The sequence below is a fragment of the Acidovorax sp. KNOB132 genome, from assembly GCF_057541515.1.
In genome coordinates this window covers 1-44,474 of the sequence record NZ_BAAJYT010000018.1, presented here as the reverse complement: position 1 = coordinate 44,474, position 44,474 = coordinate 1, and the positions used below count along the sequence as shown (strand labels likewise).

Here is a 44,474-nt window from a genome sequence, read left to right as displayed (position 1 = left end):
CTGAAGCGCGTGGCGGCCATCAAGCAGGGCCACCCGCTGGACAAGGCCACCATGATCGGCGCGCAGGCCTCGCAGGAGCAGCTCGAAAAGATCCTCTCGTACCTGGACCTGGGCAAGCAGGAGGGCGCGCAGTGCCTGATCGGCGGCGAGCGCAACCACCTGGACGGCGACCTGGCCGGCGGCTACTACGTGAAGCCCACGGTGTTCAAGGGCCACAACAAGATGCGCATCTTCCAGGAGGAGATCTTCGGCCCCGTGCTGTCGGTGACCACCTTCAAGACCGAGGAAGAGGCGCTGGAGATCGCCAACGACACGCTCTACGGCCTGGGCGCCGGCGTGTGGAGCCGCGACGGCGCACGCGCCTTCCGCATGGGCAAGGGCATCCAGGCCGGGCGCGTGTGGACCAACTGCTACCACCAGTACCCTGCGCACGCGGCCTTCGGCGGCTACAAGCAGTCGGGCATCGGCCGCGAGAACCACAAGATGATGCTGGACCACTACCAGCAGACCAAGAACCTGCTGGTGAGCTACTCGCAGGCGCCGCTGGGCTTCTTCTGATCGCTTGATCTGCATCAGCCCAGCCACCGGGTGTCGGGCCTACCGTGAAGGCCCGACACCCCGTTGAACCCGCTGCACATCCGCTGCAGACGAAAGGATTTCCCCACCCATGACCGCCAAGACCATGAAGGCCGCTGTCGTTCGCACATTCGGCCAGCCGCTCACCATCGAGGAAGTGCCCGTGCCCACGCCTTCGGACGACCAGATCCTCGTGAAAATCGAGGCCTCCGGCGTGTGCCACACCGACCTGCACGCCGCCGAAGGCGACTGGCCCGTCAAGCCGAACCCGCCGTTCATCCCGGGCCATGAAGGCGTGGGCTTCGTGGCCGGCGTCGGCAAGAACGTCAAGCACGTGAAGGAAGGCGACCGCGTGGGCGTGCCCTGGCTGCACTCGGCGTGCGGCTACTGCACGCATTGCATGGGCGGCTGGGAGACGCTGTGCGAATCGCAGAGCAACACCGGCTATTCGGTCAACGGCGGCTTTGCCGACTACGCCCTGGCCGACCCGAACTTCGTGGGCCACCTGCCCAAGGACATCGGCTTCGTGGACATCGCGCCGGTGCTGTGCGCCGGCGTCACGGTGTACAAGGGCCTCAAGGTGACCGACACCAAGCCCGGCGACTGGGTCGTCATCTCGGGCATCGGCGGCCTGGGCCACATGGCCGTGCAGTACGCCAAGGCCATGGGCCTGAACGTGGCCGCCGTGGACGTGGAAGACGACAAGCTCGACCTCGCCAGGCAGCTGGGGGCGAGCGTGACGGTGAACGCCAAGACCACCGACCCCGCCGCCTACCTGCAAAAGGAGATCGGCGGCGCCCACGGTGCGCTGGTGACCGCCGTGTCGCCCAAGGCCTTCGAGCAGGCCCTGGGCATGGTGCGGCGCGGCGGCACGGTGGCGCTCAACGGCCTGCCGCCCGGCAACTTCCCCCTGCCGATCTTCGACATGGTGCTGCGCGGCGTGACGGTGCGCGGCTCCATCGTGGGCACGCGGCTCGACCTGCAGGAGTCGCTCGATTTCGCCGCGCGCGGCCAGGTGAAGGCCACCGTGGCCACGGAGAAGCTCGAGAACATCAACGACGTGTTCGACCGCATGCGCCAGGGGCAGATCCAGGGGCGCATCGTGCTGGACATGGCAACGGCCTGATCCCCATGAACACGCCGGCCGCCCCCTCCACCCCGGTACCCGCCCCGGAGACCGGGCCCGTGGGCCGCGTCTCGGCCACGCCGGCGGCCGTCGCGCTCATCGAGCGCCTGGTCGCGCAGCACGGCCCGCTCATGTTCCACCAGTCGGGGGGGTGCTGCGACGGCAGCGCGCCGATGTGCTTCGCGCTGGGGGAGTTTCTGCTGGGCGATTCGGACGTGCTGCTGGGCGAGATCGCGGGCACGCCCTTCTACATGAGCCGCTCGCAGTTCGCCTACTGGGAGCACACGCACCTCATCATCGATGCGGTGCCCGGCAACGGCGGCATGTTCTCGCTGGAACGGCCCACAGGCCTGCGTTTTCTCACACGGTCGCGGCTGTACAGCGACGCGGAATGGGAGGCCGTCAGCGCGCTCGGGCCGCCGGCTTGAAAGGCTCGGGCCCGCCTGCGGCCTGCGCCGCCTTGAGGTGACGGTACACGGTGTTGCGCGACACGCCCAGCGCACGCGCCGCGGCCGATACATTGCCGCCGTGGGCCGTCAGCGCCTGCGCCAGGGCAGCAGCGGTGGTATCGCCCAGGCGCGGTACGGCAACGGGGCTGTGTGCCAACGCATGCTCGCCCGGCAAGGCCCGGGCCAGGGCCGGGGCAGGCCCTCCTGCATTGACTGCTGTGCCGTTGGCATGCGCCAGCAGCAGGTCGCAATCCTCCAGGAAGTCCTCGGGCAGATGCGCCCGCTGGATCACCCCGGCGTCGCCCCGCGCCATCAGCGCCGCGGTGCGCAGCACGCTGCTCAACTGGCGCAGGTTGCCCGGCCAGGCATGCGCGGCGAACAGCGCCATGGCCTCGGGCGCGACGCGCGGCACCGCGCTGGCGGGGGCGTCGGCCTGCGCACGCAGGATGCGCTCGACAATCACGGCCAGATCGGTGCGCTCACGCAGCGCGGGCAGCCGCACGACGAGCCCGTTCAGCCGGTAATACAGGTCGTCGCGGAAGGTGCCCTGCGCCATCATCTCGCGCAGGTTGCGGTGCGTGGCGCAGACCACGGCCACGTCCACCGGCACCTGCCGCACCCCACCCAGCGGCGAAACGCTGCGCTCCTGCAGCACGCGCAGCAGCCGGGCCTGCATCGACAGCGGCATGTCGCCGATCTCGTCGAGGAACAGCGTGCCGCCATGGGCCTGCACGATCTTGCCGGGATGGCCCTTGCGCCGTGCGCCGGTGAAGGCGCCTTCGTCGTAGCCGAACAACTCGGACTCGATCAGCGTCTCGGGAATCGACGCGCAGTTGACCGCCACGAAAGGGCCGCCCTGCCGCGGCCCGTCCTGGTGGATGGCGCGGGCCAGCAGTTCCTTGCCCGTTCCGGTCTCGCCCAGGATCAGCGTGGACACGTCGCTGCCCAGCAGCCGCGTGACCCGGTCGATCACCTGGGCGAGCTGGGCATCGCCCGTGTCCAGGTAGCGCAGGCTGGACAGCCGGGCCGGCTTCGCCGGTCGCGGCCGGGCGGGCAGCGCGCCTGGCGCATCGCCCTCCCCTGGCTGGATCGCCGGTGGCGCCCCGGCCCCGTCGGACCGATCAGACCGATCGGGCCCGTTGCCCGGGTCGACCCAGGGCAGCAGCGTGCCCGGGCGTGGCCGAAACTCCACCATCGCCTGCACCGCCACGCCGCCGGGCAGCTGCAGGCGCAGCGGCTCCGGAACGGCCTGGCGGGCATGCGCGAGCAGCGCCGCCATGGGTATGCCGAACAGCGAAGAGAACGTGTGCGCCTGCAACGCATTGGCAGACATGCCCAGCTGGAACTGCCCGCTGCGGTTGGCGGCGAGGAACCGCCCGTCCGGCGTGAACGCGGCCAACCCCTCCACCAGCGTGCCGAGGAATTCCGTCCGCGCATGGAAGCGCAGCCGAACGGCGTCTTCGAACACCTTGCCGAACAGGTGGTTCTCCACCATCTTGGCCGACATGCGCACCAGCGCCATGGTGTGGGCGCTCTGGCTGCGGTGGTCGCCGCTCACGTCGAGCGCGCCGATCACATGCCCGTGCGGGTCAAGGATGGGCGCGCAGGAACAGGTCAGGAAATGGTTGGCCTGCAGAAAGTGCTCATTGCCGTTGACCTGCAGCGCCTCGCCCAGCGCCAGGGCCGTGCCGATGGCATTCGTGCCCTTGCTGCGCTCGGACCACGCCGCGCCGGGGCGCAGGGCAACCCGGCTCGCCCGGTCCAGGAACTCGTCGTCGCCCAGGGCGTGCAGCACCACGCCCTGCGCATCGGTCAGCAGCACCATGCTCTGGGTGCCGGCGATCTGGGCCGACAGCGTTTCCATCACGGGGCGGGCGTGGGCGAACAGCGCTTCGTTGCGGGCCACCATCCAGGCCAGGGCTTCGGCATCCAGGGGCCGCAGGTCCGCCGACTCGTGCCGCCGCAGGCCGAAGGCGGTGGAGCGCTCGTGCGCCTGCGTGATCCGCTGCGCCGCCGAAGCGGCCACTTCGCCCGGCGTCGGGCCGGGCGCACCGAGGGATGCGTTCGTCTCCATGCTGTCTCCTTGGGGCTCTGTCATCGCCCGGCGCTGCATGGCGCCAGGGTGTTGCTTGGGCGACTGGCACCTTACACCAATGGCACCGCCGGGGTGTATCCAAAGCCCTGGCGGTGTCCTCGGTTCACTTGGCACCACATCCCGCGCGCTGCCACCTCGCTCACAGCGGTCCGGCAGCCCCTCCAGCCAGCGCACGGGCCACCGCGCCCAGCGCCGTTCCGACATCCTGCTCGACCTTGAGCGACAGCAGCGGATCGGCCCGCGTGCGGCCCCAGTTGACGGCCGCCACGGGCTTGCCCGCGTCCACCGCCATCTGCACGAAGCGAAAGCCCGAATACACCATGAGCGACGAACCGGCCACCAGCATGGCATCGGCGCGCAGCAGCGCATCGCGGGCGGCCTGCACGCGATCGCGCGGCACGCTTTCGCCGAAGAACACCACATCGGGCTTGAGCGGGCCGGCGCCGCAGCGCGGGCACGGCGGCACATCGAACGCGCTGAAATCCTGGCCTTCCAGGTCGGCATCGCCATCGGGTGCCGCATGCGCATGCAGCGCGGCCCAATCGGGATTGCGGCGCAGCAACTCATCCTGCAGCTCGGCGCGTGGCAAACGGGCTTCGCAGGCCATGCAGCGCACGGTGTCGATGCAGCCATGCAGATCGATGGTGCGAAGGCTCCCCGCAGCCGTGTGCAGGCCGTCCACGTTCTGCGTGAGCAGCAGCTCCACCCGGCCGGCCGCTTCCAGCGCGGCGAGCGCATGGTGCGCCGGTGCAGGGCGCGCCCGCCCCATCACGCGCCAGCCGATGAAGCTGCGCGCCCAATAGCGGCGGCGCGTGGCGTCGTCGCCCATGAAGGCCTGGAACGTGAGGGGCGGCGGCCGCTTCCAGTCGCCATTGCCGTCGCGGTAATCGGGAATGCCCGCCGCCGTGCTGCAGCCCGCCCCGGTGAGCACGAACACCCGAGGGTGCGTTGCCATGAACTCGGCCAGCGCGTGCACACCGGCCTCGGCCGGGGGTAGCACGGGCATGGTGGTACTTTCCAAAGGGGACGGAGTCATGGACATCGAAGCCTCCCGCTACATCGCGGGCGCGATGCTTTCCGCGTAGTCGTACAGTGCGCCCAGGATTTCCTCGCCCCGCTCATCCGCCTCGGCGCCCAGCTCGTCCAGCTTGGCGAACAGCTCGTCGAAGGTGAGCGCGCCGCCCGCGCCTTCCATCAGGCAAGCCACGCGGTGGCCCTCCCAGCGCTCCTGGTCGGCACCGTCCAGCGTGTGCGGGAAATTGCGCGCACGGTAGCGCCACACCAGCTCTTCGAGCCGCTCGTCGTCAAAGCCCGTCTTGGCCAAGGCGAGTTCCTGGGCTGGCAGGGTACGCAGGCGGTTCAGCCGGCGACGGTCCTCGTTGCCGACGAAGCCGCCGTACAGGTCCTGGTCCACGTCCGGTGCGGCTTCCTGCGGCCGCGTGAACACGCTGGCCCAGATGGCGCTCATGTCGGGCAAGGCGCGCGCCACCTCGGCATGGCCGGCGGCCCGCTCGAGATCGACGGACCAGCGCTGGGCCATCTGGGGCGTCAGCGTGTTGACGTTGCCCACCACCATCGGCGACTTGTTCAGGTGCACGGTCTTGATGGGCAGGCGCGTCACGCCTTCGGGCAGCGCATCCGCCCGGCTGAACAGCCGCTCGCGGATCGCCTCGGCGCCCAGCAGGGCCAGTTCGGACGGATCGTGGGCCAGGTCCCAGGCGATCAGTTCGTTCTTGTTGGTGGGGTGGCTGGCGAGCGGCCACATCACCGCGACGCAGCCGCGCTCGGCAGGGAACATGCCCGAGATGTGCAAAAAAGGCCGTGCGGTGTCGGCCGTGGCGGGCAGGCGCAATTCAGTGGCCACGCGGTCTTTTTTGTGCAGCCCCAGCGCGAACTCGAACAGCTTGGGCTGCCGGTCGCGGATCAGCCGGGCCAGGGCGATGGTGGCGCGCACGTCGGAGAGCGCATCGTGCGCGGCCTCGTGCGCCAGGCCATTGGCCTTTGACAGGTGTTCCAGCTTGAAGCTGGGCGAGCCGTCTTCCTTCTTCGGCCAGACGATGCCATCCGGGCGCAGCGCGTAGGCCATGCGCACCACGTCGAGCAGGTCCCACCGACCGCACTGGTTCTGCCATTCCCGGGCATAGGGGTCCATCAGGTTGCGCCAGAACATGAACCGCGTGATCTCGTCGTCGAACCGGATGGTGTTGTAGCCGACGCCGATGGTGCCGGGCAGCGCCAGCTCGGCCTCGATGCGCGCGGCGAACGCATGCTCCGGAAGGCCACGCTCCAATGCGACCTGCGGCGTGATGCCGGTGATCAGGCACGACACCGGGTCGGGCAGGTAATCGGGCGCGGGCTGGCAATAGACCATCAGCGGTTCGCCGATTTCGTTCAGGTCCGCATCGGTGCGGATCCCCGCGAACTGCGCGGGGCGATCACGGCGCGTGTTGGCGCCAAAGGTTTCGTAGTCGTGCCAGAAAAAGGTATGCATGAAATCGTGCAGCCGGTAACACCGAAGCCCGCAAGTATGCCGGGGCGCGGGACAATAAGGCATGCAACGACGCCTTGCCCCCTCCTCGCCCCTCCGTCTCTCCTCCAGAACCCGCGCAGCCCACTGGCTGGTTCCGCTGGCCGCCGCGGCGGCCCTCGCAGGCTGTGCATCGGCGCCGCGCGCCCAGCCTCCGGAAACCGCCCCGGCCCACGCCGCCCCTGCCGTTCCGCCTGCGCAGCCCGCAGTGTCACCACCGGTCGCGATACCTTCCGCCCCTCCCCCGGTCCAGGACGCCGCGGCGCCTGCGGTCAGCCCCGAAGAAGCCGCTGCGGCCGAACAGGCCGGCTTCGCCGCATGGATCACGGCCTTCACCCAGGACGCACTGGCGGCCGGGATCCGGCCCGATACCGCGCAGACGGCCCTGGCCGGCGCGCAGTTGCAACAGCGGGTGATCGAGCTGGACCGCGCGCAGCCCGAGTTCACGCGCACCCCGTGGGCGTACCTGGACAGTGCTGTTTCTGCCCAGCGCATCGCCCAGGGCCAGGCCAAGCGGGCCGAATACGCGGCGCCGCTCGAAACCGCGGCTGCGCGGTACGGCGTGCCGGCCTCGATCGTCACCGCCATCTGGGGCATGGAAAGCAACTACGGCGGCAATTTTGGCACCTTCCGTGCCGTCGATGCGCTGGCCACGCTGGGTTTCGAGGGCCGCCGCGCCCAATGGGCCCGCAACGAACTGCTGGCGGCGCTGCGCATCCTGGACCAGGGCGACATCGCGGCCGACCGCATGATCGGATCGTGGGCGGGCGCCATGGGCCACACGCAGTTCCTGCCGTCCGTGTTCCTCGCCTACGCGGTCGACGCCGACGGAGACGGCCGCCGCGACATCTGGGGCAGCATCCCCGATGTGGCGTCGTCCACCGCCAACTACCTGGCCAGCTCCGGCTGGCGCAGCGGACAGCCCTGGGGTATCGAGGTGCAGTTGCCGCCGGGTTTCGATCACGCCCGCGCCGAGAACACCGTGCGCCAGTCGTCCGCGCAGTGGACCGCGGAAGGGGTGGTGGCCATCGACCGGCAACCCCTGCCCGACCTGGGTGCGGCGTATGTCATCGCCCCCGCGGGTGCGCGCGGGCCGGCCTTCCTGGTGGGCGACAACTTCCGCAGCATCCTGCGCTACAACAACTCGGTGAACTACGCCCTGGCAGTGGGCCTGCTGGCGCGGCAGATCGAGGGCGGCACGGGCGTGGTGGCCCCCTGGCCGCGGGATTTGCAACCCCTGTCGCGCAGCCAGGTGAAAGACCTGCAGACAGCATTGAACCAGCGCGGGTTTTCCGCCGGCACGGCGGACGGCGTGATGGGCCCCGCCACGCGCGCCGGCCTGCGCCAGTTCCAGCAGAGCATCGGCGTGGTGGCCGACGGCTATCCCACCTTGGAGTTGCTGCAGCGGCTGATGGCGCCGTGATGCGGGCCGGCGCCGCATGACCTTGCCCTGAGCGGCCTGCAAGCCAGGGCAAGGGTGGAAAAGAAAAAGCCCGCGGTGAACGCGGGCTTTTTCATCAGGCGGCCACCATGGGCGGCCAGGTAATCCATCGGTCGATCAGTCTGCCGTGGCCTCTTCCGGCTCGGCCGGCTCGGATTTCGCCGAGCGCTCCCGCTTGGGCAGCGGCTGGATGTCCAGCAGCACCTCGGGCGTTTCCACGCCTTTTTCGTCCGTCTTCACCTCGATGTCCACCGTGAGGCGGCCACCTTCGGTCAGGCGGCCGAAGAGCAGTTCGTCGGCCAGGGCACGGCGGATGGTGTCCTGGATCAGGCGCTGCATCGGGCGGGCGCCCATCAGCGGATCGAAGCCCTTCTTGGCCAAGTGCTTGCGCAGCGTGTCGGTGAAGGTCACCTCCACCTTCTTCTCGCTCAACTGGGTTTCGAGTTGCAGCAGGAACTTGTCCACCACGCGCAGAATGATCTGCTCGTCCAGCGCCTTAAAGTTCACGATGGCATCCAGCCGGTTGCGGAACTCGGGCGTGAACAGGCGCTTGATGTCGCCCATTTCATCGCCCGCCTGCCGCGGGTTCGTGAACCCGATGGTGGCCTTGTTCATGGTCTCGGCACCCGCGTTCGTCGTCATGATGATGATGACGTTGCGGAAGTCGGCCTTGCGCCCGTTGTTGTCGGTCAGCGTGCCGTGGTCCATCACCTGCAGCAGCACGTTGAAGATGTCCGGATGCGCCTTTTCGATCTCGTCGAGCAGCAGCACGGAGTGCGGCTTCTTCGTGACTGCCTCGGTCAGCAACCCACCCTGGTCGAACCCGACATAGCCCGGAGGCGCACCGATCAGGCGGCTCACCGCATGGCGCTCCATGTACTCCGACATGTCGAAGCGGATCAGCTCGATGCCCATGATGTAGGCGAGCTGCTTGGCCGCTTCGGTCTTGCCGACGCCAGTGGGGCCGCTGAACAGGAACGAGCCGATCGGCTTGTCGCCCTTGCCCAGGCCCGAACGCGCCATCTTCACGGCGGAAGCGAGCACCTCCAGCGCCTTGTCCTGGCCGAACACCACGCTCTTGAGGTCGCGCTCGATGGTCTGCAGCTTGCTGCGGTCGTCGTTGGACACGTTCGCGGGCGGGATGCGCGCGATCTTCGCCACGATCTCCTCGATCTCGGCCTTGCCGATGGTCTTCTTGCGCTTGCTGGCCACCTGGATGCGTTGAGCCGCGCCGGCTTCGTCGATCACGTCGATCGCCTTGTCGGGCAGGTGACGGTCGTTGATGTACTTGGCCGACAATTCGGCCGCTGCCTGCAATGCCGCCGCGGCGTACTTCACGCTGTGGTGCTCTTCGAAGCGCGACTTGAGGCCCTTGAGGATGTCCACCGTTTCCTGCACGGTCGGCTCCACCACATCGACCTTCTGGAACCGGCGCGACAGGGCCGCGTCTTTTTTCGAAGATGCCGCGGTACTCGGTGAACGTGGTCGCGCCGATGCATTTGAGCTGGCCGCTGGAGAGCGCCGGCTTGAGCAGGTTGGACGCGTCCAGCGTGCCGCCCGAGGCCGCACCGGCGCCGATCAGCGTGTGGATTTCGTCGATGAACAGCACCGCATTGGGCTTGTCCTTGAGCGACTTGAGCACACCCTTCAAGCGCTGCTCGAAATCACCACGGTACTTGGTGCCCGCCAGCAAGGCGCCCATGTCGAGCGAATACACGACCGCCTCGGCCAGGATTTCCGGCACGTCGTTCTGTGTGATGCGCCATGCCAGGCCCTCGGCGATGGCCGTCTTGCCCACGCCGGCTTCGCCCACGAGCAGCGGGTTGTTCTTGCGGCGCCGGCACAGGATCTGGATCGTGCGCTCGACCTCGTAGTGGCGGCCGATCAGCGGGTCGATCTTGCCGTCCTTGGCCGCCTGATTGAGGTTCTGGGTGTACTGCTCGAGCGGCGAGGCTTTCTCGTTGCGCTCGCCACCGCCACCGCCCTCTTCGCCTTCTCCCTGGTTCTCAGGCTTGGCGGGTTCCGGCGGCTCGCCTTTCTTGATGCCGTGGGCAATGAAATTGACCACGTCTAGGCGCGTGACGCCCTGCTGGTGCAGGTAGTACACGGCGTGCGAATCCTTCTCGCCAAAGATGGCCACGAGCACGTTGGCGCCCGTGACTTCCTTCTTGCCGTTGCCCGTGGACTGCACGTGCATGATGGCGCGCTGTATCACGCGCTGGAAACCCAGCGTGGGCTGCGTGTCCACCTCGTCGGTGCCGGCGACCTGAGGGGTATTGTCTTTGATGAAATTGGCCAGCGATGACCGCAGATCATCGATGTTGGCCGAACATGCGCGCAGCACCTCGGCTGCGCTGGGGTTATCTAGCAGTGCAAGCAGCAGATGCTCCACGGTAATGAACTCGTGGCGCTGCTGGCGGGCCTCGACAAAGGCCATGTGCAAGCTGACTTCCAGTTCCTGGGCAATCATGTGAACTCCTTTGTGCTTGCGTGGAAGGGATTACTGTAGATCGGGACCAAAGGCCGTTTATTCAACAGGCTCGCTGAGGCATTGCAGCGGATGCCCCGCCTTGTGGGCCGCCTCGCGGACCTGCTCCACTTTGGTGGCGGCGACATCGCGGGAATACACCCCACATACGCCTTTGCCGTCCAAATGGATTTTCAGCATGATCTGCGTGGCTGCTTCCCGGTCTTTGCTGAAGAATTCCTGCAGCACGACGATGACGAATTCCATCGGCGTGAAGTCATCATTGAGCATGACCACCTGAAACATTTGCGGCGGCTGGGTCTTTTGCGTGCGACGTTCGAGCACGACCGAACCGCCATCATCCCGCGCTGGCGTCCTGGTGGGCGGAGCGGGGGTGGGGGAAGGTGGTTTAGTTGCCATGGATTTCATTCTAGCGAGCCACGGCGGTCGACGCAGCCTCTCCCATGTAGTGATCATCCAACGGTGTTTCAAGCCCCATCCTCGCCGGGTCAGCCTGCGTCGTACACCACATTGACCGAACCGGTGCCGGCCTGGGCGCTCCAGGCCGCCAAAGCGGCGTCGGAGGGGAAGAAACGGCTGCCCTCACCCAGTTGCAACTCCGCCACAGCCTGGCCTTGGCCGGCCTTGCAGCGGATGCCCATGCGCACCCGAAGGCCGTGCACCAGCACCTCACCCTGCTCGGTTTCCTGTCGGCGAGGCGGGAATTCGCGCACCAGGCGCTGCACGTCCGGCGCGGTATCGCCGATGGCGACCTGCAGGTAGCGTCCGAACTTGGCCCGAGCCCCCGCCAGGTCCCACACCTGCTGCACCTTCACCCGCAGCCCGCCACTGAAATGGTCGAGCTGCAGGCGGCCGCTCATGACCACGAACTCGTCGTCCTTCAGCATGTCCCGGTGGGCGTTGACCACGTTCTCGTCGGCCGAGGCTTCGATGGTGGCCGACTTGTCGTCCAACTTGAACAGGGCCAGTCGGCCCCGCTGCCCGTTGATCACCCGAAAGTCGCTGATGATGCCCGCCAGGATCTGGGGCTCGCGGCTGTCGAGCAGTTCGTCGATCTGCGTGCGTACGAAACGGCGCACCTCACTGGCCACCTCGTCGAACAGGTGGCCCGACAGGTAGAAGCCCACGGCCGTCTTTTCCTGCGTGAGGCGCTCCTTCACACCCCAGGGCACCATCTCGACGAGTTCGGGCTCCTGCGTGCTCGAGCCGTGGGCGTCCTCGCCCATCATGTCGAACAGGCCGCCCTGGTTGGCATTGGCCAGCGTGGCGTTCGCAAAGTCGAACGCCCGGTCGATCGAGGCGACGAGCGAGGCCCGATTCATGTTCATGGTGTCGAACGCACCCGCCTTGATGAGCGCCTCCAGCGTGCGCTTGTTCAAGCGCGTGCGGTCCACGCGGACGCAGAAGTCGAACAGGCTGGTAAAAGGGCCCTTGGTATCGCCGCGCGGTCCCGCGCCGCGCCCATCCCGGGCCGCAATGATGGCTTCGATCGCCTGCTGGCCCGTTCCCTTGATGGCGCCCAGCCCGTAGCGGATGACCTTGTCCGTGACCGGCTCGAACCGGTACATGCCCCGGTTCACGTCCGGCGGCTCGAACGTCAGGCCAAAGTTCTTCATGGCATCTTCGAACAGCACCTTGAGCTTGTCGGTGTCGTCCATTTCCACCGTCATGTTGGCGCAGAAGAATTCGGCCGTGTAGTGCACCTTGAGCCAGCCGGTCTGGTAGGCCAGCAGCGAGTAGGCCGCCGCGTGCGACTTGTTGAAGCCGTACCCGGCGAACTTCTCCATCAGGTCGAAGACTTCGTCGGCCTTTTCCTGGCTGATGTTCTGCTTGGCCGCTCCCGCACGGAAGATCTCGCGGTGCTCGGCCATCTCCTCGGCCTTCTTCTTGCCCATCGCCCGGCGCAGCATGTCGGCGCCGCCGAGCGAGTAGCCGCCCAGCACCTGGGCGGTCTGCATCACCTGCTCCTGGTACACCATGATCCCGTAGGTTTCCGACAGCACCTTCTCGACCAGCGGATGGGGGTATTCCACCACCTCCTTGCCATGCTTGCGGTTCACGAAGCTGGGGATCAGATCCATCGGACCCGGCCGGTACAGCGCGTTCAGGGCGATGAGGTCTTCCAGCCGGCTGGGGCGGGCTTCCTTGAGCATGCCCTGCATGCCGCGGCTTTCAAACTGGAACACGGCTTCGGTCTTGCCGTCGGAAAAGAGACGGTAGGTGGGTGCATCGTCCAGCGGAATGTTCTCGAACGTGAAGTTCTCCTGCCCCTTGTGGCGCTTGACGACGAACTCCTTGGCGATCTCCAGGATGGTCAGCGTGGCCAGGCCCAAGAAGTCGAACTTCACCAGGCCGATGGCTTCCACATCGTCCTTGTCGTACTGGCTCACGGCGGAATCGCTGCCCGGCTGCTGGTAGAGGGGGCAAAAATCGGTGAGCTTGCCCGGGGCGATGAGCACGCCCCCGGCGTGCATGCCGATGTTGCGGGTCATGCCCTCGAGCTTTTGCGCCATCTCGATGATGGTCTTGACGTCTTCTTCCTTCTGCACGCGCTCGGCCAGCAGCGGCTCCAGTTCGAGTGCGTAATTGTTCTTGTCGCCCTCCTTCTTGGGGTTGGGCGGGTACTGCAGCGTGTACGACATGCCGGGCTTGCCCGGCACGAGCTTGGAAATGCCGTCGCAGAACGTGTAGCTCATGTCCATGACCCGGCCCACGTCGCGGATCGCGGCCTTTGCGGCCATGGTGCCGAACGTGGCGATCTGGCTCACGGCATCCTTGCCGTACTTGTCCTTCACGTAGTCGATCACGCGATCGCGGTTGGACTGGCAGAAATCAATGTCGAAGTCGGGCATCGACACCCGCTCGGGGTTCAGGAACCGCTCGAACAGCAGGTTGTACTGCAGCGGGTCCAAATCGGTGATCTTGAGTGCATAGGCCACCAGCGAGCCAGCACCGGAGCCCCGGCCCGGCCCCACCGGGCAGCCGTTGTTCTTGGCCCACTGGATGAAGTCCCCCACGATCAGGAAGTAGCCCGGGAACCCCATTTTCAGGATGGTGTTGATCTCGAACTCCAGCCGCTCCAGGTAGCGCGGGCGCTCCTTGTCGCGATCCGCCTCCTTGGGGTACAGGTGCGCCAGACGCTCTTCCAGCCCCGCCAGCGAAGCCACCCGGAAGTACTCGTCAATGGGCATGCCGCCCGGGGTGGGAAAGTCCGGCAGCTGCGGCTTGCCCAGCACCAGGGTCAGGTTGCAGCGCTTGGCGATCTCCAGCGTATTGGCGATCGCGGACGGCACGTCGGCGAACAGCGCCTCCATCTGCGCGCTCGATTTGAAGTATTGCTCGCGCGTGAACTTGCGCACCCGCCGCTGGTTGCCCAGGATTTCGCCTTCGGAGATGCACACACGCGCTTCATGGGCCTCGTAATCGTCGGCCGTGGCGAACTGCACGGGGTGGGTCGCGACGACGGGCAGGTTCAGCCGGGCGGCCAGTTGCACGGCAGACACCACATGGGCTTCGTCGTCGGGCCGGCCGGCGCGCTGGATCTCCAGGTAGAAGCGATGGGGGAACAGCCCTGCCAGCCGCAGTGCCAGACGCGCGGCCCCCGCGTCGTCGCCCTTCACGATGGCCTGCCCCACGGGACCGGCCTGAGCGCCCGCCAAAGCGATGAGGCCTTCGCCCAGTTCCTCCAGCCAGGCCCAGGTGCAAAGGGGCTGGTTCTTCACCACGTTGCGCGTCCAGGCGCGCGCGAGCAGTTCCGACAGGTTCAGGTATCCCTGCTTGCCCTGCACCAGCAGGATCATGCGGGAAGGTGGATTGCCCGGCTCCTCGGGTTCGACGAACACTTCGGCGCCCAGCACGGGCTTGACGCCCTTGCCCCGCGCTTCCTTGTAAAACTTGATGGCGCCGAAAAGATTGCCGAGGTCGGTGATCGCCAGGGCGGGCTGGCCGTCCTTGGCAGCCGCCTTGGCCACTTCATCAATGCGGTTGGTGCCGTCGACGACGGAAAATTCGGTGTGCAGGCGCAAATGGACAAACATGGCGGGTATTGTAGGAACGCCCGCTTCCTGCCCCGCGCCAGAGCCCCGGCGTTTCGTTCAGGCCGCCGGCTGGCACGCCGGTACAATCCGGCTCCTGCCCGATCGCCGCGGCCAGCCCCCTGTGGTCGTCCCGGCCCCTGATCGGAAGCGGGAACCGATGCCCTTCTTTTGCCTGAAAGCTGCCTCCATGCCGCGTTTTCCCCTGCCCCTGTTGTCCGCCCTGCTGGCCGCCGGCCTGATGGCGGGCTGCTCCAGCACCCCCGAAGACAAGACCGCCGGCTGGAGCCCCAATCGCATCTACTCCGAAGCCCGCGACGAACTCAACAGTGGCGGCTACGACAAGGCCGTGCCCCTGCTGGAAAAGCTCGAAGGTCGCGCGGCCGGCACGCCGCTGGCACAGCAGGCCCAGTTGGAAAAGGCCTATGCCCAGTACAAGGCCGGCGAAAAGGCCCAGGCCATCGCCACGCTGGACCGCTTCATGAAGCTGCACCCCGCCAGCCCCGCCTACGACTACGCGCTGTACCTGAAGGGGCTCGTCAACTTCAACGACAACCTGGGGCTGTTCTCCTGGCTGTCACGCCAGGACCTGTCCGAGCGCGACCAGAAGGCCGCCAAGGATTCGTTTGAGTCCTTCCGCGAGCTGACCACGCGGTTCCCGGAATCGCGCTATGCCCAGGACTCGCGCCAGCGCATGACCTACATCGTCAATTCCCTGGCGCAGTACGAAGTGCACGTGGCCCGCTACTACTACGAGCGCGGCGCCTATGTGGCGGCCATCAGCCGGGCCCAGATCGCCCTGGCCGACTACAAGGAAGTGCCTGCGCTGGAAGAGGCCCTGTACATCCTGGTGAAGTCCTACGATGCGCTGGGCATGACCCAGTTGCGCGACGATGCGCAGCGCGTCATGGCAAGTTCCTACCCGCAGAGCGAGTTGAACCGCGATGGCCTCAAGGCCAAGTCGGAGCCGTGGTGGAAGGTGTGGTGAGCGCGCGCAGCGCTGCATCGAATTCCTGCGCCGTGTGAAGGCGCCGCATGGGTGGCAAGGCTGACAGCAGGCGCTTGCCGTAGCCCATCTCGACCAGGCGGGTGTCGGCCACCACCAGCACGCCCCGATCGGTTTCGCTGCGAATCAACCGCCCCGCGCCCTGCTTGAGGGCGATCGCTGCCTCCGGCAGCGAAAAGTACCGGAAGGCGCTGCGTTTGGCCTGTTCCAGCCGCTGGGAGCGCGCCTCCACCAGCGGATCGCCCGGTGGCGGGAACGGCAGTTTGTCGATCACCACCAGTTGCAGGGCCTCGCCCGGCACGTCGAACCCTTCCCAGAACGTGGCGGACGCGACCAGCACGCACCCTGCCCGCCCCTCGGACGCGCCTTCGCGGAACCGCTCCATCAAACGCCGCTTGGGCCACTGGCCCTGCACCAGCACCTCGATGCCGGAATCCGCAGCGAACCGGGCCTGCAGCGCATCGCCGATGGTCCGCAGGGCCTTGAGCGTGGTGGTGAGCACCAGGGTGCGCCCTCCGAGCACCGACACCGCGCTGCCCACCCAGGCCGCCAATGCCGCGCTGTGGGAGGGGTCGGAAGGCTTGGGCAATTCCAAAGGCACATGGAAGGCCGCCTGCGACGCATAGTCGAACGGGCTCTCCACCCGCAAGATGCGCGCGTCCTGCAAACCGCAGGGCTCGGTGAACCAGCGCAGGCTCGCATCGTCCCCCAAGGTGGCCGAGGTGAAGATCCATGCACGGGGCTTGCCCTGCGACAGCACCGCGGCCGCGTCCGGCTCATCCCAGGCCGAGGCCTCGGCCTCAGGCTCGGGCTCGCCAGCGGGCAGTTGCCACAGGGACCGCATCGGGCCCGCGATGTCGAGCGGCGCTTCCACGAGCCGCAACGCGCCCGCCACATCCACCCATCGGACCGCATCCGCGGCACAAGGCTGGGAAAAGCCGTCCATGCGCTCCATGAGCTGCACCGCACGGCCATGCAGGCGCACGAAGTCCGGGGCGATCTCGCTCACGGTGTCCAGGGCCGCCAGGGCTGCGCGGCATGCGCCGACCACCTGCTGCATGGCCGCATGCCATTCGCCGGGGTCCACGCCGTCGGGCACCTCGCTTGTCCAACGCAACCGCGAACCGGCCGGGGCACGGCCTGCGGCCAGACGAAGATCGCGGCCGGCGCGGTCCAGCGCGCCGGCCACCCCCAGCCAATCGGCCAGCCCGCGGGCGAACTGCAGGCCTGCCGCCATCACGTCGCGCGAAAAAATCCAGCAACTGCGCGGTAGAGGCTTGTTTGCCCATGAACTGCACGCCGGTTTCGTTCAGCTGGTGCGCCTCGTCGAAGACGACGACGCGCACGGAAGGCAACAGTTCGGCCATGCCGGAATCGCGAACGGCCTGGTCCGCAAAAAAGAGGTGGTGGTTGATCACCACCACATCGGCAGCCAGCGCCTCGCGCCGGGCACGGTGGACATGGCAGTCCCGAAAGCGCGGGCACGGCGAGCCCAGGCAGTTCTCGCGGGTGGAGGTGACCAGCGGAATCACCGGAGAGCGCTCATCCAGCCCCGGCAACTCAGCCAAATCCCCGCTCACCGTCCCTTGCGACCAGGTTTCCACGCGGGCCAGCACCCGCGCCACAGCTGCATCGTGAGCGGCCGCATCCTGGCGTGCCAACTCCATGCGGTGCAGGCATAGGTAGCTGGCCCGGCCCTTGAGCAGCGCGGTGCGCACGGGCAACGCCAGTGCCTGAACGAGGCGGGGCAGGTCGCGCGCGAACAACTGGTCCTGCAGCGCCTTGGTGGCGGTGGACACCAGCACCCGCTCGCCACTGAGCAGCGCCGGCACCAGATAGGAAAACGTCTTGCCGACGCCCGTGCCCGCCTCCACCACCAGACCCCCTCCCTGCTCGATGGTCTCGGCCACCGCCAGCGCCATCTCGGTCTGGCCAGCGCGGGGCGAGAAATGCGTCTGGGCCAGCGACAGCACGCCGCCCGCTTCGAACGCGGCCTGCACGCCATGGACGAGCGATTCGATGCGGGGCAATTCCATGCCGGTCATTCCTGGTTGCGCTCACGGGCGACCGCACCGGACCGCATGGTGGGACCGGGAGGAAATGGACAGGGTAAAAGGCGGTGCAAGGAAAGAAGGCAGCAGAGGCGTCGCATGGCAAAACCGCCAAAGGGCGCCCGATAATACGTGCTTCGCCCGGCCCTTCGGCCGGCCCGCGCCTTCCACCATTTCTGCCATGACCAAACCGTTTCGCCTCACTGCGTCAACCGGCATCCACAAAGGCGATCGCGAATACCAGCAGGACCAGGTCGCGTTGATCGCCCACCCCCGCTACAACGGCTGCGTGCTCGGTGTCGTGGCGGACGGCATGGGAGGGCGCAGCGGGGGCCGCAAGGCGTCCGACCAGGTGATGCTCACGGCCCGGCAATGGTTCGAGCGGTACTCGCCGGACACCGACGACACCGCGACGATGCTCAAGCACATGGTGGAAGAGGCGCACATCGTGATCCGCCTCACCGCCATCTCAGCAGAGCAGGAGCCGCACAGCACGGTGGCGGCCTTCATCATCAACCCCCGGGGCGACTGCCACTGGGCGCATGCCGGCGATTCACGCATCTATCACTTCCAGGGCGCGCGGCTGGCCCACCGCACCAGCGACCATTCATATGTGCAGGCCCTGGTCGACCGCGGCGAAATCACCGAGGCCGAGGCCAACACCCATCCGCACTCCAACATCCTGGTGGGCTGCCTGGGCACCGAGAGCGATCCGCCGGTGGCCCAGCACATGATTCCGCAACTGCTGCCGGGCGATGTGCTCCTGGCGTGCAGCGACGGCGTGTGGCACTATTTTTCGCCCACGGAGCTGGCGTCGGTGGTGGACTCGCTGTCGCCGCGCGAGGCCACGGAATTCCTCATCGAGAAAGCGCGGTCACGGGCCCGTGGCGGCGGGGACAACCTCTCGCTCGCCATCGTGAAGATCGAGGCGCTGGTGGAAGAAAAGAAACCGGCCCGGCTGGTGCGCTGAGGAAGGCGTCAACAGCGCGCACCTGCCCCGCGCCACAGGGTTGGGGTGCCCCATGGCAGTTGCCCGCGCCTGGTGGAAGGCGTGCGCCTTGGCGCCGCCTTCAGGGGGCAGCGCTGGCCGGTGGAACCGGCGGTGGCGGTGGCAGCGCCGCTGCCGGCTTGCGGCCCTGGGCTTCGGCATCGGCCCGCGCCTTCTCGTGCTTTTCGCGCCGCTCCTGGGCGGCCTTCTGCTTGGCCTCGTACCGGGCACGCGCTTCGGAAATCTGGCCGGGTTGCGCTGCCGCACGCTCGGCCTTGGCGGCTTCGTGCGACTGCTCCCGCGAATGCTGCTGTGCGGCGCGCTGCTGCGCGTCGTGCTCGCGCTCCGCACGGCCCTGCGCTTGCGCCTGAGCCCGGGAGGCGGCCTGCATGGGTGCGGGGCGTTCGCCGGCTTCAAGCTTCTCGCGCTGCTCCTGCTGCTTTTGCTCGATCGACTGCACGCGCAAGGCCGCCTTTTCACGGCGCTCGGCGTCGTTCAGGGCCACTTCGCGCTGCCGCAGTGCGCTTTCCTGGTCCCGCACCTGCGCCCGCACGCCGATCAGGCAGTCCTCGACGGAAAAGCGCTGGTAGCAGACGGCCTCTTCCTTGATGCGCCGGGCCTCCAGCGCGCGGCGGTCGCGCTGGATCTGGTCGCGCTCGGTGCGGCGCTCGGCCTGCGCGGCATCGGCGGCGGCGCGCGATGCGGCCAGCGGTGACTGGGCCGCAGCCAGCGTCGAGGCGAGCGCCAGTGCGGTGGCAAGGAAAAGGCGTTGGAAGGATGGCATGGCGAGAAAAGAGGTTACGTCAATCCGGTGTCCACCACGCGCCGCTCCAGATCCAGGAATTCCTTGGACTGCATTTCATTCAGCCGGGAGACGGTGCGCGGAAATTCATGGGCCAGCGGGCCCTCGGTGTACAGCGCTTCGGGCGGCACGGCGGCGGACAGGATGAGCTTGACGCGCCGGTCGTACAGCACGTCCACCAGCCACGTGAAGCGCCGGGCCGGCGACGCCATCGATACGGGCATGTGGGGCACATCCGACAGCAGCACGGTGTGGAACTGCGTGGCGATTTCCAGGTAGTCGTTCTGCGAGCGCGGGCCACCGCACAGCACGCTGAAATCGAACCAGACGACGCCGCCGGCCTTGCGGCGCGCACGGATCTCGCGTGCCTCGATGTGCAGGACCGGGTCTTCGTCGCGCACTTCGGCCAGTTGGTCGAACGCCTCGGACATCTCCGCATCGGCCTGGGGTCCCAGCGGCGTGTGGTACAGCCGCACCATCTCCAGCGTGCGGCGGCGGTAGTCGGTGCCGTTGTCCACGTTGACCACCTCCATCCGCTGGTTCAGCAGTTCGATGGCGGGCAGGATGCGGTCGCGGTGCAGCCCACCGGGGTACAACCCGTCGGGCTCGAAATTGGAGGTGGTGACAAAACCCACGCCGTTGTCGAAAAAGCGCCGCCAGCAGGCGGTGCAGGATCATCGCGTCGGTGATGTCCGCCACATGGAACTCATCGAAGCAGATGAGCTTGTAGCGCTTGGAGATGCGCTCGCCCAGCACGTCCAGCGGATTGACGGTGCCCTGCAGGCCCGCCAGTTCGCGGTGCACTTCGCGCATGAACTCGTGGAAATGCAGCCGCACCTTGCGGCGGATGGGCACGGCGTTGAAAAAGCAGTCCATGAGAAAGCTCTTGCCCCGCCCCACGCCGCCGTACATGTACACGCCGCGCGGCACCTCGGGCCGGTTGATGAGCTTCTTCAAGGCGTTGGAGCGGCGCTCCTTGTACAGCGCCCAATCGTCGGCACACCGCTGCAACGCCTCGACGGCGCGCAACTGGGCCGGATCGCTCTGGTAGCCCTTGCTGGCCAGTTCCGCCTCATACGCCTGCTTCACATTCACACGCACACTCCAAACGCTATAAAAAAGATAGCTGCCTGCGCTAGTATTTCAAGCGCAGGCAGCCATTTTTACCCAAAGTCCCGGGGTCAGAAGTTCAGCGTGCGCTTGTCCACGGCCAGGGCCGCTTCCTTGGTGGCTTCGCTCAAGCTCGGATGGGCGTGGCAGATGCGCGCGATGTCTTCGGCGCTGGCCTTGAACTCCATGGCGACCACGGCTTCGGCGATCAGTTCGCTGGCCATCGGGCCGACGATGTGCACGCCCAGGATCTCATCCGTGGCCGCGTCCGCCAGGAACTTGACCATACCGGTCGTGTCGCCCAGCGCGCGGGCGCGACCGTTGGCCAGGAACGGGAACGTGCCGGCCTTGTACTTCACGCCGTCCGCCTTGAGCTGCTGCTCGGTGCGGCCCACCCAGGCGATCTCGGGGTTGGTGTAGATCACCCAGGGGATGGTGTTGAAGTTCACATGGCCGTGCTGGCCCGCGATGCGCTCGGCCACGGCCACGCCCTCTTCTTCGGCCTTGTGCGCCAGCATCGGGCCGCGCACCACGTCGCCCACCGCCCACACGCCCGACAGGTTGGTCTTGCAATCGGCATCGACCACGATCGCGCCGCGCTCGTCCAGCTGCAGGCCAACGGCTTCGCCGTTGAGTCCGATGGTGTTGGGCACGCGGCCGATGGACACGATGAGCTTGTCCACTTCCAGCGTCTGGGCTTCGCCCTTGGCATTGGTGTAGGCCACGCTCACGGCATTGTTGCCGGTCTTGATCTCGCCGATCTTCACGCCCAGTTCGATCTTGAGGTTCTGCTTGTCGAACGCCTTCTTGGCTTCCTTGGCGATCTGCTCGTCCACCGCGCCCAGGAACGTGGGCAGTCCTTCCAGCACCGTCACTTCGGCACCCAGGCGGCGCCAGACCGAGCCCATTTCCAGGCCGATCACGCCGGCGCCGATCAGGCCCAGCTTCTTGGGTGTCTCTCCAATGCGCAGGGCACCGTCGTTGGAAAGGATGTGCTCTTCGTCGAACGGCACGCCAGGCAGCGCGCGGGCGTTGGAGCCCGTGGCCAAGATGATCTGCTTGCCGGTGATGGACTCTTCGGCAGCGCCGGCCACGCGGATTTCATAGCCACCGTCGGCGGCTTTCACGAACGAGCCACGGCCGTGGAAGAACGTGATCTTGTTCTTCTTGAACAGGTACAGGATGCCGTCGTTGTTCTGCTTCACCACGCTGTCCTTGCGGGCGATCATCTTGGCCACGTCCATGCGCACGTCCTTGACCTCGATGCCATGGTCGGCGAAGTGGTGGTTGGCCTGGTCGAAATGCTCGGACGACTGCAGCAGCGCCTTGGAGGGAATGCAGCCCACGTTGGTGCAGGTGCCGCCCGGTGCGGGGCCGCCCTTGCCGTTCTTCCACTCGTCGATGCAGGCCACGTTGAAGCCCAGTTGCGCGGCACGGATGGCAGCGATATAGCCGCCGGGGCCGCCGCCGATCACGATCACGTCGAATTGTTTGCTCATGTCAATCTCACTCAATCAGTTGAAGAAAGACCCACCGGCGGGCGCGGCCAACGGCCGGGCCACGCGGGCGGGTCCATCCAGGGGGATCAGATGTCGAACAGCAGGCGCGAGGGGTCTTCCAGCGCTTCCTTCATGGCCACCAAGCCCAGCACGGCTTCACGGCCGTCGATGATGCGGTGGTCGTACGACATGGCCAGGTAGTTCATCGGGCGGATGACGATCTGGCCGTTTTCCACCACGGCACGGTCCTTGGTGGCGTGCACGCCCAGGATGGCCGACTGCGGCGGGTTGATGATGGGGGTGGACAGCATGGAGCCGAACGTGCCGCCATTGGAGATCGAGAACGTGCCACCGGTCATCTCTTCAATGCCCAGCTTGCCGTCCTTGGCCTTCTGGCCGAACTCGGCGATCTTCTTTTCGATGTCGGCGAACGTCATCTGGTCGGCATTGCGCAGGATGGGCACCACCAGGCCGCGGGGCGAGCCCACGGCGATGCCGATGTCGAAGTAGCCGTGGTAGACGATGTCGTTGCCGTCGACCGAGGCGTTGAGCACCGGGTACTTCTTCAGGGCATGCACGGCCGCCTTCACGAAGAAGCTCATGAAGCCGATCTTCACGCCGTGTTCCTTGGTGAAAGCGTCCTGGAACTTCTTGCGCATGTCCATCACCGGGGCCATGTTCACTTCGTTGAACGTGGTCAGGATGGCGTTGGTCGATTGCGACTGCAGCAGGCGCTCGGCCACGCGGGCGCGCAGGCGGCTCATGGGCACGCGCTGCTCGGGGCGGCCGCTCAGGTCTTCCTTGGCGGTGGGCGCAGCCACCTGCGGCAGCGCCTTGGTGGGCACGCCGGTGGGGATCGCGCTCGGTGCGGCCGCAGCGGCCTTGCCCGTGCCCGATGCCACGGCACCCAGCACGTCACCCTTGGTCACGCGGCCATCCTTGCCCGTGCCGGCCACGGCCGAAACGGACAGGTTGTTGTCGGCCAGCAGCTTGGCCAAGATGAGGCTGGAGTTCAGCGGCGTGCGCAACTCATGGCTCATGTTGGCCAGGAACTCGCTCTTGTACTGACTGGCCTGCTCCAGGTCGTTGGCCTTTTGCGACAGGGCATCCTGCGCGCGCAGCAACTGCTGCTTCTGGTACTCCAGCTGCTGCGTCTGCTCTTCCAGCTGGGCGTTGCTCTGCTCCAACTCGGTCTGCTGCGCTTCCATCTGGGCTTGCGACTCCTGCAGCACCCGGCTCTGCTGCTCGAGCTCTTCGTTGCTCACGCGCAATTCCTCCTGCTGTGCCTGCAGTTCTTCGGCCTGGCGCTGGGTTTCTTCCAGCAGGGCTTCGAGCCGGGTCCGGTCGATGGCCGAGCGGATGGAGGTGGCGAGCAATTCCGACGCGCGGGTGAGCAGTTGCAGATCGGCATCGCGCAGCGTGCGGAAGAACCCGAATTCGATCACCGCATGCACGACACCGTTGTGCACGGCCGGCACCAGCACGATCTCGGCCGGCGTGGCGTGCCCCACCCCAGAGGAGATAGGCAGGTAGTTCGTCGGCACGTCCGTCACATGCATCAGCTGGCGGGAATCGGCGGCCTGCCCCAATAGGCCCTGGCCGCTCAAGACACGGGCACCGGCCTGGGGATCGGCCAGTGCATAGCTGCCGAACCGCTGAAACACGCCGCCGCCTTCGGCCACATACGCCGCGCCCACCCGCGCGCCCAGCCAGTCTGCCAGGTAGTCCATCACGATCGGGCCCAGATCGCTCAGGCGGTGATCGCCCTGCAGCCGGTTGCCCAGCCCCACTAGGCCGCCCTTGATCCAGTCCTCCTGGGCTTTGGCGCGGTGATCGCTTCGGGCAAGGACAGCGGACATCAGGATCAGCAGCAGCAGCACGAACGAACTGACCCAGGTGAAATACGCGCCGAAGGTGGCCGCGGCATCCCATTCGCCGCGCCGGGTATCCAGTTCCTGGCGCTCAGCGTTCAGCATTTCCCGAAGGATGTTGCGGATCGCGTCCATGGTTGCACGGCCCTTGTCCGTGCGCACCACGTCTGCCGCACCCTCCGCATTGCCTGCGCGCCGCATGTTCACGGTTTCGTCGAGTTCCGTCATCTTCTGCGCCACCAGGGCCTGCAGATGCTCGAAGCGCTGCACCTGCTCGGGCGATGCCTGCACCAGGGTGCGCAGCCGTCCCATCTCGGGCTTGAGCGCGGCCTGCGCTGCCGTGTAGGGCTGCAGGTAGCGGGTTTCGCCCGTGAGCAGATAGCCGCGCTGACCGGTTTCCGCATCTTTCGTGATGGACAGGACGGTCTGCATCTGCGTGAGCGATTCCACGGCCGCATTGATGCGAGTCACCGCTTCGGCCCGCTCCTGCTGCGACTGGTAGGTGAACAGGGCGATGATGGTCGTGGCCAACGCGGCCAACATGAAGCCAGCGAACAGCCGGATCGGCATGCCTCGCTGGATCTGGGAGGAAGGGGCGTTAGATGTCATGGCGCGGATCGGAGTGGGCCCAAATCATAGAGCCCAATGGCATGGCAGTAACACCCGCACACAAGGTGCGGATACCTTCGAAAAAATGGGGCGCGGCGTCTAAAACCGCCCGTGCGCCCCCCGCCCTGACGCTAGGCGCCCGGCTGTGCCTGCCAGGCCGCCAGCTGGCGGCGCAGTTCCTCGTTCTCGGCCGTGAGTTCGGCCACGCGTTCACGCAACGACTGCAGGGTCTCGGGCGATGGGACATCGGCCTCGTCCCGGGGCTTGCGCCTGGCCTCGCGCACCCGCTTGGCCGCCTGCTTGAGTTCGTCACCTCCCGCCATGGCTGCCGCACGCTGTTCGTCCTGCGGCAACGTGGCCACGGCCGCCGCTGCGTTCAGTGAGAGGGCGCCCGCCTTGACCGCTGCCACCACCTCGGGCGCGGCCTGCTTGCGTATTTTTTCGATCATCACCACCTGGCTGCTGCTCAGCCGTGCGGCCTTGGCAATGGCCTCCCGACTGGACAGCGGCTGGGGCTCTGGCGATGCCTCCTGCGCCAGCGCATCGGCTGCAGTCGGGGCCGGGGCGGCGGCACCGGGGGGGTGTGCATCCTCCCCGGGTTCGCCGGGGGAAGCCCCCCGAAGGGCCTCGCCATTGGCGGCACGCACGTTGCGATCGGCCAGAATCTCCCGCTTGCGCAGAGCCAGCACGCCGCGCTGGAAGTCCGATACGCTACGCCGACCCAGGTGCTGGTCGATCATCCACAGGTGCACGTCTTCCATGGAGCGGAAATTCTGATTTTGAACCGTCTGGAACGGCAACCCATGCTTTTGGCAGATACCGTACCGGTTATGGCCATCCACCAGCACATCGCCCCACAGCACCAGCGCATCGCGGCACCCTTCCGCCAGCAGGCTGCGCTCCAGGGCCGCGTGCTCCTCGGGGCTCAGGGGGTCGATATAGGCCTTGAGTTCTTCGTTGACGACGATATGCATGGGCGGGGTTTCCAGGACCAAAGGGCCGGCATTGTAGAGAGCCCCTTCTGATCCGGAGAAAATCGAAAGGCTATGCAAACCACCGACAAGGCCAAGGGCTCGCGCCAGAGCTTCAGGGGGCAGCTCACCCTGCTGTTCGGCGGGCTGTCGCTTGCCAGCCTGCTGGGCGTGGGGGTCTACGTGGGCCACATCGCCACGGGGGAGCTGGCCCGGTTCGGCGGTGAACTGCTGCACACCAGTGCCCGATCGGCCGCCGACCTGCTGGCGACCAACCTGCGCGAGCGGGCCCAGGAAATCGACCTCCTGCGCCAGTTGGCGCTCTTCACCCGCGGCGACCTTTCCGCTCAGGAGATGCGGCAGGCGCTGGACCTGCGCAAGACCACCCACAACGAATACGCCTGGATCGGCGTCACCGACGCGAGCGGACGGGTCACGCAAGCCACTGATGGCGTGCTGGTCGGTGCCCAGGTCGAGCACCGGCCTTGGTTCCAGTCCGCCCGCTCCGGGCTGTTCGTGGGCGACGTGCACGAGGCCGTGCTGCTCGCCAAGCAGTTGCCCAACCGCAACCCGGACCAGCCGCTGCGCTTCATCGACTTCGCGGCCCCCATCCTGGACGAGCAGGGCCAGTTGCGGGGGGTGCTGGGTGCCCACGCCCACTGGTCCTGGGTGACCGAGACGGTAGAGTCCATCGTGGTGAACCGGGTCGGCCAGCACGGTGCGGAGGTGCTGATCGCGGACAGGGCCGGGCACATTCTTTACCCGTTCCAGCATGTCGGACTGTTGAATCTGCCTGCCGGCGCTTCTCCGCAGGCGCAGTCGGAACGCCTGCAATGGAGCGATGGCGCAGAGTACCTCACCAGCATGGTGGAGCTACCGACCGTGGCGCACACCGATCTGGGCTGGCGCATCGTTCTGCGCCAGCCGCTGGACAAGGCACTGGCCCCGGTGAAAGCGCTGCGCCAGCAACTGATTCTGCTCGGCCTGCTCACGGCCCTGGCCTGCGCCCTGGTCGCCTACCGGCTGGCAGCGCGCATCAGCCGGCCCATCGAACAGCTGGCCCGCGCCGCCCGCATGATCGAAAACCGCGCTGGAACGCCGATCTATCCGGGCGACGAACACGCATCGGAGATCACGCAACTCAACCACTCCTTCCAGTCGATGACGGCGTCCCTGCTCGAGCGGGAGCGCGAACTGTCCCAGTTAAACACGTCCCTGGAAGCCCAGGTGGCGGAACGCACGCTGGCGTTGCACCGCGCCAACCAGGAACTGGAGAACCTGGCCATTCACGACGCGCTCACCGGGCTCTACAACCGCCGCAGGTTCGATGAAAAGCTGCGCGAGTACGTGCAGCTCTTTCAGCGCACGGGCCGGACCTTCGCGCTGCTGGTCATCGACGCCGACCATTTCAAGCATGTCAACGACCACCATGGCCACCAGGCCGGCGACGCGGTGCTTCAGCAATTGGCCCAGGTGATCTCGGGCAGTGTGCGAATCACCGATTTCGTGGCGCGCTACGGCGGCGAGGAATTCGTGGTGCTGCTGCCGGAGCCGCAGGACCGGCAGGAGGGCCGCGTGGTGGCTGAAAAGATCCGCTTCGCGGTGAGCCAGAGCCAGTTCCCGGCCGTCGGCCAGTTGACCGTGAGCCTGGGCATGAGTTTTTGCAGCCTGAAGGACACCAACGAAACCGACATCGTCCAGCGTGCCGACCAGGCGCTCTACCAGGCCAAGCAGCAAGGGCGCAACCAGGTGGTGGTGGCGACCGAAAGCGCCTGACCCCTTTTGCCTCGGCGGGAAAGCGGCAAAGACGCCGCTATGATTCGGCGCCCTCGCCATGAACCATCGCCGCGCCCTCCTTCGCCTGCTCCTGCTTGCCGTGTTCCTGCACACGTGCATCGGGCTGCCCTTGCACGAGGCGGAGCATCTGCAAGCCGCCATGGGCACGCGCCCGGAGACCGCCAGCGCGGAGCAAAACGATGCGCCCCAGCCGGCGAAGCCGGCACACGCGTTGGAGCACGGCCCCTGTGCCGGTTGCCTGGCATTCGCGCAGCCCGCCGCATTGTCAGGCGGCATCGGACTGCCGGTGCCGCAGGCAGGCGCCGGCCCCAAATGCCCACAGCCCACAGCGGCATTTGCCTTCGTGCCGGCACCTGGCCGCTGGCCTTTTGCATCGCGCGATCCCCCTCTTCCCATCGCCTGATGCATGCCGCACCGCAAGGCGGCCGCATCCCAGTTGGATCTTCTCTCTCTCGCCGTGGCGGCTTTGCCGCCGCGGGCGGGTCCGTGCATGCCATCCGGCCACCCTGAATCGTGGCCGGCGATTTTTCTTCAGTACGTTCATGTTCCTTATTGCCTGCCGGGGCGCTCGCGCCCCCTTTCCCCTCACGCTCGCCATGGCGGCCCTGTCGTGCGGCTCTGCCATGGCGCAAACCGCCGACAGTGCGCCCCAGCTGTCCACTGTCGAGATCGTCGGACGAACCGAGTCCGGGGCCTACCATGCCGAAGAAGCCGCGGGCGCCAAGACCGACCTGCCATTGCGGGAGCTGCCGCAATCGGTGCGGATCGTCACCCGCCAGGCCATCGATGACCTGGGCGCCACGCGGCTCGATGACGTGCTCGATTACGTGGGGGGTGTGTCCCGCCAGAACAATTTCGGCGGGCTGTGGGACAACGTGGCCATCCGTGGCCTGCCTGGCAATGAAAACACCGGCATGGCCACGTTGATGAACGGCTTTTCTTCCAACCGGGGCTTCAACGCGCCGCGCGATCTGGCCGGCGTGGAGCGCATCGAATTTCTCAAAGGCCCCGCAGCAGCGCTTTATGGCAGCAGCGAACCCGGCGGCACCCTGAACATCGTCAGCAAGCGGCCCTTGTGGAAAGCAGCCAATGCCGTCGAGGGCTCCGTGGGCAGCCAAGGCCTCAAGCGGGGCGCATTCGACAGCACCGGGCCCATCGGCGAGAACTTCGCCTATCGCCTCAACGTGGCAGCGGAGGACCGCGACAGCTTCCGCGACCATGTGAGTTCCGAACGGCGCGTGGTCGCCCCGGCATTCACCTGGAAGCTGAGCCGCGACACGTCGCTGGAATACGCCGGGGAGTTTCTGCGCCATGCCACGCCTTTGGACCGAGGCGTCGTGGCCGTGGGCAATCGGTTGGGCACCATCCCGCGCAGCCGATTCCTGGGCGAGCCGGGCGATGGCGATGTGACGGTGGAGAACCAGACCCATCAGTTCATCCTGTCGCACGAATGGAGCCCGCAATGGCGCAGCCGCTTGGGCTTGTCGTACCGCGAGACCTCCATCCAGGGCTTCTCCACCGAAGCCAGCGCACTGCAGTCCAGCGGCTTGCTCACCCGCCAGCGCCGCTTTCGGGACTTCGCCTCGGACGACATCGCATTGCAGGCCGAACTGCAGGGGAACGTCAAGGCCGGCGGCATGGAACACGAGCTGCTGTTCGGCGTGGAAAGCTTCAAGTTCCACCTGGACACGCTGATGCTGCGCGCCAACCCCACGGCGGCCTCGCCCTATGCGATCGACATCCAGGCCCCTGTCTATGGACAGTCCCAGCCCACGCCATTGCCCAACACGGACACCCTGGAGCGCCAGCGCAACACCGCGCTTTATTTTCAGGATGCCATCAAGCTGTCGCCGACGTGGCGCCTGGTGGGCGGGGTACGCGTGGACCAGTACCGGCAGTCGCTGGAAAACCGGCGCAATGGCACCACGGTCCGCCAGGAGCCTTCATCCACCTCGCCGCGCGTTGGCCTGAGCTGGCTGCCATCCTCGCAATGGACGGTGTACGCAAACGCGGGGCGCTCGTTCCGCCCGAACGTGGGGTCCGACAGTGCTTCGCAGCCCTTCGATCCGGAAACCGGGCGTTCCCTGGAAGTCGGCGCAAAGTGGGAGAGCGCCGACCAGCGCATGGGTGCCACGGCCGCCCTGTTCGACATCCGCAAACGCAATGTACTGACCTCCGACCCGCTCAATTCGAGCTATTCCGTGGCCGCAGGCGAAGTGCGCAGCCGGGGCCTGGAGCTGGATTTCGCAGGCCAGGTGACGGCCCGCTGGCGGGTCAATGCCAGCCTGGTTCTGAACGACGTGGAAATCACCCGTGACAACACCCTGGAGGTCGGGGGGCGGCTGCTCAACGTGCCCAAGGTCAATGGCAGCGTGCTGGCGGTGTACGAGAACGCCTTCGACAATGGGCAACGCTATGGCATCGGGGGCGGCGTCACGCACGTCGGCCGCCGCCTGGGCCAGGCCCGTACCCAGGCCGAGGCCAATGCGGGATCGGCGGCCTTCGATCTGCCCAGCTACCGCACAGCCAAACTGGTCGCCTACTGGCGCATCACCCCGGCCGTGCGGCTGACCCTGGACGTGGACAATGTTTTCGACACCACGTACTACACCAGTTCGTACAGCCGCCTCTGGGTTGCACCGGGCACGGCGCGCGCGGTGACGCTGGGCGTGCAGGCACGCTTCTGACGCACCGGGCAGAGGGGTGGAGGGCAGAGACAGCGGATGACATTCGGCGTGAGCAACGTCTGACGCGGGGGAGATGCGGCCCCCGCCAGCATGGCAGCCTATGCCTGTCATCCCGCCACAGCCCACACCCGCCTCTCCCAAACGTGCCCGCCAGCCGCGAGCACCCCGCACGCCGTCAGCGGCCCGAATCCAGTCGGTGCTGAAGAAGACGTTCGGTTTGCGCGCATTGCGGGCGGGCCAGCGCGAGGTGATCGACCGAGTGCTGCAGTCCGAAAACACGTTGGCTGTGATGCCGACCGGGGCGGGCAAGTCGCTTTGCTACCAATTGCCTGCCCTGATGATTGAAGGCAGGACGGTGGTGGTGTCACCGCTCATCGCGCTCATGCGCGACCAGTGCGACTCGCTGCGCGAGCGGGGTGTTCCTGCCGTGCAGTTGCACAGCGGACTCACACCGCAGGAAACGCGCGAGGCAGAGCAAGCCATTGCCGACGGTAGCGCACGCATCGTGCTGACCACCCCGGAGCGGCTCGCCGATGCAGAATTTCTGGCCCTGGTCGCCTCCAGCGGACCGATCGGCCTGCTCGCGGTGGACGAAGCCCACTGCATCTCCCAATGGGGCCATGATTTTCGGCCGGCCTTTCTCGAAATCGCCGGTGCGGTGGCACGGCTGGGCCGCCCGACCGTGCTGGCGCTGACCGCTACGGCGGCCGGGCCGGTGGCGGCGGACATTCGCAAGCAACTGGGCATTCCTGCGGCGGGCGTCGTCGACACGGGGACCTACCGGCCGAACCTCCGCTACCGCGCCGAGGCGCTGGCCAACGAAGCCGACAAACGGGCCCGCCTCATCGATATCGTGAAAGCGGCCGAGGGTTCCGGGCTGGTCTATGCCGCCACGGTGAAAGCAGCGCAGGAGGTTCATGCAGCACTGCGCGCTGCGGATGTGGCGGCCGGCCTCTACCACGGGCGCATGCCAGCCGCAGAGCGCAGTGAAGCCCAGGATGCGTTCATGCACGGAAAGGCCCGCGTGATGGTCGCCACCAATGCGTTCGGACTGGGCATCGACAAGCAGGATGTGCGCTTTGTCGTGCACTACCAGATGCCGGGCGGCCTCGATGCGTACTACCAGGAATCAGGGCGTGCGGGGCGCGATGGCGATCCAGCAGACTGCACGCTGCTGTTTCTCCGCAAGGACAAAGCGGTTCAGCAGTTCTTTCTGGCAGGCCGCTACCCCAGCGCGGACGACATCGACGCGCTGTACCAGGCGTTGCGCGATCCCGCGCCGCAAGACCCGGGCTTCTGGACGCTCGACAGCCTGCAGGCGCGCCTGGACCGGCCCCGCAGCAAGCTCCAGGTGGGGCTGGGCCTGCTGCAGCAGCACAAGATGGTCTCGAAAGCACGCAGCGGCGCACTCACCCTGCGCAAGACGGAACTGGAGCCCGCGTCGGTGCGTGCGCTTCTGCAGGCCTATGCCGACAAGCGGGAGCAAGACCAGCAGGCGCTGGAGCGCATGGTGTTCTATGCGCAGACGGGTCGCTGTCGTTGGCAGGTGCTGCTCGAGTATTTCGATCCATCGAACGAACCGCAGCGTTGTGGCACCTGCGACAACTGCATTCGCATGGCCGAGCTGGCCCGACAGACGTTGGTCGAGCGGGCTGCCGACACGGTGCGGAAACTGGTGGCGAGCGACCTGGGCGAAATGGGAGAACCGGTCATCGCATCGGCAGCCCAAGCCCGTCATGATGCCCAGGTGCTCGAACTGGGGGCAACCGTTCGCGTCAAACGGTATGGCCAGGGCACCGTGGCGGCCATCGACGCGATTTCCGTCACGGTGGATTTTGCCGACGGGACCCAACGCTGTTTTCAGCCGGACTTCGTGCAGCGGTTTGTTCCCCGGGGCACCCGGGCCAAACCGCTGTCTTGAGCCGGGCTCACAGACCGGAGTGGGTTGGCTGAACGGGGCCTGCCGGTCACGCTGTCGCTGGGCGCCCAAACCCTGCAAGGTCTGCGCACCGTGCAAAGCCCTTTCAGCCGTTGCGCGTTTCCCGGCAGGAAGGGTAATCAGAGCAACCCCAGAAAGATTGACCGGCCAGCACGCCTCGCTTGGCTGTGCGCCGCACCATTCGGCTGCCGCATTGAGGGCAGGACACTTCGGACCGCACTGCCGCGGTTTCCTGAGGTGAGGAAGGCACCGACACCTTGGACGCGGTTTGCGGGGCCTGGCTGCGATCCGCAGTGGTTTCGCGAATGAGTTGCAGCAGTGCTGCACCATCGATCAGGCGGATGTTGCGCCCGCTGGCGAACGCCGTGGCGTCTTGCGTGAAGCGCCCTGAGGTCACCACGAAGCCGGCGGACGCCCCGTGGGCGGCCATCACGCCGTACAACTCGCGGACTACCTGGACGCCGACCTGGAAGGCTTTCCAATGCTTGCACTGGACGAGGGACATCTCCCCTGCCTTGGTGAGGACCAGATCCACCCCGCCATCCGCGCCCTCTTGCGCCCGCTCCTGCACCGCGTAGCCGCGTCGCCGGAACCCCTCACCCACGAGCTTTTCGAAAGCCTGCCAGGACATGCCTTGCAAGGCCTGTGCGCTGGAGCTGGCGGACCCGCAGTCGTCCAGCAACTGGCGCCGCTCCCGACGCCTCACGGCGGAAAGCACCGCGCCCGTAAGGCACAGAAGCGGCAGCACGAATTGCCCGGCATAAGCCAGACTGCGCCAGAGCGCGCCGGTGATCACCTGTCCCATCTCGTGCGGCGTTCTCATCGCTGGCATGGGCTGGGATGCCAACATGTGCAGCCCCCAATAAATCATGGCCGCCAGGCCAAGTCCGATCCACCATGGAAGCCGTGCCACCCAATCCATGAAATCGTCTGCGGCACTTTGTTTTTGACGTCTTCTTGCCATTTCTCCCCTCCTGCATTCCGCCAAGCGGATCAATCGAACATTTTGCAACAAATCTCCGGTCAGAGGCCAGGGGGCCAGGAAATTTGCGGAACAGAGGAGGGAAGGAATCTGCCCGGGCGGAGATAACATGCTGTCGCCTTCATCCCTGCCCTTCACCCAGGCCACGCCGCAAAACGGTCATGCTTGCGCCTGCCCATTGCGCCACACCCGCCCGTCTCAGTGGACACAACGCCTTTCGAAACCCGTGCGCACCGTTCCCTTGAAAACCCAACTGCTGCTGGTGGCTGTGGCGGCGATCCTGCCGCTGGCGATCGTGTGCGGCATCTCCCTGTCCGCCCTTTTCGAAAGCCAGCGTGCGCAAAACGAGGCGTCGAGCCTGGGTGTCGCACGCGCGCTGTCCACGGCAGTGGAGGGAGAGCTGCGACTGACGATGTCCGCCTTGCAAACGCTGGCTCTGGCAGATCCGTTGGGCACGGCGGACGGCGAGGGCAGAGCGCAGGCCCTCGCACTCAGCCGGGCGGTGCGCGCCTCCCATCCGGAGTGGCGCGGCTTGCTGCTGGCGGACCCTTCCGGGCGCGTGGTGTTTTCCACTGAAACCGACCGCCCCAATAGCGCGAACGTGGTGGAGCGATCCAGCTTTGACGCAACCGTCCAGACCCGACGACCCGTCGCCGGGTCCATGGCGCGTGGTGCCGGGGGCAATCTGGCCTTTCCGGTCCGCGTTCCGGTGATACGGGATGGCGTGGTGAAATATGTGTTGACAGCCATCATTCGACCGGAGGCCATTGCCGCCGTGCTGCGTGCGCAGCGCGTTCCCGAAGGGTGGTACGTGTCCGTCTTCGATGCCAATCTGGCTCGCATCGCCCGCACGGTGGACGACGAAAAATGGCGGGGTTCCGGCCCCAGTGAATCGCTCAAGCCCCTTTTCCAGGCACTGGGCTCCGACAAGCAAGAACTCCTGGGCACCAGCACCAATGTCGATGGTGTGCTTGCGAAGACTGTGCTCGCGCGGCTCGGCGAAGGGGGCTGGACGCTCGTCCTGGGCACATCGCTGTCGAAGGCAGAAAGCTCCTGGTGGCGCACCGCCGGGGCCTACGTGCTGGGTCTTCTGGCATCACTGGTTCTCGGGGGGACGGGTGCCTGGTGGATGTCGAAGTCCATCACAATGCCCATGCGCAGCCTGCGAGACGACGCCGATGCCCTGGGCCGGGGCGAATTGCGGCCATCCGGCATGTCGCGCATCACGGAAATCGACGCCGTGGCACGGGCGCTCGAATCGGCCGCCGTGCAGCGCGCCGGCAGTGAGGCAGAGCGGGAAGAGTTGCTGCAGCTTGAAAGCCATGCACGGTCCGCAGCCCAGGCGGCCGAACAGCGGCTGGGGTTGCTGGTCAATGCCAGTGCCGTACTTTCCGGATCACTGGAGGAGTCGGATACGCTTGAAGCGATTGCCCGCCTGGTGGTGCCTGCCATCGGCGATGCCTGCCGGATCGATCTGCTGGATGAGCAAGGGGTCTTGCTTCCAAGGCTGAGCCACTCCAAATGGGCGGAGCACAGCGGCAGGCTTGCCGAACAGGACCACGTGCTGGTCCATCCCACGGAAACGCCGCAGGTGCTGATCACCGCCCTCAAGACCGGCAAGCCCCGCCTGTATCCGTCCGGCCAGACCGGCGAAGTCGAGGGCCAGATCAAAGACATTTCAGCGCTTGTGCCGGAACTCGAAGCCGGCGCGGCCTGCGTCGTTCCACTCATTGCGCGGGGACGCACCATCGGCACCATGGCGGTGCTCCAGGCCGGTCCTAACCGCATCTTTGAAGCGGAAGACAGCGCACTGATCGGCGAACTTGCGCAACGCGCAGCCTTGGCGCTGGACAATGCGCTGCTCTTGTCGGAGGCACGGAAGGCGCAGCGCGAAGCCGAGTCGGCCAACCGCGCGAAAGATGAATTCCTGGCCATGCTGGGCCATGAACTCCGCAACCCTCTGGCGCCTATCGTGCTGGCCCTGCAGTTGATCGCCCGCCGCGATCCCACAGCATTTTCCCGGGAACGTGAAATCATCGACCGGCAGGTCAAGCACCTGTCGCGCCTGGTGGACGACCTGCTCGACATCTCGAGAATCGTGTCGGGAAAGATCACCCTGTCGCTGGGACCCGTGGATCTCCGAGAGGTGACGGAGCGTGCGCTGGAGCTGACGATGCCCGCCTTGCAGGCGCGCAGCTCCACGCCCCAGTTGAGCATGCCGACGACGCCTGTCCTCGTGCAGGGCGAATTGCTTCGGCTCGTTCAGATCGTCTGCAACCTGCTCAACAACGCCGCGAAATTCAGCCCACCGGACACACCCATCCGGATGGAACTCGCCAGCGAGGCGGGCTGGGCAGTGCTCCGCGTCAGCGATGAGGGCGTGGGCATCCCTGCCCACCTGCTCCACCACGTATTCGAGCGGTTCGTGCAGGGTGAGCAGGCCTTGGAGCGCGCGTCCGGGGGGCTCGGCCTGGGACTGGCCATCGCCCGCAGCTTGACGGGCCTGCACTCCGGCACCATCAAGGCGCACAGCGACGGACCGGGCAAAGGAAGCACTTTCACGCTGCGGTTGCCCTTGCTCGGCCAACCACAGGCCACCGATGACCCGCGAGGAGATACGGGATCGGAGGCCTTGCCTGCATTGCGACTGCTTTTGGTCGATGACAATACCGATGCCGCCGACCTTTTGGCGGAGTGGCTGGTAATGGAAGGCCATCGGGTACGGGCCACCTACAGTGCCGCCGGCGGCCTCGCCCAGTTGGCCGAAGCACGGTTTGACGCGGCCATCTTCGACATCGGCCTGCCCGAGATCAGCGGGTACGAACTGGCGCGCCGCGTTCGCTCTCAGCCAGACACCCGGCACCTTCCTTTGATTGCATTGACAGGCTACGGAAGCGATGCCGACCGGCTGCTCGCGCTGGAGGCAGGTTTCGACGACCATTTCTCCAAGCCGGTGGACATGGGCAGATTGCTGGAGCGCCTGAGGGCGCTGCTGGCCGACCGCCACCAAAAGGACGCAGCATGGCATCCACGCCCATGAATCAGGACTGACGACCCGCCACGACCCGGTCGCATGCGGCGGCGGCCCTGGCCGTCTACAGGGACACAGCGTCCTCCGCGGAAGACGGCACGGCCGGTGGTGCAGGGAGCATCACCTTGTCAGGCGTCATGGGGGTGGAGCGAACGCGCCGGCCAGTGGCATGGAAGATGGCATTGCACACGGCCGCCGCCACACCCACGATGCCGATCTCGCCCACCCCCTTGGCGCCCAGGCGGCTGACGATCCGGTCATCCTCCTGCACAAAAATCACGTCGATCGGCGGAATGTCGGCGTTGGTGGCAATGTGGTATTCCGCATAGTTGTGGTTCATGAACCGGCCCAGGGCATGGTCGGTCTGCGTCTCTTCATGCAATGCTTGGCTGATACCCCAGACCACGCCCCCGGTGATCTGGCTGTGGGCCGTTTTGGCATTGAGAATGCGCCCCGCAGCGATGGCACTGACCACCCGCGTGACACGAACCGTTCCCAGAGCCTCGTCTACCCGCACTTCGCAGAACACGGCGGAGTGGGTGGCCCTGACGAACTTCTTTTGCCGGAGCACGTTGGGAAGCATGAGGTGCCGCACCTCGATCATCGAGCGCCCTTGCGACGCCAGGATGTCGGCGAACGTGACACCCAAGTCGTGCGGTGGGGCGTCCCGGCGACGCATGCGACCCTCCTTGAATTCCACCTCCTGGAGCAGCACCTTGCCGAAGCCCATGCTCCGACTGCGCCTTGCCAGCGCCCAGAGCAACCGTTGCAGCTTCTCACATGCACCCTCCACCGCGGCACCGACCGTCGCTACATGCGACGAGCCGCCTTCCACAGGGGCCAACGGCAGGTTCGAGTCGCCCAGAGCGAAGGTTACCTGTTCCAGTGGCAATCCCATCGCTTCGGCGGCGATCATGGCCATGACCGTGTAGGTGCCGGTACCGATGTCGGAGGCCGCACTGCTCACGACCAATCGCCCATCGGCATGCATCACCGCGCGAACGCGCGCGAACATCTGCATGGCATCCCAGGTGCCCGTGGCCATGCCCCAACCGATCAGCTCCCGCCCCTGCTGCATGGAACGTGGCTCCAGCGGGCGCTGCGCCCAACCGAACCGCTCCGCACCTTGCTGGTAGCACGCATGCAGCTCCTTGGTAGAAAAGGGCAACCCCTTGGAGGCATCGCGATCGGCGTAGTTCTTGAGCCGCAAGATCAGCGGATCCATGCGCAGCTGATAGGCCAATTCGTCCATGGCCACTTCCAGCGCGTGCACGCCATGGGCGGCACCCGGTGCGCGCATATCGAGGGGGCTGTACTGGTCGAGAGGGACCAATCGGTAGCCGAGGCTGACGTTGTCGCACTGGTAGAGCTGGCCGGACCAGTTCACCACCACTTCCACGTAGTCTTCCAGGCGCGAAGTCTCGGCCACAGCTTCGTGCATGACAGCCTTCAGAGATCCATCGTGGTCCGCGGCCAGCCTGACGCGCTGCCATGTCTCGGGCCGGTGCCCGAACGTGAACATCTGCTGGCGCGTGAGCACCACCCGCACCGAACGCTGCAGGTGCAATGCAGCCATCACCGCCAGGATGAGCTGGTACTGCGGCCGCAGGCCCGACCCGAATGCGCCGCCAACGAAGGGATTGCGAACGGTCACCTCTTCCTGCGAAAGACCGAACACGCGCGACACCACCCACCGGCTGTTTTGCGGGCTCTGGGTCTTGTCATAGATGGTGAGATGGCCATCGGCACTGCGCAGTACGGTGGAGGCATGCATCTCCATCGGATTGTGGTGCTCCACGCCGCTGTAGTACTGGGCATCGATCCTGACCGGCGCCGCGCCGAACGCTCGGGGGGCATTCCCCCGGGGCTTGGGTGGCGGTGAGTAGCCAGCCTTGAGCCGGCTCGGTTCCCGCGCATGGCGCAAGTTGTGCACCAGATGGGTCTCGTGTTTTTCAACCTCGTAATCCAGCTCCACCAAGGCAGCTGCACAGCGCGCCGCCTCGAACGACGTGGCAACCACCAGCGCGACCGGCTGGCCGCTGTAGTGGATGCGCGCGTCGTGCAGGGGCTTGAACGGCGAGCCCCCAGGGGAAGTCATGTCCTTGTAGAAAAGATCGAGCGACCGAACCGCGGGGCGGTTCATGTGTGTGATGACATCGAGCACGCCCGGCACTGCACGCGCTCGATCCGTCCGCAGATTCAGAATCAGCCCTTTTGCCACGGTGCTGTTGACAACCACTCCATAAATCAGGTCATCGCTGGCATGCTCCGCAGCGTAGCGCGCCTGGCCCATGACCTTGAGGCGGCCATCGATGCGGGAGACGGGCGCACCCGTCTTCACCAGCCCGGTGCCAGGCTCCGCCATGGGCTGCTGGGAGAGGGCCTGCCCGGCGCCGGGGTCTGTCTGGAAATCATCGTGGGTGCTCATGGTTGAAATTCCTGTACAGGTCCGGTACCCAGCTCTCCGGTGTTGGTCAGTTCGCCATCGCGCGCCATCTCGAGCGCACGCACGATGGCACGCCGGGCCAGAACGATCTTGAAACGGTTGTCACCGGGTCCACCCGGGGCACCGTGGCCGCAGGCATCCCGCAAGAGCAACTGCGCCGCCGCATGGAAGGCCGCAGCTTCCGGCGGCTGCCCCTCCAGAATCTGTTCCGCTTCGGCGTCGCGCCAGGGCTTGTGGGCCACGCCGCCCAACGCAATGCGAGGGCTTCGCATCAGCCCGGCAGCGTCCAGCTCGAACGCCGCAGCCACCGACACCAGGGCGAAGGCATAGGAGGCCCTGTCACGCAGCTTCAGATAGGTGCTGTGCTGCTGCAGCCCGTTGGCCGGCAGTTCGATGTGCACGATGAGTTCATCGCCCGACAGCGTGTTGTCGCGCTGCGGCGCGTTGCCTGGCAATCGATGGAAATCGGCGAACGCGATGGTTCGCTGCCCGTTCGGCGATTGCACATGCACCACCGCATTGAGCGCGGCAAGCGCCACGCACATGTCCGACGGATGCGTGGCCACGCAATGGTCGCTGGTCCCCAGGATGGCCAGTTGCCGGGCCAGCCCTTCACGCGCGGGACAACCCGTGCCCGGCTCACGTTTGTTGCAGGGTGTTCCCGTGTCGTAGAAGTAGTGGCACCGCGTGCGCTGCAACAGGTTGCCCCCATTGGTCGCCATGTTGCGAATCTGCGGCGATGCGCCTGTCAGGATGGCCGCCGACAGCAACGGATAGCGTTCGCGCACCAAGGGATGGCGCGCAGTGGCCGCATTCCGTGCCATGGCTCCAAGGCGCACGCCTCCATCGGGCAGGGCCTCGATGGAGGCCAGCGGCAGGCGGCTGACATCGATCAGCCACTGTGGGCGCACGACGTCTTCCTTCATCAGGTCGATCAGGTTGGTTCCCCCCGCGAGAAACTTGGCCTGCGGTGCGGTCTCGCCAGTGTCTGGCGCTTGGCCGCGCAGTGCAGACAGGGCGGCATCGGCAGTGGTGACGGCTTCGTACCCGAATGCCCTCATGCCTGGCTCCCCTGCACCTTGAAGGGGCCGGGCGATGAATAACACATGGCATCGACCCGGATGCCAGCCACCTGAGCGACCGCCTGCACGATCTGCGGATAGGCCCCGCAACGGCAGAGGTTACCGCTCATGCGCTCCCGAACCTCCTCAGCCGTGTGCACTCCCCCTTCGTTCAGCAGACCCACCGCGGAGCACAACTGCCCTGGTGTGCAATAGCCGCACTGGAATGCGTCATGGTCGATGAAGGCCTGCTGCAAGGGATGCAGTCCGGTGTCTGTGAGCCCTTCTCCGGACAGGGCGGGCAGCCCCTCCACCGTGGTGATGTCCACCCCATCCTGCATGACCGCGAGCGTGAGGCACGCGTTGATGCGCTTCCCATCAGCCAGCACGGTACAAGCGCCGCACTGGCCATGATCGCAGCCTTTCTTGGTTCCCGTTAGCCCCAGCCGATCGCGCAGCAGGTCAAGCAGCGTGACCCAACTGGGAACTTCGACATGGTGGTCATGGCCATTCACGCGCAGTCGCACGGAGTGGGCAGAAGCAAGGCGGTCGCCGCAGCTCTCATTGCGAGCTGCTGACAAAGGTTGGCTGGATTGCATGGCGCTTCTTTCACGGCCTGGTGGGCGAGCCAGTTTGCTCGGCAGGCCGCAGCCGGGTTGTAGGAATTGCGCCTGCATCCGCCGTCGCATGGAAATTTCTGTCAAGCTGTGGAACAAAGCTCTGCCCACACGCCGTTCCCGCCCCTTGCCGCCTCCCCAGATGCCAGCCGCTGCCCCTGCGAGTGCCCTCACTTTGCAGTTTCCCCTATCCATGCCCTGGCGGGCCGTGGGCACACTGCAAGGTCTGTGCTTGCACAGTCAGGCCGCTCCAGGCCCCCAGTTGGTATCGGAGGCCATGGCCATGGCCGATCAGGGATTGCTTGGCGACCGGTATGCCAATCGGCTTTCGCCACGCCAGGTTTTGCTGGCGGGGATAGATGCGTATCGCGACCTCCAACTGCCACCTTCCACGCTGCGCGAAAACCTGCTCATCGATGGCCCCACGGCAAGCCTGCCCTCCGGGTCGCTGTTGAGAATCGGCCCGGAGGTGGTGCTCTGGATCACCTTCCAATGCGAGCCCTGCGCCCGCCTGGAGCAATGCCGGCCGGGCGTCGTCAAAGCGTTGAAGGGACGTCGCGGCACACTGGCGCGGGTGCTGCAAGGCGGCATGCTGCGGGTGGGCCATGCCATTTGCCAAGGACCTGCGCCGATTCCCCCTCTGAGCGACGATTGGAAGGATCGCATCGTCGACATCGTGCGGCGGATACCGGCTGGCAAGCGCGTCGGGTATGGGCAGTTGGCCGAACTCGCTGGCGTCGCCAAGGGGTACTGCCGGGCATTCCCACGAGTGTTGAGCCAGTGGTGTCCTGACATGGCAGAGCGTGCGCAAGCAGGCATGGTGACGCATGCACAAGAGCGCTGGGAGGGCACCGAACTCTTTGATGTGCATGCCCTCCTGGCTGCGCAGGCCGCGCGCCACGGAATGGGCGTCCAGACCGTCGCATGGGCCGCACAAGGGTTCCCGGAAAAAACGCGTTGAATCCCGAAGGAAATTTCGCGGCGGCCGATGGCACGGCGATCAACCGCCCATTGCGACGACCAGTGAACGGGGCCGCATGTCCCTCCAGTGCGTTTCGATGTACGAACGGCACGCTGCTCTGTCGGATGCAGGCAAGGCCACCTCCCAGCCAGCGGGCACATCGAGAAACGCGGGCCACAGTGAGTGCTGGCCTTCGGGATTGGTCAGCACCAGGAAACGGCCGTTCTCGTCGTCGAATGGATTGCTCATGTCAGGTCTCCTTGGAAAATCATGCAAATTCCGCGATGGCGGGGGCTCTTTCATGCAACGTCACCAGGGCCGATGCGATCTCGGTCAGCGCGTGGTGGCGTGCGAAATCCAGTCGCAGCGCTTGGGCGCGCTGCCGGTAGGAAGGGTCGTCCAGCAGTTTGCGCACCGCATCGCCGATTTGACGCGCGCTGGGCTGCCCGGTGGCCAGGTTGATGCCGGCGCCCGACCAGGCGACTCGCGCGGCGATTTCCGGCTTCTCCTCGGTCGCGCCCGCCACGGCCAGCGGCACGCCCAGACTGAGCGCATGGTTGACCGAGCCATATCCACCATTGGTGACCATGGCGTGCACCTTGGGCAACAGCCGGTCATATGGCAAAAATGGCACCACACGGGCGTTGGCGGGCAGCATCGCGGCGCTGAGGCCTGGGGGCACTGGTCCGCCCGTGGTCGCAATCACCTGGATGTCATCGAACCTGGCCAGCGCCTGCACGGTGGGCCCGATCAACTGCGCAGGGTTCTGATTGGCCAGCGTGCCCTGCGTGACCAACACGACGGACCGGCCGTCATCCAGTTCGGGCCACCAGCCAGGTGGGTTGAAGTCGGCACGTGACGGTGCCAGCAGCGGCCCCACGAACCGGACGGAGCCAGGCAGGTCGCTGCGTGGATACTCGAAAGATGCCGACGTCAGTTGGAGGTACCGATCCGGCAGCGTCACCATCGCATCGATGAAAAAATGGGGCAGTGCCGGCGCTCCCAAGCGCGCCAGTTCACCATTGAAATGGCGTTGCACATCGCCGAACATCACCTGCTGAAGATTGCGGTTCATGGCTTGGTTGCGAGTGCGACCTTCGGCCGTGGACGAAGGCGGCAGCGCCGTGCCAAAAAAGGCAGTGTCCCGGCTGGACAGCGCCAGCGCCGAAATGCCGATGGCGACGATGACGGGCCGCTCCTCCCGCGGTCCCAGCAGCATCGGGAACGTGCCGCAAAACATCGTGTCCACCAAAATGGCATCGGCATCGAAATGCGCCAGGATGCGCCGCAACCCCGCCAGTTGCGGCGCCATCGCGTCGGCAAAGAAGTGCTTCAGTCCAAAGCACAGCTGCGCATGGGCGGAAGGCTGTTGCAGACGTTGCGGAAACCGCCGGTCCAGCTCCTGGTGCTCGAAGTCAATCGACGGATCGAACGCGGTGAAGGACGCGCCCGTGGCCAGGGCCTGTTCCTTGAAGTGGCTGGCAGTTTGCACCCGCACCTGGTGTCCCTGACGCACCAGATGCTGGGCGATGGCCAGCATGGGCAACACATGTCCCGGCAGGGCGGTTGCTGCAATGAGATAACGTGCCATGGTTTCCTCCTTCGTTCAAGAAATGCTGGTTTCCAGGGCACGGTGTGCCTTGGCATCGATACCCAGATCGACGAAATAGCGGTGCAGCAGATCACGATCCACCGGCCGGATTGCCGCACCGATGGATTCAAGTTGCGCGTGGGTTGCCGCGCCGCACACCTTCGGTGGCGTGGCCGATGCGTCATAGCGGTCCAGGATGGCCAGCACGGCAGCCAAATCGCGGTCCTGCCCCTCGGCCAGCCGCACGTGGGCACGCCGCAGCCAGGACTCCAGCGCCACCGGTTCCAGATGCAGCCCGAGACGCTCGAACACCGGAGGAATGTCCCGCACCCGCAGCGGCGCCGGACTCACCAGGTGGTACACCTGCCCCCAAGAAGATGCCCGGGCAGCCAGGCCCAGGATGGCCCGCGCCACATCGTCCACCGGGGTCATGTTCAGAGGCAAGTCCATGTCGGGGATGGACTGCAGGTCCGCATACAGGTGTGCCACCCGCCAGATCAGGTCAGCGGCATTGCAAATCGCGTGATCGTGGTCACCGGTCACGGCACCGAGCCGATAGATGGCCACCGGCATTCCCCGCGCCTGCGCTTCCCGGGCCAACGCGTCGGCGACCCACTTGCTCTGGCTGTAGCCGTCCACCAGGCCGTTCCAGGAAGGCAGCGCCGAACGCTCCGTGACCGTGCCACCGTCCTCGTTCTGGCCAATCACGGCCAGCGTCGAGACGTAATGCAGGGTCTTGGGCCGCCCTTGCGATGTCCATTCGAGCAATGTGACCACGCTGTCCACATTGGGGCCCTTCAGGCTGGCGTACGGATGCAGAAAATCCACCTGCGCGGCGCAGTGGTAGATGGAGTCGCAGCCGTCGCGGACCCGTTGCACGGCGGCTTCATCCAGCCCCAACTGCGGTGCACCCAGATCGCCCGTGACCACCTGGATTCGCGCATCGTCCCATATCGCGCCAAGCTGCCGCTCTGCCATGGCGCGTTGCAGGCGCTGCCGCCCCTGCGCCTCGTCGGCAGCCCGCACGTGGCAGACCACGCAAGCCGAGGTGTCGCGCAACAGCGCAGCCAGCAGATGGCTTCCGACGAATCCGCTGGCCCCGGTGAGAAAGACACGCGCCGGCGTCAGACTGGGCGCCTCGGGCTGTCCCTGGATGTGCTCTGGCAAATGGATCTCGCGCGCCAGATCCAGGGAGACTCCATCGTCGCCAGCCTGGTCCATCCACTGGGCCAATTGTGCGATCGACGGGCGGTTGTAAACCTCCGCATGAGGAAAGTCAGGGTGGATCTGGTCCCGGATCCGCATGCCCAACTGGATTGCCATCAGCGAATGGCCACCGATTTCGAAAAAGTTGTCGTGAATGCCCACTCGCGGCAAATGCAGGATGTCAGCCCACAACGCGGCCAAAGCGAGTTCCGTGTCGGTGCGCGGCGCGGCGTAAGGCTGGTCGCCCGGCGCCTGCGGCTCGGGCAGCGCCTTACGGTCCAGCTTTCCACTCGGGCTCCGCGGCAGTGCCGGTAATTGAACGAACGCCGATGGCACCATGTACTCGGGCAGCGACAGCGCCAGATGGCTGCGCAGTTCCCCTGACGCAGGTTCGCCCTCACCGTGGACACCACGTACGCCACCACGCCGCTTTTCCCCTGCCACGTCCTCGCGGGCTATCACCGCCGCCTGCGCACCTGAGGTGCTGCAGCAAGCCGATTCGATCTCTCCCGG

26 protein-coding genes and 4 pseudogenes are annotated in these 44,474 nt (G+C 66.4%); 11 read left to right on the top strand and 19 right to left on the bottom strand.

Features of this window, described 5'->3' with window-relative positions:
* The 3 genes and pseudogenes from adh to AC27IO_RS05220 all read left to right on the top strand — a co-directional run.
* Positions 1–558: pseudogene (adh, locus tag AC27IO_RS05230) on the top strand (aldehyde dehydrogenase); the annotation flags it as partial.
* Positions 559–667: 109 nt separating this feature from the next.
* A complete protein-coding gene (gene adhP / locus AC27IO_RS05225) occupies positions 668–1,702 on the top strand; it encodes an alcohol dehydrogenase AdhP (protein ID WP_487090396.1) in 1,035 nt (344 codons plus the stop codon).
* Positions 1,703–1,707: 5 nt separating this feature from the next.
* Positions 1,708–2,130 carry a DUF779 domain-containing protein gene (locus AC27IO_RS05220; protein WP_284406404.1) on the top strand — a complete coding sequence of 141 codons (423 nt, stop codon included), beginning with the start codon at positions 1,708–1,710 and terminating at the stop codon, positions 2,128–2,130.
* On the opposite strand, the gene AC27IO_RS05215 is transcribed toward AC27IO_RS05220, so the two are convergent.
* The 3 genes from AC27IO_RS05215 to sbcB form a co-directional block, all read right to left on the bottom strand.
* Positions 2,105–4,225, bottom strand: a complete 2,121-nt coding sequence (locus AC27IO_RS05215; protein WP_498737675.1) for a sigma-54-dependent Fis family transcriptional regulator — start codon at positions 4,223–4,225, stop codon at positions 2,105–2,107. The two genes, AC27IO_RS05220 and AC27IO_RS05215, sit on opposite strands and share 26 nt — an antisense overlap.
* A gap of 160 nt (positions 4,226–4,385) precedes the next feature.
* Entirely contained in the window at positions 4,386–5,252 is an 867-nt protein-coding gene (locus tag AC27IO_RS05210; protein WP_498737673.1) for an NAD-dependent protein deacetylase, read from the bottom strand.
* Between the two features lie 48 nt (positions 5,253–5,300).
* Positions 5,301–6,737: an exodeoxyribonuclease I gene (sbcB, locus tag AC27IO_RS05205; RefSeq protein ID WP_498737671.1), complete on the bottom strand. Its 1,437-nt coding sequence runs from the start codon at positions 6,735–6,737 to the stop codon at positions 5,301–5,303.
* Positions 6,738–6,798: 61 nt separating this feature from the next.
* On the opposite strand from sbcB, the gene AC27IO_RS05200 reads away from it, so the two are divergent.
* The gene (locus AC27IO_RS05200; RefSeq protein ID WP_498737670.1) at positions 6,799–8,196 is read left to right on the top strand and encodes a lytic murein transglycosylase; all 1,398 of its coding nucleotides are present in this window, start codon (positions 6,799–6,801) and stop codon (positions 8,194–8,196) included.
* Positions 8,197–8,331: 135 nt separating this feature from the next.
* On the opposite strand, the pseudogene clpA reads toward AC27IO_RS05200, so the two are convergent.
* The 3 genes and pseudogenes from clpA to dnaE all read right to left on the bottom strand — a co-directional run bounded on the left by clpA (position 8,332) and on the right by dnaE (position 14,739).
* Positions 8,332–10,684: pseudogene (gene clpA / locus AC27IO_RS05195) on the bottom strand (ATP-dependent Clp protease ATP-binding subunit ClpA).
* Between the two features lie 57 nt (positions 10,685–10,741).
* Positions 10,742–11,110, bottom strand: a complete 369-nt coding sequence (gene clpS / locus AC27IO_RS05190; protein ID WP_272563803.1) for an ATP-dependent Clp protease adapter ClpS — start codon at positions 11,108–11,110, stop codon at positions 10,742–10,744.
* Positions 11,111–11,190: 80 nt separating this feature from the next.
* Positions 11,191–14,739: a DNA polymerase III subunit alpha gene (dnaE, locus tag AC27IO_RS05185; protein WP_498737668.1), complete on the bottom strand. Its 3,549-nt coding sequence runs from the start codon at positions 14,737–14,739 to the stop codon at positions 11,191–11,193.
* A gap of 187 nt (positions 14,740–14,926) precedes the next feature.
* Here dnaE and AC27IO_RS05180 point away from each other — a divergent pair, with 187 nt between their 5' ends.
* Positions 14,927–15,724 (top strand): outer membrane protein assembly factor BamD, encoded by a 798-nt coding sequence (locus tag AC27IO_RS05180; RefSeq protein ID WP_272563805.1) that lies wholly within the window; start codon positions 14,927–14,929, stop codon positions 15,722–15,724.
* Here AC27IO_RS05180 and yoaA read toward each other — a convergent pair.
* Positions 15,687–17,778 (bottom strand): annotated as a pseudogene (gene yoaA / locus AC27IO_RS05175) (DNA repair helicase YoaA). The gene AC27IO_RS05180 and the pseudogene yoaA sit on opposite strands and share 38 nt — an antisense overlap.
* A 196-nt stretch (positions 17,779–17,974) precedes the next feature.
* Between yoaA and AC27IO_RS05170 the strand changes: the two are divergent.
* The gene (locus tag AC27IO_RS05170) at positions 17,975–18,763 is read left to right on the top strand and encodes a PP2C family protein-serine/threonine phosphatase (protein WP_317358777.1); all 789 of its coding nucleotides are present in this window, start codon (positions 17,975–17,977) and stop codon (positions 18,761–18,763) included.
* Between the two features lie 100 nt (positions 18,764–18,863).
* On the opposite strand, the gene AC27IO_RS05165 is transcribed toward AC27IO_RS05170, so the two are convergent.
* The 5 genes and pseudogenes from AC27IO_RS05165 to AC27IO_RS05145 all read right to left on the bottom strand — a co-directional run bounded on the left by AC27IO_RS05165 (position 18,864) and on the right by AC27IO_RS05145 (position 25,646).
* Positions 18,864–19,565 (bottom strand): hypothetical protein, encoded by a 702-nt coding sequence (locus AC27IO_RS05165; RefSeq protein ID WP_498737666.1) that lies wholly within the window; start codon positions 19,563–19,565, stop codon positions 18,864–18,866.
* 14 nt (positions 19,566–19,579) lie between these two features.
* Positions 19,580–20,678, bottom strand: a pseudogene (zapE, locus tag AC27IO_RS05160) (cell division protein ZapE).
* 86 nt (positions 20,679–20,764) lie between these two features.
* On the bottom strand, positions 20,765–22,192 hold the full coding sequence (gene lpdA / locus AC27IO_RS05155; protein ID WP_498737664.1) for a dihydrolipoyl dehydrogenase: 1,428 nt from the start codon (positions 22,190–22,192) through the stop codon (positions 20,765–20,767).
* Between the two features lie 86 nt (positions 22,193–22,278).
* Complete coding sequence (gene odhB, locus AC27IO_RS05150; protein ID WP_498737662.1) at positions 22,279–24,672, bottom strand: 2-oxoglutarate dehydrogenase complex dihydrolipoyllysine-residue succinyltransferase; 2,394 nt, start codon at positions 24,670–24,672, stop codon at positions 22,279–22,281.
* A gap of 131 nt (positions 24,673–24,803) precedes the next feature.
* Positions 24,804–25,646, bottom strand: coding sequence for a plasmid replication/partition related protein (locus tag AC27IO_RS05145; protein ID WP_317352855.1), 843 nt, complete (start codon positions 25,644–25,646; stop codon positions 24,804–24,806).
* Positions 25,647–25,718: 72 nt separating this feature from the next.
* Between AC27IO_RS05145 and AC27IO_RS05140 the strand changes: the two genes are divergently transcribed.
* The 3 genes from AC27IO_RS05140 (at position 25,719) to AC27IO_RS05130 (ending at position 32,048) form a co-directional block, all read left to right on the top strand.
* On the top strand, positions 25,719–27,419 hold the full coding sequence (locus tag AC27IO_RS05140) for a sensor domain-containing diguanylate cyclase (protein WP_317352858.1): 1,701 nt from the start codon (positions 25,719–25,721) through the stop codon (positions 27,417–27,419).
* A 563-nt stretch (positions 27,420–27,982) separates the two neighbouring features.
* Positions 27,983–30,127 (top strand): TonB-dependent siderophore receptor, encoded by a 2,145-nt coding sequence (locus AC27IO_RS05135; RefSeq protein WP_372588162.1) that lies wholly within the window; start codon positions 27,983–27,985, stop codon positions 30,125–30,127.
* Between the two features lie 100 nt (positions 30,128–30,227).
* Positions 30,228–32,048 (top strand): RecQ family ATP-dependent DNA helicase, encoded by a 1,821-nt coding sequence (locus AC27IO_RS05130; protein WP_498737659.1) that lies wholly within the window; start codon positions 30,228–30,230, stop codon positions 32,046–32,048.
* Positions 32,049–32,151: 103 nt separating this feature from the next.
* On the opposite strand, the gene AC27IO_RS05125 is transcribed toward AC27IO_RS05130, so the two are convergent.
* Positions 32,152–33,030, bottom strand: a complete 879-nt coding sequence (locus AC27IO_RS05125) for a restriction endonuclease (protein ID WP_498737677.1) — start codon at positions 33,028–33,030, stop codon at positions 32,152–32,154.
* Between the two features lie 244 nt (positions 33,031–33,274).
* Here AC27IO_RS05125 and AC27IO_RS05120 point away from each other — a divergent pair, with 244 nt between their 5' ends.
* Positions 33,275–36,088 (top strand): hybrid sensor histidine kinase/response regulator, encoded by a 2,814-nt coding sequence (locus AC27IO_RS05120; RefSeq protein ID WP_498737657.1) that lies wholly within the window; start codon positions 33,275–33,277, stop codon positions 36,086–36,088.
* Between the two features lie 55 nt (positions 36,089–36,143).
* Here AC27IO_RS05120 and AC27IO_RS05115 read toward each other — a convergent pair whose 3' ends face one another.
* The 3 genes from AC27IO_RS05115 to AC27IO_RS05105 are packed head-to-tail and all read right to left on the bottom strand — an operon-like array spanning position 36,144 to position 40,185.
* Positions 36,144–38,507, bottom strand: coding sequence for a xanthine dehydrogenase family protein molybdopterin-binding subunit (locus AC27IO_RS05115; RefSeq protein WP_498737655.1), 2,364 nt, complete (start codon positions 38,505–38,507; stop codon positions 36,144–36,146).
* On the bottom strand, positions 38,504–39,586 hold the full coding sequence (locus AC27IO_RS05110; protein ID WP_498737653.1) for an FAD binding domain-containing protein: 1,083 nt from the start codon (positions 39,584–39,586) through the stop codon (positions 38,504–38,506). Before AC27IO_RS05110 ends, AC27IO_RS05115 begins: the two co-directional genes overlap by 4 nt.
* Positions 39,583–40,185, bottom strand: a complete 603-nt coding sequence (locus AC27IO_RS05105) for a (2Fe-2S)-binding protein (protein WP_317352875.1) — start codon at positions 40,183–40,185, stop codon at positions 39,583–39,585. The genes AC27IO_RS05110 and AC27IO_RS05105 overlap by 4 nt, the downstream gene beginning before the upstream one ends.
* Before the next feature lie 295 nt (positions 40,186–40,480).
* Between AC27IO_RS05105 and AC27IO_RS05100 the strand changes: the two genes are divergently transcribed.
* The gene (locus tag AC27IO_RS05100) at positions 40,481–41,164 is read left to right on the top strand and encodes an MOSC domain-containing protein (protein ID WP_317352877.1); all 684 of its coding nucleotides are present in this window, start codon (positions 40,481–40,483) and stop codon (positions 41,162–41,164) included.
* Positions 41,165–41,203: 39 nt separating this feature from the next.
* Here AC27IO_RS05100 and AC27IO_RS05095 read toward each other — a convergent pair whose 3' ends face one another.
* The 3 genes from AC27IO_RS05095 to AC27IO_RS05085 all read right to left on the bottom strand — a co-directional run.
* Positions 41,204–41,413, bottom strand: a complete 210-nt coding sequence (locus tag AC27IO_RS05095; protein WP_284429821.1) for an MbtH family protein — start codon at positions 41,411–41,413, stop codon at positions 41,204–41,206.
* 19 nt (positions 41,414–41,432) lie between these two features.
* Positions 41,433–42,755: a glycosyltransferase gene (locus tag AC27IO_RS05090; RefSeq protein WP_317352881.1), complete on the bottom strand. Its 1,323-nt coding sequence runs from the start codon at positions 42,753–42,755 to the stop codon at positions 41,433–41,435.
* A 15-nt stretch (positions 42,756–42,770) separates the two neighbouring features.
* Positions 42,771–44,474, bottom strand: a 1,704-nt coding sequence (locus tag AC27IO_RS05085; RefSeq protein ID WP_498737650.1) for an SDR family oxidoreductase, incomplete at its 5' end; no start/stop codon positions are given.

Bases quoted from the DNA above. Each gene is read 5' to 3' on its own strand.
- adhP (WP_487090396.1), top strand. From the start codon at position 668: ATGACCGCCAAGACCATGAAGGCCGCTGTCGTTCGCACATTCGGCCAG.
- AC27IO_RS05220 (WP_284406404.1), top strand. From the start codon at position 1,708: ATGAACACGCCGGCCGCCCCCTCCACCCCGGTACCCGCCCCGGAGACC.
- AC27IO_RS05215 (WP_498737675.1), bottom strand. From the start codon at position 4,225: ATGGAGACGAACGCATCCCTCGGTGCGCCCGGCCCGACGCCGGGCGAA.
- AC27IO_RS05210 (WP_498737673.1), bottom strand. From the start codon at position 5,252: ATGCCCGTGCTACCCCCGGCCGAGGCCGGTGTGCACGCGCTGGCCGAG.
- sbcB (WP_498737671.1), bottom strand. From the start codon at position 6,737: ATGCATACCTTTTTCTGGCACGACTACGAAACCTTTGGCGCCAACACG.
- AC27IO_RS05200 (WP_498737670.1), top strand. From the start codon at position 6,799: ATGCAACGACGCCTTGCCCCCTCCTCGCCCCTCCGTCTCTCCTCCAGA.
- clpS (WP_272563803.1), bottom strand. From the start codon at position 11,110: ATGAAATCCATGGCAACTAAACCACCTTCCCCCACCCCCGCTCCGCCC.
- dnaE (WP_498737668.1), bottom strand. From the start codon at position 14,739: ATGTTTGTCCATTTGCGCCTGCACACCGAATTTTCCGTCGTCGACGGC.
- AC27IO_RS05180 (WP_272563805.1), top strand. From the start codon at position 14,927: ATGCCGCGTTTTCCCCTGCCCCTGTTGTCCGCCCTGCTGGCCGCCGGC.
- AC27IO_RS05170 (WP_317358777.1), top strand. From the start codon at position 17,975: ATGACCAAACCGTTTCGCCTCACTGCGTCAACCGGCATCCACAAAGGC.
- AC27IO_RS05165 (WP_498737666.1), bottom strand. From the start codon at position 19,565: ATGCCATCCTTCCAACGCCTTTTCCTTGCCACCGCACTGGCGCTCGCC.
- lpdA (WP_498737664.1), bottom strand. From the start codon at position 22,192: ATGAGCAAACAATTCGACGTGATCGTGATCGGCGGCGGCCCCGGCGGC.
- odhB (WP_498737662.1), bottom strand. From the start codon at position 24,672: ATGACATCTAACGCCCCTTCCTCCCAGATCCAGCGAGGCATGCCGATC.
- AC27IO_RS05145 (WP_317352855.1), bottom strand. From the start codon at position 25,646: ATGCATATCGTCGTCAACGAAGAACTCAAGGCCTATATCGACCCCCTG.
- AC27IO_RS05140 (WP_317352858.1), top strand. From the start codon at position 25,719: ATGCAAACCACCGACAAGGCCAAGGGCTCGCGCCAGAGCTTCAGGGGG.
- AC27IO_RS05135 (WP_372588162.1), top strand. From the start codon at position 27,983: ATGTTCCTTATTGCCTGCCGGGGCGCTCGCGCCCCCTTTCCCCTCACG.
- AC27IO_RS05130 (WP_498737659.1), top strand. From the start codon at position 30,228: ATGCCTGTCATCCCGCCACAGCCCACACCCGCCTCTCCCAAACGTGCC.
- AC27IO_RS05125 (WP_498737677.1), bottom strand. From the start codon at position 33,030: ATGGCAAGAAGACGTCAAAAACAAAGTGCCGCAGACGATTTCATGGAT.
- AC27IO_RS05115 (WP_498737655.1), bottom strand. From the start codon at position 38,507: ATGAGCACCCACGATGATTTCCAGACAGACCCCGGCGCCGGGCAGGCC.
- AC27IO_RS05110 (WP_498737653.1), bottom strand. From the start codon at position 39,586: ATGAGGGCATTCGGGTACGAAGCCGTCACCACTGCCGATGCCGCCCTG.
- AC27IO_RS05105 (WP_317352875.1), bottom strand. From the start codon at position 40,185: ATGCAATCCAGCCAACCTTTGTCAGCAGCTCGCAATGAGAGCTGCGGC.
- AC27IO_RS05100 (WP_317352877.1), top strand. From the start codon at position 40,481: ATGGCCATGGCCGATCAGGGATTGCTTGGCGACCGGTATGCCAATCGG.
- AC27IO_RS05095 (WP_284429821.1), bottom strand. From the start codon at position 41,413: ATGAGCAATCCATTCGACGACGAGAACGGCCGTTTCCTGGTGCTGACC.
- AC27IO_RS05090 (WP_317352881.1), bottom strand. From the start codon at position 42,755: ATGGCACGTTATCTCATTGCAGCAACCGCCCTGCCGGGACATGTGTTG.